A 40,975-nucleotide genomic window follows, 5' to 3' on the forward strand; every position below is an offset into this window, starting at 1 on the left:
GATGTGAAGGCACAACTGATTTGGCTTTTTGAATCACATCATTTGGGTAAAAATACAAACCGGTCACCGCATAATTACTTTTAGGCTGCTCAGGCTTCTCGGCCAAACTGATCACAGTGCCTTCAGCATCAAATTCTGCCACCCCATAACGCTCTGGGTCTGCAACCCGATAACCAAACACCGTCGCACAGTTTTGCGCTTTAACATTTTCAACGGCGTTAGCGAGCATACGCGTTAAATCGTGACCATGATAAATATTATCACCCAGTACTAAGCACACATCATCGTCAGCAATAAAGTCCTCACCTAAGATAAACGCTTGCGCCAAACCATCGGGTGAAGGTTGAACAACATAATCAAAACGAACACCCAATTCAGCACCATCACCTAATAAGCGCTGAAAGCTGGCTTGATCTTCCGGTGTGGTGATAATTAGAATCTCTGTAATACCTGCTAGCATCAAGACAGATATTGGATAATAAATCATCGGTTTATCATAAAGTGGTACAAGTTGCTTAGAAACACCACGCGTAATTGGGTATAACCGTGTTCCACTACCACCTGCCAATACAATTCCCTTCACCACATACTCCTTATCATTAATGTCTCATGCTATTTTATATTAGCTTCCATTAATACTGAAACTTTTCACCCTAATTTCAATTTTTTTATAACGACGCCATGTCTTATCTAAAACCAATGAACACGTTATACTAAATCTTTTGTTAAAGGATGAATAAATGATTTTAGTCACTGGCGGAGCAGGATATATTGCATCACATACCTGCATAGAATTATTACAAGCTGGCTACAAGGTACTAGCCATTGATAATTTATCAAATGCCAGTGAAGAGTCATTAAACCGCGTACAACAAATAACGGGGAAAGCACTCCGCTTTATTAAAGGTGATGTCCGTGATGCCGCACTAATGAAGGGCATATTTGAACAGCACCCTATTGACGCTGTTATCCATTTTGCGGGCCTTAAAGCCGTTGGCGAGTCTTGTGTGATGCCACTTGAATATTACGATAACAACCTTAATAGCACCTTAGTATTAGCCCAAGCCATGCAAGCGGCGCAGTGTAAAAATTTGGTATTTAGTTCATCGGCGACCGTTTATGGCGACCCAAGCAAGCTGCCGCTGACTGAAGATATGTCCTTATCGGCCACCAACCCTTATGGGCGCTCAAAACTTATTATTGAACAAATGCTCGGCGATTTGCCCGCTGCTGATGCCATTAATAAAACAGCCCCCTGGTCCATAGCTTTACTGCGCTATTTCAACCCTGTTGGTGCACACCCGTCGGGTATGATCGGCGAGGACCCGAATGACACGCCTAATAATCTCATGCCTTTTATTACCCAAACCGCTATTGGCAGGCGGCAGCGGCTCGCCATTTTTGGCAACGATTACAACACTCATGATGGCACGGGTGTAAGAGACTACATTCATGTGGTTGACCTTGCCAAAGGGCACCTTAAAGCGGTAGAAAAATTATTATCTAGTGAAGGCATTAAGGGCGTTCAAGCCTATAACCTTGGTACTGGCAACGGTATTAGCGTATTAGATATGGTTAAAGCTTTTAGCAAGGTTAATCATGTAGACGTACCGTATGAAATCGTCCCTCGTCGCACCGGTGATGTAGCCGCCTGCTACGCTGATGTTAGCCGCGCCAAAAAAGAGCTTAATTGGCAAGCAACACAGCAATTAGAGGATATGGTTAAAGATAGCTGGCACTGGCAAAGCTTAAACCCAAAGGGTTATAAAAGCTAAGTCGATTCGTTAATTTAACCCTTATTCGTTGGGATTCCTGCGTCAGCGCCAACCTACTCTATGGGGAGTATTAAGGGAATTTTGTAGGTTGGGCTGATTTTTTCAAGCCCAACAACCCAAACCCTACTTAACTAGCAATAATAACCTCTGCGTCAAATTGCTGTTCAAATTTATATTTTAGAGCTTTTTTCGCACTATCATCGCCATGTATAAGCCTGATGATCTGTGGCTTATGCCGCATACGCTTAACAAAATTAATCAAATCTTTCTGATCTGCATGTGCACTATACCCACCTAGTGTATACACCCCCGCCCTAATATCAGTACGTACGCCGTCGTCAAAAACAACATAACCACCATCCGGCCCATATTGTTGAATATCACGCCCAGGCGTACCCACAGCCTGATAACCAACAAACACGACATCTGTCCGTGTATCTCCCAACAACGCTTGTAAATAATTTTGCATTCGCCCACCGGCGCACATACCACTGGCAGCAATTACAATTGATGGGTGCCCAGTTTGTTTTAAACGTGCCAGTAAGGCTTCATGTTCAGCATGTGAATTGACGGTTAATAATTGCTCAAACGATAAGGGGTGACGCCCCGCTGATAATTTTCGTTGCGCTTCTTTATCCCACAAGTCCTTTAACTGCCGGTAGTGATTGGTAAAACTAGCTGCCAGTGGTGAATCCACAATAACATCCACCTTTTTCCAATCGCCACCTTGAGTATGAATAATATGTTCAATTTCATACAATAGCTCTTGAGTACGGCCAATAGAAAACGCTGGAATAAGCACCGTGCCACCGTTTGCCAAACACCGTTCAATGGTTTGCTGTAACATTATTCGACGTTTCTTACGGCTTTCATGACAACGATCACCATAGGTGCTTTCAATCACCAATTCGTCACAACGATAAGGAGACTTAGGCGCTGCTAATAACGGTGAATACGGCGCCCCTAAATCACCCGAAAACACCACACGTTTAGAGGCTTTCTTACCAGTCTTTTGTTGTTGAGACACATCAAATTCAATATATGCAGACCCTATAATATGCCCTGCAACTTTGAACTTAGCCTTTAAATTATCTGCTAAGCTAAACCAATGATCATAATCAATACCTTTCAACTGCTTAGTTAAGCGCGCCATTACCGATCTTATTATTGAAGCATTACGCGTTACACCAACTTTCAAGGCATCTTCAATCACCAAGGGTAACAATAAGGCCGTGGCCTTTGTTGCATAAATAGGCCCGTTAAACCCTGCTGCTAATAAATAAGGAAGCCGCCCAACATGATCAATATGACAGTGCGTTAGTAACACTGCTCGAACATCATCGATAGGAAAGTTAACTTGTTTCTTAGTCAGCACATCCTGTCCTGCTTCAATGCCTTGAAATAAACCACAATCAATTAGCACAGAAAAAGCATCATCTGCGCCATTTGCATTAACTGATAAACGATGGCAAGAGCCAGTAACCCCAGTCACCGCTCCATGGTGAGAAATTTTGTACATCATGTACTCCTAATAAAACCTAATGTATTTATTTTAAAACCTTTTTGATGGCATGGAATCAACTTTTATGAGTTCAACTCAGGAAAGGATTTTAAGCTAACTAAATTACAGCAAGTAAGCCCCAACACACTACTAATCTTAATCTTCACATTATAGCGCCATAATACCACCTCTTATTATTGACAAAATAATCCACATCTAGTACCAAAGTACAATAGAGTAGTTTTAAAAGTGTGATAGAATTCACGCGAATGTACCAAATGGATTTTAAAATTATGAAAATATTACAGCCTTTAAGTATTATCCTTATGCTTGCGTTCGCAGTTCCAGTTACCCAAGCAGCCACATGTGCAACAACTGACGTAACCGTGGAAGGTATCAACGCATTTGCGTGCAAAACTCACCCAGGTGAAAATGATACTGGTTATGCTAAAGATATAAATGGTGACTTTAACTTGGATACATCCATTATTTGGGATGGCATAGTTAAGTCAGACGACCCTGGATCAACTCTAATGTTTGATGAAGCTAACAAAACTTGGGCTATAACGGATGCCATTAGCGCACCTTTTGTCGTTGTTATCAAAGCGTCTAATGACTTTGCTTCTTATTTGTTTACCCTCCCTGAGGTAGCAAAGACAGGAACATTTTCACTTATTTTTTCCCACGTAACGGGAAATGGTCAAACAAAATTTCATGGCCTATCTCATATATCTATTTATACAACAAGCAATGGGGCCGGAAACCCAGTTCCCCTACCTGCGGCTCTGTGGCTATTTGCCCCTGCACTTTTAGGCTTTCTGGGTTTTCGTAGAAAAAACAAGGTATAAGCAAATTTAATTATTAAAAAAAGGGGCATATTGCCCCTTTTTTAATGCCTAATATTTTTATTTTTAAGCATCTAACCCCACCCTAAAAGTAAATTTTAGTCTTACATACCCTGTGATAAAAAGCAGTCCTGTCGTTTGAGCAGCAGCGTCTATCACTCAACAATAGAGCAATCACAACACTTCGTTCATGCCTATGCTTTATTGCCGCTTACTGCGTCCTCTGCAAGCGACTTTACATCATTACAAACATGCTCTGTAAAATATACTTGCATTGCTTGAACTAAGTTCTATAAAACTCAACACGCTAGGGTATAAAAAGCTGGGCATAAAAAAAACCGCAGCCAATTTCTCGACTGCGGTTCAACATCTTGTTTGAATGGTTTTTTATCCGTTAAGTATACTTTCGTCTCATACCCAACAAGCCAATCAACGCGGGGCTCAATAACCATAAAGCCGCTGGAATTGGCACAGCTGATGGTACGCTCATATCAACTATTGCCTCATCGTTAACACAAGCCATGGTTAAGTAAGTGCTAATTGTGCCACCTGTTGATGCATCAAATAAACTGAGATAACTTAAATCAAACTCACCTTCAAGCACATTGTCATCTCCACCATTAGAGGTCCAATTTCCATTAAAACTTAAAATCTCTTCCAAGCGCCCATTAGAATTACTCATTCGGTACGTTTCAGACTTGTGACCACTTAAACCACTATACATATCGGCCTCTTCCCAAACACCGCCCTGTAATAGTGAAAACTGCGCAATACCTGTTGTGTCATCTACACCTAACACTCTAATAGCATAATCAAAACCAGCTGAATCAAGAGTTGGGTCAGTATAGCCATTAACACTAATGGCAAAATCACCTAAATAAATATTAGCATCCGTTTCTCGTCCACTTAAAATACTTCCACCAACGGCACCAAATTGAAATTTAGAGCCTACAACACTCGTACCCAAGTAATTAATGTCCCACTTATCACCGGTACTTGCATCATCGTATTCATGATTTTGTCCATTTTGATAATCATCAAGGTCTATGTCACCTGAATAATTGCCTTGTGAATGCCACTTAGCAGACCCTTCTACGCCATCAGTACTCGCTTGATATTCAGAAGAGCCTTGCACAATGGCTCCATCAATCGTTGCCGACAAGGCATTTGTACTAAGAAATACAGCCCCAACTAACACACCCACCTTTTTTAACTTTAAACCCATAACCTCATTTACCTCAATTATTTTGATATATGAACATTTTAATTAAAGTAAACTTTATTGAATATTGTACATTGGTACTAACCTACTACTTATAAGCCGTTATCAAGCCATAAAATTAGTAACAAAATATTGAACAGGAGTTTTTTCATCAACGAATCAATTCGTTATGTCATTCAGAAATAATACTGCCCCACTTTTCCTCATGCGAGCCAACAGCACCCGGTTCAAAAAAACAAATCGTCCAAATAAAAGCGATCCATTCTGTTAAAACTGCTTTTGAACCTTGGCTCGTTTTCCACCAACGAGACAATTGGTAACCTTCCGGCTCACTGGCATAAACTCCGATACTGCTAGCGGGTAATGCTAGCTCATATAACAAGCGGGTACGTCTTGCATGTACGCCTTGGCTAAAAACATCCAATGCATTCACTTTAATACTTTTTCTGGCAAACCAATCTCGTACCATTACTGCACTTAAATAAGTACGGTTTTGTGCTGATGCAGGAGTGGGTATAGAAATAACCTTTGCAGCCGAAAGCCCATGAGAAACAAAATAATGAGCCGACTTATCAGCGTAGTTTGACCACGCCATTTTCCCCCATCGGGTACTCGGCCCACCCGTAGTAATTAGGTATCTGTATTGGTTTGTCGGCTCATTAAATTTCAACAAGGCTTGTTGCAAACTTTGTTCAGCTTGCCACCCTTCAACCACCAAGTATTCAGCGTGCATAGGGTGCGTTTGTGCTAAGAAAAAACCAATGCCCCTAAAACATGTTAAAAATATTAGGCTAAGAGAAAATAATATCAAGAGAAGAAACCAAGCTTTTGGCAACCATAAGGTATACCGTTTGAAAAACATTGACCTCACGGACATGTATTATAATGACATCTGGCTAATGGTTAGGCTTTTACGTCAGCAGCAGCCTATGTATAAAATATACATAGGCTGCTTTTTTCAAGGTATTACTCCGCTGCCAACAAAGCTGATACCTGCTCACTCATTTTTGCATCCCCTTGTTCATCCGCTAGTTCTTTAGCTTTTTTCAAGTACTCTGCAGCCTTTAGTGGCTTATTCTGTAACTGGTATAAGTACCCTAAGTGGTAATTAAACACAGCAACATTTGGTGCGCTCAGCGTCGCCACTTCAAGTGCATGTTGGGCTTCATCTAGCAAGCCCAATTGCACTTTTACCCAGCCATAAGTATCAAGGTAATAAGGCTCTGTTGCATTTTCAAAACGAGCTGAAATATCTTCTGCTTTTTTAAGATTTTCCTCTGAACGAAACTGATCCGTTAATAAACTCGCCAAGTTATTGATAGCAGGTTCTATTGTTGCATCACGTTCCACTACTTGCTCATACAATTCTTTTGCCTTATTAAACTCTTTTTGCTGCTCATATAAAGAGGCGAGCTGCATAGCTAAAGCATTATTTTCTGGGGCTACTTTTAAACCTTCCATGTATGTATTAATGGCTTTATTAAACTGTTTCTGCTGTAAATAGAGTGTGGCCTGTGCGCTATATCCACCTATCCATTTTTCCTCAACCGCTAGCCCCTTATCTAGTACAGCAACTGCTTGCTCCCATGCTTTATCTTTGGCATAAATATTTGATTGCACTAAATACGCCGTAAACTGACGTGGGTTATTCGCCGTAAACTCACCCAAATAGCTTAACAGTTCTTCCTCTTGACCTAATTGAACAGAACAATAGGCTAAACCTTGAATTGCCCGGCCCATATCTGGACGTTCTTGTAGTACTGCTTTGTACTCCTCAATCGCATCACTATAACGCTCTTGCCCTTGCGATATCCGTGCCGATAAAAATGAAGCCACAACAGAGTTTTTCTGAGATTTTTCTAGTGTATCAACAATGCTTTGCGTACCCTGCCAATCTTTTTTAAGTAGCCTAACCTGAGCAAGTGTTTGTAGAATTGGATCATTATTCGGTGTTTTAGATAAGGCCTCCATCAATACCGATTCAGTTCTATTTAAATCATTTGATTCCATCAAACCTTTTGCTACTGATAAAGCAGCCACTGTATTGCCTGGGTTAACGGCCAACGCCTGACGGAAACTATCTTCTGCCAACTCAACAGAACCACTATTCATATAAGCCTGTGCTAATAATACCAACGCTTGTTCCGACTCAGGGTTATTCCGCAATACGATCCTTAATCGCGTAACTGCTGAATCAATATCACCATTTATTACTTCAATTCGTGCCTTTAATAATAAGGCAGCTTCATGCTCAGGGTTTTTAAGAAAAACCTCATCTAATTTTTTATTAGCAGCTTCCCTATCATCTTGCTGCATATCAAAGTTAGCTAACATCACACTTGCTTTATTCGCACTCTCAATGTCATCAGCTTGTTGACTAATCGCTTCTAGGTCAGTTTTTGCAGCATCTATTTTCCCTTGAGAAATTAGCAGCCCTACCATTTTAAAACGAAGATCAAATGCTGTTGGGTCTTCTTCTATATAGCCCTTCAATATACTTAATGCCTGCTCTGGATCATTTCTTTCGACCAAGGAAACAAGCAGCTGTTTAGCTTCTACATTAGCAGGTTGAGCTTTTACAAATTTTTCTAACACCTCTTTTGCCTCAAGATACTTACCTTGCATATTATATAATTTAGCCAATGATACAAACACCCATGTCTCTGTGTCAGGTTGGCCCATCAACTCTTGATACATTGACTCCATCGCAGAGTAATCTTTTTGCTCTTCTAAGATAGAGAGCTTAATCATTTTCAAGGCTAACTGATCCGGCTCTTTATTGATTGTATCGGTTAATAAAGCAATGGCTTGTTGAACTTTGGCCTCTTTATTTAACAAGATAGCTTTTAAAGAAATAGCTTCTATATTTAAAGGTTCAATTTTCAAAGCATGCTCTACATGCTCCATTGCTAAGCCATAATTTTCTTTTTTTAGTTCGACACTAGATTTTAAAATCCACGCTAGGATATTTTCAGGCTCAATACTCAACACTTTATCAGCACGCTCCATGGCAAACTCATTATTGCCTGACAATAGATACAATTGCCCTAACTTAATAGTTGCCTCGTGATACATTGGGTTTAGTTGTTCAACTCTTAACAAATTTGTATACATCGATTTCCAACTCTTAGCTTTTTCATCAAGCAAAGCAAGTTGGTAATACGGCTCTGCTACCTTTGGGTCTACCTGAATAGCATTCTTAAATTCAATTCTAGCTTTTTCCGGCTTATTCTCAGCTAATAGTTCTTTGCCGCTTTCAATAAACCTCGCCGCACTATCGGCAGGTGAACCACACGCCGTTAAACCGCAAAAGCTAACCAGTAAAACCAACACATATTTTAAAATTTTCATTATTATTCCTAGTCCACTATATAGTTATTAAGCTGAGATTCTGATTCAGCCATAAAAGATAGAATTTTTGCTTCAGCCACCTTGATATCTTCATGCTGCCCAACTGCAATGGTGTAACGGACCAAAGCACCATCGGTACGGTTTTTAAATACCGAATCAACAAATAAATACCATTTATTAATATATTCATTTGCGATTATCCGCCCATGGCCTTGAAACCAGTAATAAACCAATTGTCGCTGATTACCTTTTTTAATCAATACACGATTAACCGGATGATTATTTGCTTCAGTACGTTCAAACTCTGCAATTTCCCAGCCCCCGCCAGGAATACAAACTCTTGGTGAATGTGGTGAAACACCTTTCCGTTGAGATTGATAATAAGCTACATAAAAATTAACGAATGTTCCTTCATCATTATGGTAATTAGCAAGCAAATAGTCAGTCATTCCAAGCTTTTCAATAACCGGGGCATCAAGCTTCTCATGTTTACCCTTCCAGTCACCCAGTTGTAGAGGGTAATTCACAAATGATCGATGTTCAGGAAATTTTTCAGTACGTTGATCCAAGAACTGAGCCACAACACCTGACCCTATTAAGAATAAAATAGCCACAATCAGTGGTTTTGAACTAAGTTGTTGAACTGACTTATTTTGTTCGGCAGTTGGTAAAGGAGTATCAACCACAGCAAACACAGCAGCTACGCTCCCACCTTTATTCGTTAACTTTTCTAACACCCAAATTAAAATAAATAACAACACTGCACAGGCCATAAAAATAATCCAGCCTTCAAAGTCGTGTAAAAAGCCCTCCGCCATAGAAATGCCCCAGTTATCCACCAGTACACCAATAGCCCCTATACGGAAGCTGTTCATTAATATGGTTATAGGAATCGTTGCTAAGAAAACTAAGGCTCGTTTCCAAAATGATGCTTGATAAAAATAGGCTGCAATAAAGCCCAAGCTCATTAAGGGGAACAAATACCTTAAACCACTACATGCTTCAACCACCTGTAGCTGATACACACCTAAGTCGATAACATTACCTTCTAGAAACACAGGGATTTGGCATAGGCGAATAAAACTAACCCCTAGCGAAGAAGAAATTAACTGCAACTTAGCCGTTAACAACACCTCAATGACATAAGGCAAAGGAATAGCAAACAACAAGAGAAGAATCGGTGTGACCGTATACCGCGTACCTTTACCAATAGTCACTAGTGAGATACCAATTAAAGCCAATACAAAAGCGTATTGGATTAATAAATATAAAGCGCTAACTTCGCCAATTAAAAATACAATAGAGGCAATAACAATTAACCATACACCTGACCATTGTGGAGCAGCTACGGACGATAAAATAAGCCCTTTCTTCTCCCAAAGAATATATAAGGTGACTAATGGAATTAAAAAGCCATGACTATACTCTTCTTGACTCTCCCAACGAAAAAAGGCCTCTGACAAACCGTTCCAATAAGCCCATATAGCCGCGCACAATGCCAGCAAGAACAAACCCGTATGTTTTCTAGTTACCAATCGACCTCTCCATTATTTATTATAATCCTAAATTAACGCTTAACCTTAAAGCGCTGCCCTACATTATTAAGTACGAGCAAGGTACTGATTCGCTTTGGCACTTTAGTGAGTATTAGTTCCCTACCTTGTTTTGCCAAACGTGCCTGAAACAGCATTAAAGTGGCAATAAATGCTGCATCAATATAACTTAACTTAAAGCAATCTATTATCACGTGTTCTTTTTCTTCACTAAGTATAGATGAAAAAACTTGTTTTACCGACTCCAAGGTTGAAGCTTTAAAACTCCCGTTTAAAAAGACCACTCCGTCAGCTTTTTGTGACGGACTTATTACGCATGGTTGCTTGTAACATACTGACCGTTTAAGTAAACGATCATAAATTGCCAAAGGAAAAATATAAATTAACAACATTTTAATAAACATTAAACCGTCGTAAAAATACCGTTTCCACAAGCTTTTTTCTTGCTTAATTCTCCATACCCACTCTAAACCAAACTTTTGCCAACGCTTAGGGGCGCGCTGAATATTTCCTGCTACAAAATTAATAACGGCGCCTAAATGACTAATAACCGGCGCCTTCAAATACTCTCGGTTTTTTTGAATCCAAGCTTGCCCTTTCTTAGCGCCTAAAGCCACCACAATAAAATCTGGTTTTGCTGTGTTTATCGCATGCAAAATATCCCTACCACTCATTTGCTCAATAGACACAAACCCAGGGTCATAAAAACCGCAGCTCAGCATACCCACACTGGTTTCATTTAATTGCGTATGCGCTCGCTCGGCTACGCCTTGCTGTCCACCAAAAAAATAAATCCGTATTTTCTTTTCTCGTGGGCGAGAAGATAACTCATCAAACAGCGTAGAGCCCGCCACACGTTCCTTAATAGGTACGCCCAGTAACCTTGCCACCCAAACTAAAGGCATCCCATCGACCACACTTAAGTCACTATCAACAACTGAATTAAAAAACGCTTTATCTGATTGAGCTGCTGTAGCAAAATTAAGGTTTGGTGTAGAAAGAAAACAGTGGGTGTTTTGCTCTATTGCCTCTTCAATTAAGGTAACTGAACGATTTAAATCAACAACATCAAATGGTAAGCCTAGAACTGCCCATGTATCTCTACTTTTTAACATGTTTATATTAGGCCCATTCAAGTCTTATTTTGGTGAACACTATGTTTAGGCATAGAAAATAAAAAGTTGAACCGCATTCTCTTAACCGCTTCAGCAAACAAAAACGAGATAAAAACCCCAATCAAGGTACCCAAAACTAAATGGAAAACACTGTTTTCAATATTAAAGCAATATTGCATAAAAATTCTAAAGCCACTCCCAAAAATCACATGAACCAAATATATCTCAAGCGAACAACGTCCTAGTAACCCCAATAAATGAAAACGCTGATCAAGAAGTTTAGAAAGCAGTATCACCATACCAACACCAACAAAAGCCATCATCAACTTTGCCAAATCTCCGGTGTAAAATTGGTTATGAAAGCAAAATTGAGATATGACAAACACAAGCAAGCTCGCTAATAGCCAACCATAACTCACCTTAAACTCATTAGCCTTAAAATGGGAAAACAACATACCCGCACAAAAATAAATACCAAAGTTTATAGCGGCATTAGCAACAGACCAACCAATACTCAAGTCAGCTTTAAAAATATAAAGCAAAAGAGACAAAACAAATAGAGCCATAACATTTCGAAGCAAACTATAGGCAAGAGCATAAAAAATAAAAACAACAAATAAGGCATACAGAAACCAGAACTGATCCTGGGGTAACCACAACAGGCTTAATACATCACTAATTGTCGTCTTATAATTAGTGATATTTTGTAATGAGTATGCAAGCCCACCTTGAATAAGTGACCAAAGAATATAAGGGTATACGATGGTACCTAACTTGCTACTAACTAACCCTTTTACACCTCTTTTATTTAACGAATTGAGAAAAAACAAGCCTGATATAAAAAAAAACAAAGGCATATGGAATGAATAAATGACAGCATCAACAAGCCTAAAAAGCGTCTCATCTTCAGTTATTCCCGCATTAAAAACACCTCTAGCAACATGCCCGTAAACCACCAGAATAATTCCGATGCCTTTAGCGTAATTCACCCATTCATATTGTGTCGAACTGGACGTTTTCATTAACAGGTACGATCTATCATCTTTCTATACCCAACAAAACGCTAACCCCTCGATGGCTTAATTTATTATTCACTCTCATAAAAGCTCTTTATTTACTAAATAACACTCGTCGTATAAAACCACACAGTCCTTAATATAGCCTAGACACAAACAATTATTTTAAACTATACAATATGATTGATAACGCGATTAAACATATCCTTCAACTTACTTGCATTGTGTTCAAGTGAGAAATCCCGTTTTACTTTAGAGGCAGCACATTCAATCATCTGATTTTTTAACACAGGTGAGTTTATTAACATTAAAATTGTTTCGGCTAGTTGGTCCTCACTATCTGGGGAAACCAACAAGCCCGTTTCTTTATGCACAACCAACTCTGGAATACCCGACAATTTTGTAGAAACAACCGGCACCCCCGATAACATGGCTTCCATTAATACTACAGGTATCCCATCTACATCACCCTGTTCATCTTGCTTGCAAGGCAACACAAAGGCATCTAACGATTTAATAAATGAAGCTACTTCAGCATGGGCAATTGCACCCATAAAAGTTATATCTTGCGGACTTAAATCAAGGCTTAGCGCCAAAGCCTGCAATTGTTGAAACAACGGGCCATCACCCGCAAGTTGCAGTTCAATTGTCTCACCTTGCGCTTTTAAAATAGCCACGGCTTTAATTAAAGTATCGAAGCCTTTTTTCTCGACCAGTCTGCCAATAGCACCTATTCTAGTTTTCTTATGCTCTAAGACAGCCGTTCTTTTAGAAAAAAGATTAGGCTCTACACCACAGCGTACAATGCACATTTTGCTCGCATCAACGCCTTTATCTTCAAGGTAATGTTTATTAAATTCTGAAATAGTGGCAAAAAAAGCCGAACGTTCAACTTTTTCGTTCAGTAGCCATCCACGTTCATATATATCGTTAGCATGTGCCGTAACACTAAAAGGAACTGCTGATAAAGAAGACGCATACATTCCAATATCAGTCGGTATATGTGCAAAGTGAACATGCAAATGCTCACAACCATTCGCTTGTAACTGGCGCGCTAAACTGGCAGCAAAAAAGAAACGATAAACCAACCCTAAACCAATACGACTAAACAGCCCAACTTGCCACATATCACGCCCCACCATCATCAGCGTTTTTAAATAACATACTGGACTTTTCAGCAAGCAAAGCAAATTATCTTTTAATACATTAAGTTTAGACTGCGCATAGAGATAAAACGTACGTTTCGCTAAAGCCTCAACCCTTGGTTCATTAACCTTTGAACTTGGAGTGTGCACCGAAAATGGAACCACTTGCACACCTAAAGCTTCCAGCTGCAAAATTTCGTTGTAAACAAAAGTTGCCGATAACGCAGGTATCTCTGGTGCTAAATAAGCAATTTTCATAATAAGAGACTTCTCATGATCAACTTCTTGCTAGTCATTACCAAATAAATCACGGGTATATACTTTATCTGAAACATCCCGAATATCATCAGTCAGTCGATTTGCAATAATGACATCAGCTTCGTGTTTAAACGTATTTAAATCCGCCACAACATTAGAATTAAAGAACTTACTTTCTTGTATAGCCGGTTCGTAAACAATAACTTCTATACCCTTTGCTTTAATACGTTTCATTACTCCCTGTACCGCAGAAGAACGAAAGTTATCAGACCCACTCTTCATAACCAACCGATAAACCCCCACAACTTTTGGCTTAAGCTTAATAATGCTATCTGCGATAAAATCTTTTCGCGTACTATTTGCATCAACAATTGCAGCAATCAAGCTATTAGGTACATCTTTATAATTTGCTCTTAACTGTTTAGTATCCTTAGGTAAACAATACCCACCATAACCAAACGACGGATTATTATAATGACTCCCAATACGCGAATCTAAGCCAACACCCTCAATAATCTGCCTACTATTTAAACCATGTATTTCAGCATAACTATCGAGCTCATTAAAATAGGCTACACGCATCGCTAAGTAAGTATTAGAAAACAACTTAACCGCCTCAGCTTCTGTTGAATTGGTATGTAATACAGGAATATCTTTTTTGACGGCCCCCTTAACTAACAAGTTTGCAAACTGTCTGGCTCGATCAGATGTTTCACCTACAATAATTCTCGATGGATGCAAATTATCATACAGCGCCTTGCCTTCCCTTAAGAACTCAGGCGAAAAAATAATATTATTAGTCGATAATTTCTCGTTTAGTTTTTTAGTGTATCCAACTGGTACTGTAGACTTGATCACCATCAGAGCTTGCGGGTTGATTGAGAGCACGTCAGAAACCACTAACTCAACTGAACGAGTATTAAAGGAATTAGTATCAGGATCATAATCAGTAGGCGTTGCAATAATCACAAAGTCTGCACCCTTATATGCAAACTCTTTATCTAAGGAAGCCGTAAAATCAAGTTTTCTATTCTGCAAAAAATCTTCAATTTCCCTATCAACAATTGGTGATTTTTTTTTATTAAGCTCATCAACTCTTTCCTTAATAATGTCTAACGCCACCACTTCATTATGTTGTGCCAGTAGCATGGCATTTGACAGCCCTACATACCCTAAACCTGCGACTGCAATTTTCATATTTTAATTTAATTCCTTATAGTTTAATTGCACACTAAGACTTCCATACCTTAGCTTGTTGTTCATTCAACTCAAGTGTGGCTTGTTTCTTGCCTTTCAACAAACACCGCCATTGATAAGCCCGAATGAAGTCAACCAGCTCAGCATCCTCAAAACGAGGTTTACGCTGTAACATACTCTTAATGTAACCCCACAACATGGCAAAGCCGCCTATTACATAGGGAGGATGTAACATTCTAAAAACTGAGGAAGCCGTCATATAAAGCAGGCTCGTTCCCATAAAATATTGTCCAAACCCATGACGCATACGTCCGGTGAATATTCCTTGTTGGCTAGAACCCATAGGCCGTAAATGAATAAAATTCAAATCAGGCTCATCCCAGCTAACTGCAATCCAACCCAGTTGGCGGCATTTATGACAATCAATCCCATCCCACATCACTTGCCGAACAAAACCACCAATTTCTTCAAAGCATTCACGACGATAAAACTTTGTCATTCCAACAGACATCTCATCACCACATTTTTCGCTAATTAACGTGCCTGTTTTTTTATCTTCAAAATATGCTTTACCACTGCAGGTTCCTATTCGAGGGTTCTCCTCCATACGTTGAATTAATACTTCAAAATAACGCACGGGCAGCTCTAAATCCAAATCAAACTTACAGACATAGTCAAACTGCTTCACATCAACCTGATCATAACCGTGATAAAAAGCTTCAATAACACCCGGCCCAACACTACGGTGACCTCGATTTTCTCGAGTAATAATTTGGATAAATGGATAACGTGCTGCGTAATCTCGTAGGATTTCAGGCGTTTGATCGGTTGAACCATCATCAACAATCACCCATAGTGCAGGCAATACACTCTGCTTCACCACGCTATCAAGCGTGTTTCGCATAAAGTCTGCCTCATTACGGCAGGGTGATACTAATAAATACGACATATTTTATCTATTACCCTCATTATTTTATACACTAAAAAAAACAATAAACTTTACAAGCGCCCATCAACACCAACCGAAGGAAACAAGTACTTAATATCGTATACAACATGATTATCTTTACCTAACGCTTTCACACCCTCAATACCCAGCTCTTTAAATTGCTCATGTGAGACTGCAATAATCATTGCATCATACTGCCCAGCGGCTGGTTGATCTATTAAATTCAAATTATAAACAGCCTGTGCCTCTTGCTTATCCACCCAAGGATCAAATACATCAACTTTTGCGTTATAGGTATTGGTTAGCTCTTCAATCATTCCCACAACACGAGTATTTCTTAAATCAGGGCAGTTTTCTTTAAACGTTAAGCCTAGCATTAAAATTTTTGCATCAACGATATTAAGCTTTTTACTGGCCATCAGCTTAACCACCTCGCTCACCACAAAGTGCCCCATATTCTCGTTAATACGACGGCCTGCAGAAACAAGCTGAGGGTGATAACCCAATGTTTCGGCTTTATGTACAAGATAGTATGGGTCAACACCAATACAGTGCCCCCCCACTAACCCCGGCCTAAAGGGTAAAAAATTCCATTTAGTGCCCGCTGCTTCTAGTACTTCTTCTGTATCAATGCCAACACGATTAAAAATTAATGCCAGTTCATTAACCAAGGCGATATTGATATCACGCTGGGTGTTTTCAATCACTTTTGCGGCTTCGGCTACTTTAATACTACTCGCCTTATGTGTGCCGGCGGTAATAATGGATTGGTATAACTCATCCACCATTGTGGCAATAGCTGGCGTTGAACCGGATGTTACTTTAAGTATATTGGTTACGCGGCGTGTTTTATCACCTGGGTTAATCCGTTCTGGGCTATAGCCACAGTAAAAATCAACATTAAAACGTAAGCCCGATAACTGCTCAAGAATAGGTACACAAACCTCTTCAGTGGCACCAGGGTATACCGTTGATTCATAAATAACCACATCGCCTTTCTTTAAATATTTTGCGAGCAGCTTAGTCGCTGAGATAATAGGCGTAAGGTCTGGAATTTTACTTGTATTTATGGGAGTTGGCACCGTCACAATGTAAATATTACACGCCGCCAAAGTGGCAGTAGATGCTGTGCAAGTTAACTGACTGGCTGATGCTAGTTCCTCTGGCGTTGTTTCCAGCGTTGAGTCGACACCCGCATTAAGTTCCGCTATACGTGTTTCGTTAATATCATAACCTACCGTAGGGAACTGCTTGCCAAACTCAACTGCTAAGGGCAAACCAACATAGCCCAAGCCAATCACCCCAATATTAAAATCCATTTAACTTTAAACCTATTTTTAATTGAGTATTTTAGCCGGGTTGCCGCACGCTGTTTTATTACTTGGAATATCCATAAGCACAACTGACATAGCTCCTATTTTGCACGAATCCCCCAAAGTGACCCCACCAAGCACTTGAGCATATGCACCTAATTCAACATTATCACATAACACCGGAGCCACCTCATCGTTATATCTATTGCCAAGAGTCACTCCCTGACGAAGCGTACAGTTTTTACCTATGACGGCATTTTTATGGATAAAAATATTGCCAAAATGGTGAATTCTAAGCCCGCCGCCTACTTTTACCGTTTTTGGCAGGCTGATACCCGTTAAAATTTCAATAATATGAAAGATAAACCAATAAATTTTAAGTGATATTTTCTTCCAAATACCTTCACTCATATTATCCACATGCAAGCCATGCCGGTACCAAGCAATTGCGATAATAGACACTTCCTTCAACCAGGGTCTTGAAGGATAACGAGCAAGGTCAGACTGCCAGTCTTGCTTAATTTCTTTTTTTATATCTGCTTGCTGCTGAGACATGGTTTACTTTACTTATATTGAATAACTTTATTTTTTGAGCTTATTTTATTTAAAAAATAAGTCAGGATACCTTGCGATTCTGGAAACTTTGAGAGCATACAAAAAAAAGCATAAATAAACCGATCTTTGCGCGATAGCTTCCCAGTGCTAGCTTTCTTAAAAATTCGGTAAATTTGCACAGGGTAAAGTAAAAATAATAGTAAGCCTGCACTACTATTCGTTGTTAACACTAATAGCACAATAAAAAATGGTAGCCCCGCCCAAAATAAGGCGCTTTTATACTGCTTTGACCAACCACCCCAATCCAGACCATTCATATAACCAAAACCAACCTTTACGCAACGAGTCCACCATTGTGTAAACTGAGTCATTGCCGAGTCATGTGTACCCATTTCTGCATCCAAGCTAAGCACTTTCCAGCCTGTATTACGTATCCTTAAACACAGTTCTGGCTCCTCACCTGCAATTAATAACGCGTTAAAGCCCCCCATGCTTTCAAATACAGTACGCCGATAGGTTGCTATCCCTCCACATGCATCAACAAAACCCGCAGGCTTGTACCAACCCATATCACATAGTTTCATATATACCGAGGTATTGCGGTGTTTTTCCCTTAAACGCCCAAAAACAACGGCAACAGTCTCTTGCTTATCGAGAACATCGATAGCATCAAGAAGCCAGTTCTTATCCAGCTCACAATCACCGTCAATAAAATGCACAAATTCTAACTCTGCGTTCAACTCTAATAAGTGCTTAAACCCCTCATTGCGTGCACGTGCTGCCGAAAATGGCAAACGCTTATCTAACTCAACAACCTCAATACCGTGCTCTTTGGCAATAGCCACACTATCGTCACTGGAGTCAGAGTCAACATAAACCTTTTCGCAACCCCACATATCCATCGATTGAAAGCATAAAGGTAATCGCTTCGCTTCATTTCTTCCAATAATAACAATGCCAATTTTTTCAGTTATATTCTTACTCATCATATTCCTGTAAAAACACCTTATTTCTTAACGGGTAATAACGTAAAGCCACGAAAAAAAACACTATTTAATAAAAAGTCTGTGAATAAACCAGGCGGATAATTATCTTCTTTACGCTGCACTATATTCCTTAACTTCCATGTAGCAAACCCCACCAACCAGCACATATCAGCCATAGCAGCATACAGGGCTCCAAAGTTTTTTAAAAAATAACGCCGCCTTGACTCAAACCAATAAACTGGCATTCTTTTTTGCATTTTTTTATGACTGATACCGGTACTCTGCCCGACTAAGTGCATCACTCGACTGCTCGGCACATACCAACATTCCCAGCCCTTTTTAGCCGCCTGCAAACAAAAGTCTGTCTCTTCAAAATACATAAAATAGGTATCATCTAAAAGCCCCACCTGCTCAAAAACTTCTCGACGAATCATCATGCTCGCACCTGATACCCAATCGGTTTTTATAGGCTCCTTAGGTATTGTTTGCTCACTAACCCATCGTCTTAATAGTTTAGTTAATAAGCCTAAGCTAAAGCCCTTATTCATTTCGCTTTGCCACGTGTGGAACTTAAAAGCAGATGGTAACGCCTGACCGTTTTCATCTTCTATTTGGCTACCAGCAATTCCAACAGCGGGGTTATTCTGCATAAACTTCACCAGTTGGCTAACAGCACCCTTACGCACAACGGTATCGGGATTCAGCAAATAGATATACTCTGGCTTTTGATCAGCCTTTAAAAACTCTCGAATAGCCACATTGTTGCCGTACGCAAAACCACCATTACGACCCGATGCTTTAATACTAGCCCAGCCAGACCATTCTTCAGACACTATCGCAGCTGATATTTTCTCGTACGACCCGTCCTGCGAGTCGTTATCAATCACTATTACTTTAACGCCAGTTCCGTCTAGCGAGCGCAAGCAATCTATGGTGAGCCCCATCGTTTTATAGTTAACAATACAAACGCCTACCTGCATAGTCTTTTCACCCCTCATACCAACCAAAATACCCTCTCAAGTGTAGACTATAAATTCAGATATGACGCCGATCAATAGAGGCTTTTGAAACATAAATAAATGAACTTGCAAGACCAAACAGCAGCCAATAATAATAAGGAATATAATCTACTGAGCTCACCGTATAAATAATGAGTGCTGTTGCCGATAAAATTGAAAACAGTGCACGCCCTAAACGAAACAATTGCTCATCTTCTTTATACAGACGTTTATTTAACACAAAAATATTCTTTAATAGCGATATAAAAATAGCAATAAATAAAACTAGCCCTACCCAGCCATATTGCAAAACAACCTGTAAATAGGAGTTAACCACATCTATTATTCCCTCGCCTTGCATCATGCTCTGCATCTCTGGCGTATTAAGATACGTGGTAGAACCAAACCAAGGGTTCCTTTGCACCACGATGCTCGCCATATCAAACAGCCGAGCCCTATAATCTACCGTTTCGGCACGAATGTTTCCAACAAAGGGAAGTAAGTCTATAAAGTTTTGCCCAAAAGGTGTTATTAATAAAATGGGTAGCGTAATAATAAAGCCCCCAATTAATTTAGAATATTGTGCTATTTTTTGCCGCCCAGTCCAAATAAACACTAAGAGCAAAAACGCCAGCCCCACCCATGGCCCTCTAGAGACTGTACAAACCAAGCCAGTTATTAAAGCAATAAACGGTAGCTTCCTTAAGCTTTTATCCTTAACAAAAGCAGACAGATACAGATAAATGCCAAAGCCAACTGTCAAAATAAAACCCAGCATAATCGGCGTTCTAAACGTTACGGCTGCCCGCAGCATCCCGCCGCGCACCTCACCGGCAGTCACTCTTGAAACAGAGGTTAAATGCTGCAGAAGGTGGTTATAAATATGCCAATGCTTCACAGTTTCAAATACCGCCAAACAAGCCAAAAGACCCGTTGATATAAGGAGAACCGTTAAACATTTATTTAAGCTGTCCACATTGGTAATTGAACGGCTAATAACATAATACGGTAAAAATAAATCCACAAAATGCAAAAATAAAAACCGCACTCCATTTGAAAAAGTGTCATCTCGAAAATCCAGTAAGGAAATAACCACAATAAATAACACTACAAACTTATCAGCTGGTTGGCTAAATAAGCTCTGCTGTTTGCCAGTACTTTGCGCTAAAGCAAAAAAAGCCGGCAATAAAATAACAAGCGCTAAAGCACGTGCATAATTTAATGAAAACAGATAATTAACGATGCCAAAACCAGACAAAATGACATGCATCATTGGTAAAGAGCCTAATAAAAGAATGTATATAAACACTTTAGACTCAGGTTTTTTGGGTAACCATAAAAAACTCGCCATAATAAAGGCAGCATAATAAACCCAAATATTAGGCGATAAAAAAGCTAATGCCTGATTAGCCAACCACACATTCCGCCACGTCACTAACTCCTTTTTCGATATCGTTTCAATCTTCAACAGGCTAACAAACCAGAAAAGAAAGAAGCCAATAAGCAAAATGAAAATGAGGCTTTTTATGGTAATAGACATTTACTATCTCGCTGTATAACGAATTGGTGAACTAACGCCACATAAGTTGCCCTTACTTTTCATCATCAAACAATGTCGCGGAGTAAGGGTATTTTTTTAAATAAAGATACCTGAAGGTAAGACAGAAGAAATATGACCATGGCTGTTATAGGTAACGAATAAGCAACAGAAAAACTGGCTGGGCTTAGCACAAAACCCAAGTAACCATTATATAAAACATCTAAAAAAACAACGTGTACAAGATAAATTCCAAAGCTAGCAGAGCTTAAGTGTTTTATTAGATTATGGCTACCTCCCTCCTTTTCTGGCTGTGTAAAAAAATACCTGAGCACTACAAATGATGAGATAGCCATTAATATGACGTTAGGGCTTAAATAATTATAAAAATATCTATTCAACACCCCATCGTCCCCTAAGGTAAACATATAAGCGCCTGTTGCAGTAGCCACTAACAGCAGAAATAGTGATAACACAGCAAAATAAAATATTTTTCGCGTTAGTAAGAGGTTCCCGAGTAAATACCCTAAGATTAAGTACCCCATATAACCAGAAGTTAGTGCTAAATCTATTTCACTCGAGGCTCCTAACACTTTTTCTAAAAAAGGTAGTCCAGAAACTGAAATAAACCATAATATCAAAACATAATACAGCAGGTTTTTGTCAGCACATCTAACAATAAGTCTTAAGATGGGAAGACATAAGTAAAGGCCTAAAAGTGCATATAAAAACCATAAATGAAAATGAACAGGGGCAACAATAACTTTAATCCAGTGTTCTATTATTATCTGATCTAAACCTGTATTCCAGCTACCCCAATACATATAAAAAACTGACCAAGCGATTAGCGGAACAATTATGCGTCTAACCCTTTTAAGCAATATATCTTGTAAAGGCTCAACCTTTCCCAATAAAAGATAACCAGACAACATAAAGAACAAAGGCACAGCCACTCTACTTAATGAGGCGTACAGGTTTCCTATCTGCCAGTCTACAATCGGAATAACATTATATTGAGTAACAGTTGATGAGCAAGTGTGGACTAAAACAACCAAGAACGATGCTACGACTCTAATATAATCAACCCAATTTACATCTCTAGTATCCATACTTCACAAAGAGCATAAAACAAACCTCATTATTTACTTCTAATTACAATTGTTTCTTTAACAACTGATGTCGCCATAAGAAGCCAACACCCTTTACTTACATTTCTCAAAGTAAGCACTCATTCTTCTCATATATTTTTTTTATCGTCAACGCAGCTTTATCAGCGCCATACATTGCACCTAACTTAATTCTAGCCGCTCGCCCATACTTTTCCACTATATGTCTGTTAGCATACATATCTTGTATGGCAATAGATAAGCCCTTTTGAATATCGGCATTTGCTGTGTCTAAGTGATTTTTCAATGTATCACCTGTTGTGTTTAGACCTACAAAGCGCCTATCGTCGCGCTTATCAATTGAAATTAATCGACCTGTTTTTCCATTATCAATTAACTCAGGTAAAGCAAAAATATCAGTGGCAATAGTGGGTACTCCCAATAAACCTGCTTCAATTGGAACCCAGCCAAGGCTTTCGTCGAATGTTGGGAACAAGAGCACATCACTCGCTTTCATTTCCTCAAAAACAGTATTAATTGGAACACGCCCCTTATATTCGACCCAGTTAGCACTTCTCAGCAAACTTTCTAATTTTGCAATATCTGGAAGATGTTCACCGTACACATAGCATGCTTCACTAAAGCCCCCAATAAATGTAAGCTTGATATCTAGCCCTTGCCGAATCAATTCCTCACAAGCATAGAATAACGGCACAATGCCTTTTCTCATCGCATCGGTGCCAACAAATAATAAATTTAAGGGGCCAGTTGTAGAGTAGGTTTCTTTGGGAGATATTGGTAGTGAAACGCCTCCCCGAAAAACATCAATCTTATTGATAATTTTATCGTCATCAGGTTCTGTAAGACTGAGTGTAAGACGGTTTTTTGCTGCTTCTGATAATGCTAAAATTTTTCGACAGCGATTTGAGCGTAATATTTTCTTTCCAAAATTAAGCTGCCATGGTTTAACGTTACCCAAATACCTAGGCAACTCACATTCGTAGGATACAATAAAGGGCTTTCTACAAAGGGGCAAAGAGTTCCATGTATGCAGTAAATCCACACCAACATCCATTACCAGCGGCGTTTCTCTATAAAAATTAGTTTGAGCTTTTAATAATTTATATAAGGGCAGTGTATATAAACGTTTAAAATCAAAATCATCATGGCTTAAAGCGTAACTCACACGTTCATAACCATAGCCTGGGTTAATTATGCCAACTGTAAAAAGGGATAAATTGTTAAGGTTTTTTTGGTTATTAACTTCTGTTGTTTGCTTGATGTTCATATCACTTTTATTCGGTGTCTTAATCCATAAAGTGGCTCTTCCACAACTTTAAATGATATGTAGGATAATAAGATAGTCACTAACATAATCAGCAAAAATGAAACATTTGATGCCAGAAGATGACTATATTTAGAAAAAGCAGCAATAACAATATAGTGCCCTAAATACATACTAAAACTGATCTTCCCTATAAAACACAGTAATCGACTAGATAAAAACTTATTTAATAAGCCGCTGGTATTGATAGCAATAAAAATCAATAACGAGGACAGCACCCCAAATAACATAAATTGATGGTGGAAATATCCAATGGAAATATCTCTACCTACAAGAAACCCATAAAATTTTGGTACTAAGATAATAAAGAAAAAAAGTATAATTAAACCGAGCCCCCCTAGATATTTCTCGTAGTTATCTGAATTTAGTAGTGGCTTCAACTTTTCAAAATGCCCTTGTAAATAGGCTAAAAAAGACCCCATGTAGAATATTGCCAAAAATGGCATTAAGTTTGACTTAAACTCGGCTTCAACATTTATAGCATATAGCACTAAGAACGCTAACGAAAAAAAACTGATCATAATTTTTTTATCGTGATACTTCAGCATAAGGAGTGACACTAAAGGGATCAAAAAATAATACTGGAATTCGACAGTTATTGCCCAAAAAACGCCTACCCCATCTAACAACAAAAGATTTTTCACTATATCCTGCACATTAAACACCCATATTGTATGACCGTAGCGATGAAAAAGGTAATACACCATTAATGTCATAATAAAGAGGGGATATATACGCAACAACCTTTTGAAAAAATAGGAGGTCACATGAGGCAGAAAATCTAATTCTCTTGCTTGTTCAATAAATTGCCTAGTTAAAAGGTACGCACTTAAAACAAAAAATATAAAAACACCATAACGACCTGACCCACTAAAATCAAAACCATCAAAAAGCATAAAACCCGCCTTATTGACATGTGAGAATAAAACAAATAATACAGCTAAACCTCTAAGACCGGTCAGTGCCTTTACTTCACCAGGCATAATCGTCTTCAATTAACGCATACAGTTCTTGATTGTATGGTTGAAAGTAAGTCTCTAATTCCTTTCGAGTCTTTATTGATAATTCATTATTTAGTCCTACAAACATATTTTTAAATTCTTCTGGGTACCATTCATCAAGTTCCAAGAATTCACACACTTTTTTGAACTCCTCTTTGGTATTACTAAAGAAACGTTCTGCTGAAAGTACTAACAGATTTTCACGTTTAAAATGTAGTAACCAATTTTCAATCTGGTGACTATAGTGACCTCTTAACAAATATGAATGATGATTCCATTCATACCCATAAAAATTTTTATCAGTTGACATTTTATACAGGTCGCCCTTTATTCTTTGACCTTCTGCCGCTATAGCGTCCTCAAAATTCAGGCTTTCCCAGCCCTGGCGAACCCCCATTCCCCAAGCCGAAAATGCTCTCTCAATCGGGTTTCTTAGTAGAACAATAGCTTTAACCTCTGGCAAAACTTCACTAATCCTTTCTGCCGAGTACGGGTGAAAGATATATTCAGGCGTTGCTTCACCCACTAATAAATCTGCAATATTATCAGGTTGTTTTCTGAAAAATCGCTTATAAAATGGCACACCGTAATCATAATAATAATCAAAAAAATGGAGCTCCTTTTTTTCAGGGCTCCAAACAGAGGGGTGGTTAGCTAAATAATGGTGCAATGAGCTGGTTCCACATTTCTGGCCACCAACAATTAAGAAGTTGGGTAACTTTACTTCTTCATTAAGTAGCCCGTAATAGCTCTTTCGTAGTCTACGATATAGCGGCCTAATGCTTTCTCTGAAGTGCCTGTTTTGGCTGATTTTATTTTCATTATTTTTTTGCCCGCCTAATACATCAAGCTGTTTGTTGATAAGATTATTCATATTACTTTGATCACATCCGTTGTATTAATTTTTACTTGTAATATTTACAAAAAACTCATCGAGCATTTTTTTTGTATTCGCTAAAGTATAGCTTTTTGCTTTAATAATGCCTGCGGCTCGTAATCGTTCCTTCAATTTATCATCCGACAGTATTGCCTTTACATGTTTAGCTGCATCCTGGCAGTCACCGTCTTCAGATACTAATGCCGTTTCATTATGAATCATATACTCACTTGCCCCACCGCCGGTAAAGCCAATAACGACACACCCACAGTTCATTGCTTCAAGTGGTGGTAGGGGTAGGCCTTCTGGATAGCCCGTTACTAAAAAAACATCAGCTTTTTGATATTCTTTTATTAACTCAGCTTGTGTTAACCCATCAACTATTTTTAAATCAAAATCGCTTTTATCCCTTTTCACTAGCTTTGTGATCTGCTCTAGATCTGCTAAGTTCTTCCTAGACATGGCAAGTACCCTACCAGGAATTCTCTTTTCAGGTTTATTGATGAATTTCTGTTGATCTATCCCATTGGTTATTGTTGTAGCATCAATACCCATTTTTTTATTAACCATCTCACTACAAAAACTCCCGCACGTCATAACATAGTCATACCCAATATCAATATAGCTTTTATTAACATCTTCTTTTTTGAGTCTTTTATCTATGTTTATCCAGTTTTGCATAAACAAAACTTTTTTTGCACCTATAAAATCAACCCCTTCATAAGGAAAAAACTCAGTAGCAACAATCACGACCTCCTCAGTTAAGTTATAACCAACATCTTTAATATATTTAAGCTCTATATCATAACCAAAAAAATTACCCACATAATCCCCCATAATTAATGGGTAAGCCTCATAGCCTAGCTCTTGCAACATCATGCAATGTTGGTACATCACCTTAATACCCCCTACAGGCTTATGCTTACGAAACACCTTGTTTTTGATATAAGCTATTCCGCGCCCTGACAATACAGACTTAAGCCAGTCTTTTAACTTAAATTCTTTTTTGTGCAAGTCTGGAATGAGGTAATAAATAGTAGCCATCGTAAAAAATCTCTCTTAAGTAAAAATTTATATCTAATTATTTCAAATTAATCGTGCCACTAAGGGTTGTATTGACACCCTATCACTTAACAATTAATGCCGCTAAATTACGCCAACTCGTTAGACTAAAAGGTTTTTTTATACACACTTTACCCCCTTTGCTAATTGCTTTTATTTTTTGCCCTTCACGGTGTAAGCGCCAAGCTTCCGATGTAAGCATCCCACTTATTTGTTGGGCACTCTTACTGGGCAAACCCTCAAAACTAGGGGTATTCGGTGGTGTTCCGCGTTGTAAGTCATCCACCCCATTTGACAGCCGCTGTTGTTGAAACAGTCTCGCTGTTTCCTCAAAAAAGACTCGTTTATTAGATGCTTGTGTATGTGTAATCGAATTATCATGCAATCTATAAAAATAGGTATTTTTGGCTACATACCTAACTTCTCGGCTTTCCCCTAGTCGTAATTGAAGGTCAATATCTTGTGAGGTAACAAAAAAATCTCTACACCCTTTAGCTTCAATCAATACTTCACGTTTTGTTAAATAGGTACAAAAGCTTGTTCTTGTTTTTCCTGTTAGCAATTCATTAGAAATGCTTTCTGTAGCTTGACCGCAATTCAGTTTTGAAATAACAGTGCCTTTAGGTTCCATTGTTGAATAGGTTCCACATACCGCGTCGCACTCTTGATGCTCTTCTAAATATTTAACCTGCCAAGACAATCTATCGTTGGGATACAAATCATCGGCATCACAATTTGCAATATATGTCCCTTCTGCAATTGCTAGGGCCGTATTAAACGCGCCAGCGGCACCCGTTTTAGGGCCAGTTATTACTTTAACTCGATCATCGTGAAAAGAATCAGCTACTTCTCTACTGCCATCTATTGAGCCATCATCAACAACAATCAGCTCAAAGTTTTTAAAGTCTTGCTGTAAAACTGAGCTTATCGCTTCATAAACATAAGGTTCAGCATTTTTCATTGGCATAATAACCGATACAACAACATTGTTTTTCATTTAGCATCTACCTTATAAAAAAGTAACTATAGTCCAAAGAAAGTCATTGCGTAATGTCCTAGGCCATATACTAAGAAAAAAACCGGCCAGGCTTTAAACTCATCTAGCCAGCTCAATAATTTATATTGGTGCATTTTATAAAAAATAAGTGGAATCTCAATCACCGAGTGAAGTGCAATAGCAATCACTGCGCCATATAGTCCATAAAAATGAAATGCAAGCGGAACCGTTATAAAAAGGAAAACTGCTGTTACTCCAGTTAAAAACATAATAGATTTTGAGTCACCTAAGGCCATAAAACACACACCCGCCATCGTTGTTCCCAAAAAAATAGTTGAGAGTGATAAAACCTCCAGCATCCACCCTGCTTCTTGATACCTCTCGTCATAAAGAAAGTCGATCACTAGGTGTCCACTACTAACTAGTCCTCCAACAACAACCATAACCACTATGTCTAATGGCATTCTCATTTTATAGTAAACGCGTTTCAGATCTTGTGGTCTATTTCTTACGACATCACTGAGTGCTGAGTACAAAACGGAAGACATTACTTTTCTCACCATTTTGTTAAAGGACATCGCCAGAAAAAATGCAATCGTATAAACCCCTAGCTCATGAGGTGTTATTAATGCACCAAGTATTAGCCTATCCCCTTGGGCCATTAAAAAAGTAAAAATAGACGCACCAAACACCCATTTCCCAAAATGAAAAATCTCTTGCAGTGCTTGTTTATTCCAGCCCCATCTACTTTTTTCACCAAGTGAAGAATGATGGGATAAGTACAGCTTAATGAGTGCTGAAACAATTGTTCCAGTGACTAATGCCCAAATATCGCGATGGTAATAAGCTATACCAATCATCAACAACAACCCTATCACCTGGCTTAATAATTCGATAATAACAACTTGGTTAAATTGTAGATTTCTATTAAGCAGGGCTAGGTTAATGGAATTAAAACCAGAAATTAACCCCGTTACCGACATGGCGGCCAAAATAAAAGGCAGCTGAGGGTCCGCATAGACTGTATTATCAGGTAATAAATTATTAACACCGAGATAATATAAAAATGCACTTAACGCTAAAATAAATAAAAATATTATTAAGCCACGCAAAATTTGAACAGCCCAAGCTGTATTTATATAACTTTTTTCGCTGGCATTTTTACTTTGGATTACATTCTGATTAATTCCTAAATCAGAAAACATGGCTATTCCGTTTAAAACAACCGTTACTACAGCCATTAGCCCGAACATTTCAGGCACTAATAGTCGGGTAAGTACTAAATTGCCACCTAAGCGGACTGCTTGCGACACAAAATGCCCAACCAAAACCCAACTCCCACCTTTAAATACCTTGTTTTTTAAACTCACTTTACTATCACTTCCATGTATTTAATCGGCGGATCTTTCTATGCGTTACTCGCAGAATCAAGAAATAATCAAGACGCTGCTGCTTCAATCTAGTTACAACTATATTGTTTTATCAATTGCCTCAAGCATTCTTTTTTTAAAGAAATGGTCATTTTTATAAAAATATTGCTTTGCACTTTTTTTGAGTTTTAACTTCTCAGTCTCAGACATTGACAGAACTCGTTCAATTTTCTTCTCCAAATCTAACGGATCAAATATAAATTTTGTTGAATAACAGACAGGTTCACTCGATTTAACTTTAACCAAAACCCCTCTATCCGCTTGTACAAGCTCATTCATCGGGTAGCCATCAACCGTTATTACAATAGCTCCACAACTTAATGGTTCACAAATATAGTGGCCGAATCCTTCTGCCTCAGATGTGCACAAATGAACTTCAGATTGGTTTTGTATCGCGTTTAACTCATCACTGGCAACATAACCATTTATAAGTGTAATATTACCAGCTTCCAGCCCAATTAAATGGTCTGTAAAGCGTGAAATAACTTTTAATTGGGGCCACTCTGGATGCTTTTTCCATATTTTCATTAAAGGGATCGTCCCCTTAGCTTTACTATTTCCAGCGATATGCACGAATGTATTAGCGACTTGTTTATAAGCGCTATTATATGGGCTAATCGTTGAAAAACTAGTGTAAAAAGTTGGCAAGTTCCTTTCGTTGAAAAAAGACTCCGCATCTTTCGTTTTGCATACAAACAAATCTATTTTGTCAAATAAGGCGTAACTCTCATCCATCAACCATTCTAGGTTAGCAATAAAAATATTCTTCTTAGACATATTGAGTTGTCTTATTTTTATTTGCTCTAAATGAAGCGTTACTGAAATTGGCTTAACTTTTAAAGTAGACAAATACGTTAGGAGCCGCAAAAAGTGGAATGACAGTTTTTTAACGACTTGAAGCCTTCTTTTTGAAAGCCCTCTGAGGTTTATTGGGAATGCATTATACCAAACCCTGTAACCTGCTTTAGTTAGTAATGCTCCTAGCAAATCAGCATCTAAGGTTAGGCCACCATTATTGTGATTAAAAGAAATATTTATAATTTTTTTCATAAAACTAATTAAGTAATCAATGCGTCCTTTACATTCTAATTAATTGAAAGAAACGTTAATAGCAAGCCTTGTTATAAAACCGACTAATCCCTTAAAGCCAAGTTGTTAAACTTGGCTTTAAGGGATTAGCTCACCTACATTTTATAAACCAAAGACTATCTATTTAGTTCTAAATAATTTATCGCATTTATAAAGCTCTTGATTAAACGCCTGCTTTATCTAAGGTTAAACAAAACCACCTAATATAAAACCTCTTACTCTACATCATGCATCTTCCCCTAGCATAGACTTGGCAAGTCTTATTCGGAGCAACAGATTTTACGGGCGCCGAATTTGAACTCCCTTTTTTGTTTGTAGAAAACAAAGAGCCCGCTTTATATGTTGTGCTAACAAACCCATTATCACTTACGCTTTCTTGTAGAGGGTTCCTTTGTATACTGCTAGTTAGCAGTTCATTTTCTGTAGAAGTTTGACTTCCCAGCGTCTCTTGTACGGGTGTTTCTTGTACCGGTGTTTCTTGTACCGGTGTTTCTTGTACCGGTGTTTCTTGTACCGGTGTTTCTTGTACCGGTGTTTCTTGTACCGGTGTATCACTATATGAATGGTTTAATAACGCTTGAACCAGGTTTTGTACAGTAGATGCAGACACCGTTTTTTTACAAGCATTTGAAGCACCTTTAACATCAATGTTTTTATCTGACCCCCTAACACACTCACTTAAAGGGTAATCCGCCAGGTAAATATCATTATTTTCCACACTCATTGGGTGAAAACCGCCTACTCGAACACCTGACGTTTGATTCCAGTTTTTAGTGAGTAGTATTTTATTGTTTCTAATAGTAATGTTTTTAGATTTAACCGTGTCTTCGGTTCTTACTGGCACACTGATTCCATGAACCAGCACAGAGCCTTCGTCAATAATGGTATTATTTTCGATAAGCGCACCATCACATGATGCACAACCGATAGCATTACCACCTACGTTTAATAGAGTATTCCCTCTTATCACTACATCTTTAAAGTACTCATCATAGCCATAGCCTGGGTCTACGCTAATACCGTAGCAAGTGCCTTTAACCGCCCCTACATCTTCTTTAATAAGGTTGTTTTCAATGGTAAGACCTTCGAACCGCCCATGTGCCACTAATGAAACCCCGCCACACTTGCCCTCATCGTCTAAGGCAGATTGATATAAAGTATTCCCTCGCACAACCATGTTTTTTGTAATGGAGGTTTCATCTGAGCCAGAGCTAAGATAAATATTGTGATGATATACAGTAGCCCCGTTATTTTGAAAGTAATTGTTTTCATAAAGGCAATCAGTACAGCCGCCTAACACACCTTGCCCAACGTTATTTATTACCGTTGAGTTTTTGAGCGTTATTTTATGTATGTTTGTGCCAGCGAGCTGTACACCTAACCTAAAGCCTTGGATATGAAGGTTCTCTAATAACATATCGTGCACACCTACATAAAGAAAAATACCGTTACCCGTGCCGGTTGTGGATAACAAATTAAGGTTTTTTATAACGTAACCACCACCGTTTTTAGCAGGGTTTATATTCCCGTAAAATTTCAAAGCAGCGGTTGAGTCTGATGAAATAATCGACGGCTTAGCTTTTGTTGCATCCCCATAATCACTCAATGTACAGGGAGCCTCTACTGAGCAGTTTAAGTTATTAACCCCTTTACCTTTTGTAATAGGAAACTGTCCACCACGACATAATAAAACACTGTCACCGCCTGATATAGTTGCAAACATTGACATGGCTTTCTCATAACTACGGAATGGGCTTGATTCTGACAAGCCTGTATTTTCATCATTACCCGTATCACACACATAATATGTTTTGCCACCAGCAGCGGATGGGTTATTTTCCAACTCTGTATTAATTTGCTTAATAATATTATGCGCCCCGGCTAATTGGTCAATTTTTATATTGGTTTGCTCAGGCTTAGTGTTGTTAGATTGACTAGCACTTTCCTTAGGGTCTGTATCAGTGCAACCAAGCATTAATACGACAACACACATAGTGGCGGTTAGCATTTTATTTATTCTAAATGTATTCATCTTTAATACTCCGGTCATTTTCATCTTTTGTTCATATAGGGTTGTAAGCACTTATTACACCTAGGCAAACCAGCTGTTTAATTAGGTATGGATGAAGAATAGAAGAATTTTAAATAGAGAACGTATACTCGGTCACACTTTATCATAAAGCAAATTTAAAGTGAGCTAGGCACCTTACAGACCCGATAACAGCAGCTTACCCAGTTTTTCTTTAGCAGCAAAACAGGTTTTTAGTTGCTCAATAACTGAAGCAGCTTCAAGCTATTACTTAAGTTGTTTGTAATATGCCGATCTTATCAATCACACTTGATATTGATGAACCACGCCCTTTTGTATAATGAGCAATATTTTATTTAGCTATGTTTAGGAATCAGAGGTTTAATATGGCAAAAAAGAAGGAGGGTTAATATTCACATTATCGTTACTTTCAGCACTCTTAACATCGTTTCCATTATCATTTGAAGCGGCTGTTGTTAATGCTTTAGCTGAGCGATCACTTTGAACCGGTTTTCTGTTTGCTGAAAATTCAAAGTAAAAATAATAATTATGTTAATACTATATCGTATTTATTTTTTAATAACTTCCGTACACTTTCTACCTGTGGGTTTAGCTTCCCCGATGGTTTGATGATACGTGAGGTTTTTTTATCTTTCATCATGCTTAGGATTGTATCTATTTTTATCGTTTCCAGATCATCTGCAAAGGCGTATACCAAAGCAAAATCACATAGATTATTTATTCTTCTAGGAACACCTTCGCTATAACAAAATATGGCTGCACACGCTTCGTGCGTAAAGATACGGTGACTTGCACCCGCTGTTTTTAAACGGTGCGTTATATAGTTTTCTGTTTGCCTATAATTTAAGGCACTCAGGTGAAACTCTACCCCGATACGTTGGGCAAATTGCTCAAGCTCAGGTTCATTTAATTTATCAATTAATTCTGGCTGCCCTGTTAAAATTAATTGCAAAAAGATATCGGCGTCGATATTTACATTTGATAATAAACGTAACTCTTCTAATGCTTTTACACTTAGATTTTGTGCCTCATCTATTATAAGGATGACACGTTTCCCTTCTGCGTACCGCTCTATAACAAAGTTTATGTAATCTCTGTATCTACCAGCATTATCTAAGGCAGCTGATTCAATATCAAGAGCATCTAACACCCACTCCATTAGCCCACCAAAGGACTCGTGCGTGTTATTGATTAAACCAATAACGCAGTCATCATCTATTTTTTTTAGTAATGCTCTAATCAGTGTTGTTTTACCCGCACCAATTTCGCCCGTTACTACCGTAAAACCAGCATGACTTACAACTCCATATTCTAACAGTGTTAATGCTTTTTTATGATTAGGGCTTAAGTATAAAAATTCTGGGTCAGGTACTTGATTAAATGGCTTATTATTTAAGCCAAAATATTCCGTATACATTTTTAGTAACTTTGATGCATTGGTGGTTTCTCGGACTTATTTAGTACACTACCAATGAGCTCAGTACCTTCTAACAATTGAAGAGACTTGACTATTTCAGACTCCTTATTTTTACCATCTTCCAAAACCAATAAGGTAGAGTCAATGTAATTAGAAGCCAATAAAACATCATCGGTTTGTAAGATTGGCGGCGAATCAAAGATAATCATTCTTGAATTATATTTCGTTTTTAAATCAGACACTAAATGAGCCATTTTCTTACTTGATAATAATTCCGCTGAATTTTCTGCCCGACCTTTTCCTGGTAATATGACTAATCCTTTAATACCAGGGTTAATTAGTACTTCAGAAATACCAATATTACCTTCTAAGTAATCTTTTAAACCTACTTCTACATCTAAACTAAAATAATCGCTTAACGTTGGATTCCGTAAATCTAAATCTACTAATAGTACTGTTTGATTTGACTCCATTGCCATGGCGACAGCCAAGTTTGAGGACACTACAGATTTACCTTCACCGGCTGTCGGAGAAGTAATCGCCAGGGTCTGAAAACTTTTTTCACGCATTTTTTGCAATACTTGCGTTCGAAGCATTCTAAAAACGCCAGACTGAGAATTACTATATTGTGAAGCAATTACTCGTTTTTCTGCTAAAGCTTTTTCTGAAACCTCTACGACTTTTGTTTCGGTATAAGTAATTCCTGTTACATCCTGAGCGTTATTTAACGGTTGATTTTTATCAACAGTAACAACGATGTCTTTTCTATTTTCATCATTAAATGAATTAGGCCCAGGCTGCTGCTTAGCTTTTGCTTTATCCAACGCTTTTTGTATTCTATCCATATATTTACACCTTTAAATAACGTTGAACGTTCAAAGTAAGCTAATTTTACGAAGAACCTTAAACCAGAGTATTTCAAGATCCATAACAAAAAAGTGAACACCTATTACTAATACCACAATCGCCCCAAGTAACCAGTATATTTTAGTATAAGGGTTGCTTGTTTTTACAATATGCTCACCTTTTACTGTCAATATTGGTATTACAACAAGTGGAGCAGTACCGGTAATTTTTCTGATTTTGTCATAACCTCTAACACCACCCACCAAGAACTCAAACAATAAAGCAAGACCAACACCAACAGCTATTGAACCTGCCACACCTAAAACAAATATTTTAGGTCTATTTGGTTTTTCAGGCTTACCAGGAACGCGCGGCGGTTCAATCAAAGTGAAGCTTTCACCTTTATTTTCAGACTCGAGATTTTTAGCCAGCTGTGCCTGCAATTCCTTAGACTTCAGCTCTTGATACTTCGCCATATTATTATCATAATCACGAATTAAATCATCATAAGCTCTTTTAACCTGATGAGTATCAGCAACTCGTTTTTCAAATAGGGCTAGCTTTTCTTTTAATTCTTTTTTGGCGACTAAAAGCCTGTTAATTTCACGTTCAGAAGACTTTATATTTGATTGTATTTTTAAATACAGTGGGCTTCTATACTGTGTAGGAGTAGCATCATTCGTATTAACTGATTGTTCCACCTCTAGCTCAAGGCTATCTATTTGTCTTTTTAAGCGCTTAACATCTGGGTGGTTATCTGAGTATTTGCCTTGAAGGGTTGTGTACTCAGATTTTGCAAGAGCCAGCTGCTGAACTGCTGTCGTTGGCTGCTGCTGCATGCCTGGAGACGGCATTAATGCATCTAGATTGGCTAGTTCTATATTCATTAATATTACTTGCTCTTTTAAATCCATGATCTCGTTTTGACCATCAACCAATTCTTTCTGAATACTCTCGACCATTGATAAATTATAAGGAAGTAGCTCCGGTAGACTGTCGTTATACGTTTCCTTAAAGTCAGCTATGTTTTTTTCTAATAATTGAATTTCGCGTTTAAACTTATTCGCCTCTTCTTTTAAAAAACCTTCTGTTTCTTGCGCGCGAGCGGTACGTGTTTTAACGTTTTCACTCAGAAACTGTGTTGTTAACTCGTTAGCAACCACTTGTGCTGTGGTTGGACTTTTATCCATAAAGGAGACATTGAAGGCAATATTTGCACGCTTAGCACGTCCACTACGTGGGTCTGTTACATCTGCACTCACCATATCAATAAACATGTTTGCTTTAAAATAGTTAACTATTGCAGAAGGGGGTGATTTTTGACGTTCTTCAACGTAAAGGTTATGACGTTTGACAATATCCATTATTCTTGACGTGGTCATTAACTTTTGTTTGATGACCGCTATTCTTTGGTCGGCATAACTGGTCACTGTTGAGCGAACTAAATCATTAGGAATCTCTTGAGATTCAATTAAAATTAAGCCACTAGATTTGTACGTTGCGGGTAACGAAAGTGCAATAGCGCCAGATACCAATATAAGAAAAATGGCTGGGTATATAACTAATTTTTTATGGCGATTAAGTATTTCTAAATAATCACTTATTCCTTTAACATCTTCTTCCATTTTTTCTCTATACCTTAGCGGGAGACTCTAAAACCATCCCAATTATAGTTTAACATCAGCATAACTGCTTGACTGCTTGCATCACTGTCATCTAATTCTTCTTTTTGCTGACGGAAGATATATGAAAAAGTTAAGCTAGCATCTGGTGAGAACTTCCAATTTACAGAAGGTGAAAAATTAATATTTTCACGTTCATCATTATCATCAAGGGCAGCTGTTGTTTTTTGAAAACTGGTACTAACTCGCGCTGTTAGTGTTTCGGTTAGTTCTCTAGACCAGTTAAGGCTAATCCTATCCTGTTCTGTCACACCACCTGTGCTAGAAGGACTTATTGAACGAGACAAATTTAGACTTGCATTATCGACTTCACCTTTATAGGAAACAGTCATATCTACCGAAGAGCCTGTATCACTGGTGTCTTCTTTAAAACCAAACAAACCAGTTTGCTCACTATCGAGCTGTCGCATCCCTACGCTGCCATTAATAGCCCAAATTTCTGATAGGTCGTACTTTGTTGTTAGCGACACATTATAAGTATCGTCATCTGTCGTAGTGAACAGACCACTTGATTTATTATTATTCGCCGATACGCTAACACCACCATTAAAACGCTCAGTAAACTGATGCTCCCAACCCGTCGAAAAGGAACGATTTCTACTATTACTAAAGTCAGCCGTTGAATATTCTTTCGTAGAATAACTAGCACTTACCAATAACACATCACGTTCTGAGAGTTGAAAACTATACGAGGGTGAAATACTTTCCGTGGTTGATATTGAGTTTGTTTCAAAATCACCTGAATCCTCTTCGGCCTCAGACCGACTGGTACTTTCCACATAACTCACGTCAAGACCCCAGGTACTTCTTTCTGTTTTATAATCTGTCTGAAAACGCAAAAAAGGGTTGTCTGTATCAAGCTGACTTGACCTTTCATACCGGTCTAATACATAACCTGTGCTTAAGGATGTTTCGACATTCTCAAGTGCATGAGCCACTTTTAATGTAGGGCTCATACTTGCATGATAATCTCCCAGTTTATTTTCATCACGCATAAAAATATTATCGTCATATTCCAACGAAGGATTGACACTACCTGATAAAGACCACTCAGCAGCATGTAAACTGCTCACCGCAATCGTTCCAAACAATGTTAATGGAATTATTTTGTTCATTAGAGGCCTGACTATGGAATTACAATAACATCGCCACTTTCCAGTACCACATTTGTGGACAGGTCATCGCCATCTTTTATCTTCGCATAATGAACGGGCATAACAGTTTGCTTACCATTATTTTCACGTAGCACAATAATGTTATTTTCCTGAGCATAGGTAGATAAACCACCTGCTAAACTTAATGCTTGCATTACCGTTAATTGTTGATTCATAACAAAACTGCCAGGTGTTTGCACTTTGCCCAGTATATGAACCGTATTACCGTTAACACTTGCCACAACAACTGTTACCACAGGGTCTGTTATATACTCTTCAAGCTTCTTCTTAAGGGCTAGTTCAAGTTCGTTAATACTTTTACCCTTAGCTTGTAATGACCCCGCAAGCGGGAAAGACAAACTACCATCCGGCAAAACAGCAACTGTTTTATTTAATGCTTCCTCTTTCCAAACTGATATATCCAAAATATCGCCTGCATTTAATAAATATTTTTCAGAGGCTATTGCATTGTGGCTCACTAACAACACAACCAATAGTAAAAAGTTGCCGCATAAATTTACATTTCTCATTTGGATATTACCTTTTTTATAAAACTAAACTAATTGTAATTTAATATATAAAAAAAGGGAGCAAAAGCTCCCTTTTTTAACTAATAACTTGCTAAAAGCAAATGTATTAGAAACTTAAGCGGCAACAGCTGCTTTACGGCGTAAGCCAAAGAACCCTAAAAGCGCTGGTGCAAATAGAAATAAAGCAGCAGGCACAGGTACTGCACTTACTGAAATATCGTAGCTTAATGCAGTTGAAGTTACACTTGTAAAGTCAACCCAATATGTGTGCCCAGCTTGTAAAAATACACTCGTAATAAAATCGCCAGCAACAAATTCTTGAATAATACGAACACCATCATCCCAAATACTAAGCTCAGCTTGTGACACTGCTGACTCAGGGTTGAAAGACCATTCAACAACAGCAGACGTGTCAACATCAGTTGTTAAATTAAAGTCTGAGAACCAACTACCACCTGCTGTTTCGCCACTACCAATTGCCACATTGCCATTATTTACAACCGCTGATACTTCTTGAGAAGCATTTAAGGTACCCGCAGTCGTAAGCGAAAGTGTTGCTGCTGAGGCGTTAGCCGACAAGAGCATTCCTACTATTAAAAACATTACTTTTTTCATAATTTTTTCCTTTAAATTAATTTAAATATTTACCTAAGTAATGCAGTCCAGCCATCTTCAGGTTTGCATGCGTTAAAGATCTGTGACTTTCCGTCCCTGGTTCACACCAAGTTTGGCCTAAAAAAACCATCCACTTATCACTAAGCTTATGGCCGTTAAGTGCCTTTACAAACTAAAAATAACCGTAAAGACAAATTCATAATAAGCAAATAATAACTAACCGCCTATTGTACTTTGGTACTAATTAATCGTAATAATCATTCTTTCTAACATAAACATTATAACAATGTAATTAGCATACACATATTATATGTCCGTTTATTACCTGAATGTTAGTTTTTTTATTATCAATACTAAATTTAATAAGCATTTTTATTTAAAAAGCCTTTAAATATAGTTAGGAATATAATTTTTAAATCCAATCCAATTGTCCATGTTTGAATATATTTAAGATCATAATGAACTCGCCCTTCCATTTTATCCAAGGTATCTGTTTCACCTCTAAACCCTTTAATTTGCGCTAAGCCGGTAATACCTGGTTTTACTTTATGCCGAAGCATATAGCCTTGAATTTTCTCTCGATACTCTTCATTATGGGCAACGGCATGGGGTCTAGGCCCAACAATTGACATAGTACCCTTAAGCACATTAAAAAATTGCGGCAATTCATCAAGAGATGTTTTTCGTATAAAAGCACCAAACGGTGTAATACGTGCATCGCCTTTTTTCGCTTGCTGTATATGTTCACCATTATCTTGTGTCGTCATTGAACGAAACTTCCACACCTTTATTTTATCCCCATCTATGCCATAGCGTGTTTGCCTGAACAATACGGGGCCTGCAGAAGTAAGCTTTATAATGATTGCAATAATTAACATGACAGGGGCTATTAGTGTGAGAATAAAAATACTCAAAATAATATCCTCTATACGTTTTAAAAAGCTATCCAATCCAGCGAAGGGTGTCTCGTAAATACTGATTGCTGTCACACCTTGATAATCTACCCAACGTGAATTAAGTAAATTAAACGTAAACAGGTCAGGCACAAAGTAAACCGACGCTGTACTATCAGCCAACCGCTCCGTTATCGTTTTAATTCTTTTCTCTGCTGACATAGAAATGGTAATGTAGACCGTATCTACAGCTCCGCTCTTACAATCTCTTATCAATTGTTCTATCCCACCAAGGATATCGACCCCCTCTCCATCAAATCGTCTATCACCTGAGATATGTGCTCGATCATCATAATAACCAACAAATTTAAGCCCACTCCAATCCATATTTTGAAAGCTCTCCCTTAACCGATTACCAAGAGGCGTCGCTCCAAAGATAGCCACTTGACGAGTATTATGCCCTTTAGATCTAATGTAACTCAGTGTCACGCGAACAGCAGCATGCCAGGCAATTAACTGAATCGGCACAATCACCAACCAAGCACGCACAGTCGGTGCATAGTAGAGACCTGTTTTAAACAGCAATGAGTCAGCCACGAATAGCACAAACACTGTCATTAGCCAAGAGAAAAGGACTGCTCTTATTTCAGAGCGAACACCCATCCCTCTCCATGACCTATAGGCATCTTGCGATTCGGCAAAAAAGTTAAACAGAACCACTGAAACAAGTACAACAGGTAGATACAACGGTATCCACTCAACAGCTAATAGGTTAATAATGGATAAAAACGTTAAAAAAATAATGGCACTATCCGCCAAACGGGCAATAGCATTAATTTTGGTATCGAACTGTCTGATTTTGCCTTGTCGCTTCACTTATTACTCTTCCCTATCCTCATTTAGCTACTCTTTATCTATCACTAGCAGTCAATTAACCTAGCCCTCAAAAAAGCAGTTTTAACTAAATTTTATTGATTATTCAATTCCAGCATCATAGGCATTCCGTTAAACAACAGACATTGCACTCAATTATGCCAAATACTCTATGGGTTTCTATCGAACAACAGCTGATACTTAATGCATTTAACTCAAGTATAGTTGAGCTTTGTAAAATAAAAATCTGACGCCCTGAAAAATACTGGTGCACACCAAATCGACAATAAAAAAGTGGGAAATAAGCCCATTCATGCGCCGCAACATAATACCCGTTTAACTTATCTAAAAACACCTCATGACATAATTCTTTATGAAATAAAATAGAAACACATCCTTCTTTTGTTAAAAACTAATTTCTCGATTTAATGGACAAATAAACTAAAAGAATAAAGGGCTTAATAAAAACTAAAAAAGCCCCCTACACTTTCATTGCAAAAAAACCGGATGAATCTTTTCCATGGGACTGCAAGACAATATATTCTGGGTATATTTCAAACAGACATAAAAAAACCGCTTACAAATGTAAGCGGTTAGTTTAATGGCGTCCCCAAGGGGGTTCGAACCCCTGTTACCGCCGTGAAAGGGCGGTGTCCTAGGCCTCTAGACGATGGGGACTAAGTCTTTATTTA

The 40,975-nt window shown here is 38.3% G+C and carries 33 protein-coding genes, 1 tRNA gene, 1 pseudogene and 1 riboswitch (1 of these 36 running past the window's edge); of the genes and pseudogenes, 2 read left to right on the top strand and 33 right to left on the bottom strand.

The annotated features are described in order from the left end of the window. Positions 1-583, bottom strand: partial view of a glucose-1-phosphate thymidylyltransferase RfbA gene (rfbA, locus tag KUG63_RS09805; RefSeq protein ID WP_287555058.1) — the 5' portion only. Its footprint begins 302 nt before the window's first position; the window shows 583 of its 885 coding nt (coding positions 1-583); the start codon lies at positions 581-583; its stop codon lies beyond the left edge, outside the window. A 157-nt stretch (positions 584-740) separates the two neighbouring features. Here rfbA and galE point away from each other — a divergent pair, with 157 nt between their 5' ends. Beyond that, on the top strand, positions 741-1,775 hold the full coding sequence (gene galE, locus KUG63_RS09810; protein ID WP_287555060.1) for a UDP-glucose 4-epimerase GalE: 1,035 nt from the start codon (positions 741-743) through the stop codon (positions 1,773-1,775). Between the two features lie 127 nt (positions 1,776-1,902). Here the strand turns inward: galE and KUG63_RS09815 are convergent, their stop codons facing one another. Then, positions 1,903-3,297: an MBL fold metallo-hydrolase gene (locus KUG63_RS09815; RefSeq protein WP_287555063.1), complete on the bottom strand. Its 1,395-nt coding sequence runs from the start codon at positions 3,295-3,297 to the stop codon at positions 1,903-1,905. 257 nt (positions 3,298-3,554) lie between these two features. Between KUG63_RS09815 and KUG63_RS09820 the strand changes: the two genes are divergently transcribed. Beyond that, positions 3,555-4,124, top strand: coding sequence for a VPLPA-CTERM sorting domain-containing protein (locus KUG63_RS09820; RefSeq protein ID WP_287555066.1), 570 nt, complete (start codon positions 3,555-3,557; stop codon positions 4,122-4,124). 391 nt (positions 4,125-4,515) lie between these two features. On the opposite strand, the gene KUG63_RS09825 is transcribed toward KUG63_RS09820, so the two are convergent. The 31 genes and pseudogenes from KUG63_RS09825 to KUG63_RS09975 form a co-directional block, all read right to left on the bottom strand. After that, entirely contained in the window at positions 4,516-5,346 is an 831-nt protein-coding gene (locus KUG63_RS09825) for a VPLPA-CTERM sorting domain-containing protein (protein WP_287555069.1), read from the bottom strand. Between the two features lie 169 nt (positions 5,347-5,515). Next, complete coding sequence (locus KUG63_RS09830; RefSeq protein WP_287555071.1) at positions 5,516-6,076, bottom strand: hypothetical protein; 561 nt, start codon at positions 6,074-6,076, stop codon at positions 5,516-5,518. Between the two features lie 233 nt (positions 6,077-6,309). After that, complete coding sequence (locus tag KUG63_RS09835; protein WP_287555073.1) at positions 6,310-8,694, bottom strand: tetratricopeptide repeat protein; 2,385 nt, start codon at positions 8,692-8,694, stop codon at positions 6,310-6,312. 8 nt (positions 8,695-8,702) lie between these two features. Then, positions 8,703-10,229, bottom strand: a complete 1,527-nt coding sequence (xrtD, locus tag KUG63_RS09840; protein WP_287555075.1) for a VPLPA-CTERM-specific exosortase XrtD — start codon at positions 10,227-10,229, stop codon at positions 8,703-8,705. Between the two features lie 32 nt (positions 10,230-10,261). Continuing rightward, positions 10,262-11,362 carry a WecB/TagA/CpsF family glycosyltransferase gene (locus tag KUG63_RS09845; protein WP_287555078.1) on the bottom strand — a complete coding sequence of 367 codons (1,101 nt, stop codon included), beginning with the start codon at positions 11,360-11,362 and terminating at the stop codon, positions 10,262-10,264. A gap of 17 nt (positions 11,363-11,379) precedes the next feature. Then, on the bottom strand, positions 11,380-12,384 hold the full coding sequence (locus tag KUG63_RS09850; RefSeq protein WP_287555081.1) for an acyltransferase: 1,005 nt from the start codon (positions 12,382-12,384) through the stop codon (positions 11,380-11,382). A 164-nt stretch (positions 12,385-12,548) separates the two neighbouring features. Beyond that, positions 12,549-13,781 (bottom strand): glycosyltransferase, encoded by a 1,233-nt coding sequence (locus KUG63_RS09855; RefSeq protein WP_287555082.1) that lies wholly within the window; start codon positions 13,779-13,781, stop codon positions 12,549-12,551. Between the two features lie 30 nt (positions 13,782-13,811). Continuing rightward, on the bottom strand, positions 13,812-14,978 hold the full coding sequence (locus KUG63_RS09860; protein WP_287555085.1) for a nucleotide sugar dehydrogenase: 1,167 nt from the start codon (positions 14,976-14,978) through the stop codon (positions 13,812-13,814). A 34-nt stretch (positions 14,979-15,012) separates the two neighbouring features. After that, entirely contained in the window at positions 15,013-15,927 is a 915-nt protein-coding gene (locus tag KUG63_RS09865) for a glycosyltransferase family 2 protein (protein WP_287555088.1), read from the bottom strand. Positions 15,928-15,977: 50 nt separating this feature from the next. Then, the gene (tviB, locus tag KUG63_RS09870) at positions 15,978-17,246 is read right to left on the bottom strand and encodes a Vi polysaccharide biosynthesis UDP-N-acetylglucosamine C-6 dehydrogenase TviB (RefSeq protein WP_287555090.1); all 1,269 of its coding nucleotides are present in this window, start codon (positions 17,244-17,246) and stop codon (positions 15,978-15,980) included. Positions 17,247-17,264: 18 nt separating this feature from the next. Further along, positions 17,265-17,795, bottom strand: a complete 531-nt coding sequence (locus KUG63_RS09875; RefSeq protein ID WP_287555092.1) for a serine acetyltransferase — start codon at positions 17,793-17,795, stop codon at positions 17,265-17,267. Positions 17,796-17,803: 8 nt separating this feature from the next. Further along, on the bottom strand, positions 17,804-18,784 hold the full coding sequence (locus tag KUG63_RS09880; protein WP_287555095.1) for a glycosyltransferase: 981 nt from the start codon (positions 18,782-18,784) through the stop codon (positions 17,804-17,806). Positions 18,785-18,801: 17 nt separating this feature from the next. Continuing rightward, on the bottom strand, positions 18,802-19,761 hold the full coding sequence (locus KUG63_RS09885) for a glycosyltransferase family 2 protein (protein ID WP_287555097.1): 960 nt from the start codon (positions 19,759-19,761) through the stop codon (positions 18,802-18,804). A gap of 55 nt (positions 19,762-19,816) precedes the next feature. Further along, complete coding sequence (locus KUG63_RS09890; RefSeq protein ID WP_287555098.1) at positions 19,817-21,319, bottom strand: O-antigen ligase family protein; 1,503 nt, start codon at positions 21,317-21,319, stop codon at positions 19,817-19,819. Between the two features lie 65 nt (positions 21,320-21,384). Continuing rightward, entirely contained in the window at positions 21,385-22,425 is a 1,041-nt protein-coding gene (locus tag KUG63_RS09895) for an acyltransferase (protein ID WP_287555100.1), read from the bottom strand. A gap of 106 nt (positions 22,426-22,531) precedes the next feature. After that, positions 22,532-23,710: a glycosyltransferase family 4 protein gene (locus KUG63_RS09900; RefSeq protein ID WP_287555103.1), complete on the bottom strand. Its 1,179-nt coding sequence runs from the start codon at positions 23,708-23,710 to the stop codon at positions 22,532-22,534. Continuing rightward, on the bottom strand, positions 23,707-24,750 hold the full coding sequence (locus KUG63_RS09905) for an acyltransferase family protein (RefSeq protein WP_287555106.1): 1,044 nt from the start codon (positions 24,748-24,750) through the stop codon (positions 23,707-23,709). Before KUG63_RS09905 ends, KUG63_RS09900 begins: the two co-directional genes overlap by 4 nt. Beyond that, positions 24,740-25,642, bottom strand: a complete 903-nt coding sequence (locus KUG63_RS09910) for a sulfotransferase domain-containing protein (protein WP_287555109.1) — start codon at positions 25,640-25,642, stop codon at positions 24,740-24,742. Before KUG63_RS09910 ends, KUG63_RS09905 begins: the two co-directional genes overlap by 11 nt. Before the next feature lie 24 nt (positions 25,643-25,666). Continuing rightward, on the bottom strand, positions 25,667-26,524 hold the full coding sequence (locus tag KUG63_RS09915) for a glycosyltransferase family 4 protein (RefSeq protein WP_287555112.1): 858 nt from the start codon (positions 26,522-26,524) through the stop codon (positions 25,667-25,669). Positions 26,525-26,771: 247 nt separating this feature from the next. After that, on the bottom strand, positions 26,772-27,704 hold the full coding sequence (locus tag KUG63_RS09920; protein WP_287555115.1) for a glycosyltransferase family 2 protein: 933 nt from the start codon (positions 27,702-27,704) through the stop codon (positions 26,772-26,774). A 26-nt stretch (positions 27,705-27,730) separates the two neighbouring features. After that, complete coding sequence (locus KUG63_RS09925; protein ID WP_287555118.1) at positions 27,731-29,074, bottom strand: oligosaccharide flippase family protein; 1,344 nt, start codon at positions 29,072-29,074, stop codon at positions 27,731-27,733. Between the two features lie 99 nt (positions 29,075-29,173). Next, positions 29,174-30,184 (bottom strand): glycosyltransferase, encoded by a 1,011-nt coding sequence (locus KUG63_RS09930; protein ID WP_287555121.1) that lies wholly within the window; start codon positions 30,182-30,184, stop codon positions 29,174-29,176. Between the two features lie 452 nt (positions 30,185-30,636). After that, positions 30,637-30,729: pseudogene (locus tag KUG63_RS11895) on the bottom strand (hypothetical protein); the annotation flags it as partial. A 2,070-nt stretch (positions 30,730-32,799) separates the two neighbouring features. Next, a complete protein-coding gene (locus KUG63_RS09940; RefSeq protein WP_287555125.1) occupies positions 32,800-33,690 on the bottom strand; it encodes an ExeA family protein in 891 nt (296 codons plus the stop codon). 2 nt (positions 33,691-33,692) lie between these two features. Then, on the bottom strand, positions 33,693-34,535 hold the full coding sequence (locus KUG63_RS09945) for a CpsD/CapB family tyrosine-protein kinase (RefSeq protein WP_287555127.1): 843 nt from the start codon (positions 34,533-34,535) through the stop codon (positions 33,693-33,695). Between the two features lie 30 nt (positions 34,536-34,565). Then, positions 34,566-36,161 (bottom strand): GumC family protein, encoded by a 1,596-nt coding sequence (locus tag KUG63_RS09950; RefSeq protein WP_287555129.1) that lies wholly within the window; start codon positions 36,159-36,161, stop codon positions 34,566-34,568. Between the two features lie 14 nt (positions 36,162-36,175). Continuing rightward, a complete protein-coding gene (locus KUG63_RS09955) occupies positions 36,176-37,333 on the bottom strand; it encodes a hypothetical protein (protein WP_287555131.1) in 1,158 nt (385 codons plus the stop codon). A gap of 11 nt (positions 37,334-37,344) precedes the next feature. Further along, positions 37,345-37,902: a polysaccharide biosynthesis/export family protein gene (locus KUG63_RS09960; RefSeq protein WP_287555132.1), complete on the bottom strand. Its 558-nt coding sequence runs from the start codon at positions 37,900-37,902 to the stop codon at positions 37,345-37,347. A 114-nt stretch (positions 37,903-38,016) separates the two neighbouring features. Beyond that, a complete protein-coding gene (locus KUG63_RS09965) occupies positions 38,017-38,517 on the bottom strand; it encodes a hypothetical protein (protein WP_287555134.1) in 501 nt (166 codons plus the stop codon). Between the two features lie 38 nt (positions 38,518-38,555). After that, positions 38,556-38,644: riboswitch (cyclic di-GMP riboswitch) on the bottom strand. A gap of 232 nt (positions 38,645-38,876) precedes the next feature. Continuing rightward, positions 38,877-40,286, bottom strand: coding sequence for an undecaprenyl-phosphate glucose phosphotransferase (locus KUG63_RS09970; RefSeq protein ID WP_287555136.1), 1,410 nt, complete (start codon positions 40,284-40,286; stop codon positions 38,877-38,879). Between the two features lie 599 nt (positions 40,287-40,885). After that, positions 40,886-40,961, bottom strand: a tRNA-Glu gene (locus KUG63_RS09975). Between the last annotated feature and the right edge of the window lie 14 nt (positions 40,962-40,975).

Origin of the sequence: Cycloclasticus sp., from assembly GCF_019090545.1 — a bacterium.
Taxonomy (GTDB): domain Bacteria; phylum Pseudomonadota; class Gammaproteobacteria; order Methylococcales; family Cycloclasticaceae; genus Cycloclasticus; species Cycloclasticus pugetii.

Bases quoted from the DNA above. Each gene is read 5' to 3' on its own strand.
- galE (WP_287555060.1), top strand. From the start codon at position 741: ATGATTTTAGTCACTGGCGGAGCAGGATATATTGCATCACATACCTGC.
- KUG63_RS09815 (WP_287555063.1), bottom strand. From the start codon at position 3,297: ATGATGTACAAAATTTCTCACCATGGAGCGGTGACTGGGGTTACTGGC.
- KUG63_RS09820 (WP_287555066.1), top strand. From the start codon at position 3,555: ATGGATTTTAAAATTATGAAAATATTACAGCCTTTAAGTATTATCCTT.
- KUG63_RS09825 (WP_287555069.1), bottom strand. From the start codon at position 5,346: ATGGGTTTAAAGTTAAAAAAGGTGGGTGTGTTAGTTGGGGCTGTATTT.
- KUG63_RS09830 (WP_287555071.1), bottom strand. From the start codon at position 6,076: ATGCACGCTGAATACTTGGTGGTTGAAGGGTGGCAAGCTGAACAAAGT.
- KUG63_RS09835 (WP_287555073.1), bottom strand. From the start codon at position 8,694: ATGAAAATTTTAAAATATGTGTTGGTTTTACTGGTTAGCTTTTGCGGT.
- KUG63_RS09845 (WP_287555078.1), bottom strand. From the start codon at position 11,362: ATGTTAAAAAGTAGAGATACATGGGCAGTTCTAGGCTTACCATTTGAT.
- KUG63_RS09850 (WP_287555081.1), bottom strand. From the start codon at position 12,384: ATGAAAACGTCCAGTTCGACACAATATGAATGGGTGAATTACGCTAAA.
- KUG63_RS09855 (WP_287555082.1), bottom strand. From the start codon at position 13,781: ATGAAAATTGCTTATTTAGCACCAGAGATACCTGCGTTATCGGCAACT.
- KUG63_RS09860 (WP_287555085.1), bottom strand. From the start codon at position 14,978: ATGAAAATTGCAGTCGCAGGTTTAGGGTATGTAGGGCTGTCAAATGCC.
- KUG63_RS09865 (WP_287555088.1), bottom strand. From the start codon at position 15,927: ATGTCGTATTTATTAGTATCACCCTGCCGTAATGAGGCAGACTTTATG.
- tviB (WP_287555090.1), bottom strand. From the start codon at position 17,246: ATGGATTTTAATATTGGGGTGATTGGCTTGGGCTATGTTGGTTTGCCC.
- KUG63_RS09875 (WP_287555092.1), bottom strand. From the start codon at position 17,795: ATGTCTCAGCAGCAAGCAGATATAAAAAAAGAAATTAAGCAAGACTGG.
- KUG63_RS09880 (WP_287555095.1), bottom strand. From the start codon at position 18,784: ATGATGAGTAAGAATATAACTGAAAAAATTGGCATTGTTATTATTGGA.
- KUG63_RS09885 (WP_287555097.1), bottom strand. From the start codon at position 19,761: ATGCAGGTAGGCGTTTGTATTGTTAACTATAAAACGATGGGGCTCACC.
- KUG63_RS09890 (WP_287555098.1), bottom strand. From the start codon at position 21,319: ATGTCTATTACCATAAAAAGCCTCATTTTCATTTTGCTTATTGGCTTC.
- KUG63_RS09895 (WP_287555100.1), bottom strand. From the start codon at position 22,425: ATGGATACTAGAGATGTAAATTGGGTTGATTATATTAGAGTCGTAGCA.
- KUG63_RS09900 (WP_287555103.1), bottom strand. From the start codon at position 23,710: ATGAACATCAAGCAAACAACAGAAGTTAATAACCAAAAAAACCTTAAC.
- KUG63_RS09905 (WP_287555106.1), bottom strand. From the start codon at position 24,750: ATGCCTGGTGAAGTAAAGGCACTGACCGGTCTTAGAGGTTTAGCTGTA.
- KUG63_RS09910 (WP_287555109.1), bottom strand. From the start codon at position 25,642: ATGAATAATCTTATCAACAAACAGCTTGATGTATTAGGCGGGCAAAAA.
- KUG63_RS09915 (WP_287555112.1), bottom strand. From the start codon at position 26,524: ATGATGTTGCAAGAGCTAGGCTATGAGGCTTACCCATTAATTATGGGG.
- KUG63_RS09920 (WP_287555115.1), bottom strand. From the start codon at position 27,704: ATGAAAAACAATGTTGTTGTATCGGTTATTATGCCAATGAAAAATGCT.
- KUG63_RS09930 (WP_287555121.1), bottom strand. From the start codon at position 30,184: ATGAAAAAAATTATAAATATTTCTTTTAATCACAATAATGGTGGCCTA.
- KUG63_RS09940 (WP_287555125.1), bottom strand. From the start codon at position 33,690: ATGTATACGGAATATTTTGGCTTAAATAATAAGCCATTTAATCAAGTA.
- KUG63_RS09945 (WP_287555127.1), bottom strand. From the start codon at position 34,535: ATGGATAGAATACAAAAAGCGTTGGATAAAGCAAAAGCTAAGCAGCAG.
- KUG63_RS09950 (WP_287555129.1), bottom strand. From the start codon at position 36,161: ATGGAAGAAGATGTTAAAGGAATAAGTGATTATTTAGAAATACTTAAT.
- KUG63_RS09955 (WP_287555131.1), bottom strand. From the start codon at position 37,333: ATGAACAAAATAATTCCATTAACATTGTTTGGAACGATTGCGGTGAGC.
- KUG63_RS09960 (WP_287555132.1), bottom strand. From the start codon at position 37,902: ATGAGAAATGTAAATTTATGCGGCAACTTTTTACTATTGGTTGTGTTG.
- KUG63_RS09965 (WP_287555134.1), bottom strand. From the start codon at position 38,517: ATGAAAAAAGTAATGTTTTTAATAGTAGGAATGCTCTTGTCGGCTAAC.